Annotated in this window: 46 protein-coding genes and 4 tRNA genes (2 of these 50 running past the window's edge); 11 read left to right on the top strand and 39 right to left on the bottom strand. The window is 58.8% G+C overall.

Going from position 1 to position 57,671, the window contains the following annotated elements:
- Positions 1–811 carry the 3' portion of a DUF1868 domain-containing protein gene (locus F3J08_RS06280; RefSeq protein ID WP_166928833.1) on the top strand. Its footprint begins 5 nt before the window's first position, so the window shows 811 of its 816 coding nt (coding positions 6–816); its start codon lies off the left edge, out of view; the stop codon is at positions 809–811.
- A gap of 81 nt (positions 812–892) precedes the next feature.
- Here F3J08_RS06280 and F3J08_RS06275 read toward each other — a convergent pair whose 3' ends face one another.
- The 4 genes from F3J08_RS06275 to F3J08_RS06260 all read right to left on the bottom strand — a co-directional run bounded on the left by F3J08_RS06275 (position 893) and on the right by F3J08_RS06260 (position 8,922).
- Positions 893–3,295, bottom strand: coding sequence for a TonB-dependent receptor domain-containing protein (locus tag F3J08_RS06275; RefSeq protein ID WP_166928998.1), 2,403 nt, complete (start codon positions 3,293–3,295; stop codon positions 893–895).
- A gap of 192 nt (positions 3,296–3,487) precedes the next feature.
- Entirely contained in the window at positions 3,488–4,183 is a 696-nt protein-coding gene (locus tag F3J08_RS06270) for a tetratricopeptide repeat protein (RefSeq protein WP_166928832.1), read from the bottom strand.
- 336 nt (positions 4,184–4,519) lie between these two features.
- On the bottom strand, positions 4,520–7,207 hold the full coding sequence (locus F3J08_RS06265) for a valine--tRNA ligase (protein ID WP_166928831.1): 2,688 nt from the start codon (positions 7,205–7,207) through the stop codon (positions 4,520–4,522).
- A 245-nt stretch (positions 7,208–7,452) separates the two neighbouring features.
- Entirely contained in the window at positions 7,453–8,922 is a 1,470-nt protein-coding gene (locus tag F3J08_RS06260) for a TolC family outer membrane protein (protein WP_122039342.1), read from the bottom strand.
- A 191-nt stretch (positions 8,923–9,113) separates the two neighbouring features.
- Between F3J08_RS06260 and F3J08_RS06255 the strand changes: the two genes are divergently transcribed.
- A tRNA-Cys gene (locus F3J08_RS06255) sits at positions 9,114–9,187 on the top strand.
- Positions 9,188–10,277: 1,090 nt separating this feature from the next.
- Entirely contained in the window at positions 10,278–11,978 is a 1,701-nt protein-coding gene (locus F3J08_RS06250) for a hypothetical protein (RefSeq protein WP_166928830.1), read from the top strand.
- Positions 11,979–12,108: 130 nt separating this feature from the next.
- Here the strand turns inward: F3J08_RS06250 and F3J08_RS06245 are convergent, their stop codons facing one another.
- The 21 genes from F3J08_RS06245 to gatC form a co-directional block, all read right to left on the bottom strand.
- Positions 12,109–13,023: a hypothetical protein gene (locus tag F3J08_RS06245; RefSeq protein ID WP_205206769.1), complete on the bottom strand. Its 915-nt coding sequence runs from the start codon at positions 13,021–13,023 to the stop codon at positions 12,109–12,111.
- A gap of 112 nt (positions 13,024–13,135) precedes the next feature.
- Positions 13,136–14,749 (bottom strand): glycosyltransferase family 4 protein, encoded by a 1,614-nt coding sequence (locus tag F3J08_RS06240; RefSeq protein ID WP_166928828.1) that lies wholly within the window; start codon positions 14,747–14,749, stop codon positions 13,136–13,138.
- Between the two features lie 26 nt (positions 14,750–14,775).
- Positions 14,776–16,362: an FkbM family methyltransferase gene (locus F3J08_RS06235; RefSeq protein WP_166928827.1), complete on the bottom strand. Its 1,587-nt coding sequence runs from the start codon at positions 16,360–16,362 to the stop codon at positions 14,776–14,778.
- 429 nt (positions 16,363–16,791) lie between these two features.
- Complete coding sequence (locus tag F3J08_RS06230; RefSeq protein WP_205206767.1) at positions 16,792–17,709, bottom strand: nucleotidyl transferase AbiEii/AbiGii toxin family protein; 918 nt, start codon at positions 17,707–17,709, stop codon at positions 16,792–16,794.
- A gap of 5 nt (positions 17,710–17,714) precedes the next feature.
- The gene (locus F3J08_RS06225; RefSeq protein ID WP_166928825.1) at positions 17,715–18,503 is read right to left on the bottom strand and encodes a type IV toxin-antitoxin system AbiEi family antitoxin; all 789 of its coding nucleotides are present in this window, start codon (positions 18,501–18,503) and stop codon (positions 17,715–17,717) included.
- Positions 18,504–18,764: 261 nt separating this feature from the next.
- Complete coding sequence (locus F3J08_RS06220; RefSeq protein WP_205206765.1) at positions 18,765–19,817, bottom strand: hypothetical protein; 1,053 nt, start codon at positions 19,815–19,817, stop codon at positions 18,765–18,767.
- A 42-nt stretch (positions 19,818–19,859) separates the two neighbouring features.
- The gene (locus tag F3J08_RS06215) at positions 19,860–22,796 is read right to left on the bottom strand and encodes a DEAD/DEAH box helicase family protein (RefSeq protein ID WP_240149170.1); all 2,937 of its coding nucleotides are present in this window, start codon (positions 22,794–22,796) and stop codon (positions 19,860–19,862) included.
- Positions 22,793–24,883: a site-specific DNA-methyltransferase gene (locus tag F3J08_RS06210; protein ID WP_166928824.1), complete on the bottom strand. Its 2,091-nt coding sequence runs from the start codon at positions 24,881–24,883 to the stop codon at positions 22,793–22,795. The genes F3J08_RS06215 and F3J08_RS06210 overlap by 4 nt, the downstream gene beginning before the upstream one ends.
- Before the next feature lie 96 nt (positions 24,884–24,979).
- Positions 24,980–25,474, bottom strand: coding sequence for a GNAT family N-acetyltransferase (locus tag F3J08_RS06205; protein WP_166928823.1), 495 nt, complete (start codon positions 25,472–25,474; stop codon positions 24,980–24,982).
- The gene (locus tag F3J08_RS06200) at positions 25,475–25,771 is read right to left on the bottom strand and encodes a DUF1778 domain-containing protein (protein ID WP_166928822.1); all 297 of its coding nucleotides are present in this window, start codon (positions 25,769–25,771) and stop codon (positions 25,475–25,477) included.
- 182 nt (positions 25,772–25,953) lie between these two features.
- Positions 25,954–28,731, bottom strand: coding sequence for a MobF family relaxase (gene mobF, locus F3J08_RS06195; protein WP_166928821.1), 2,778 nt, complete (start codon positions 28,729–28,731; stop codon positions 25,954–25,956).
- Positions 28,731–30,626, bottom strand: a complete 1,896-nt coding sequence (locus F3J08_RS06190) for a type IV secretion system DNA-binding domain-containing protein (protein ID WP_166928820.1) — start codon at positions 30,624–30,626, stop codon at positions 28,731–28,733. Before F3J08_RS06190 ends, mobF begins: the two co-directional genes overlap by 1 nt.
- Positions 30,623–31,192: a hypothetical protein gene (locus F3J08_RS06185; protein ID WP_166928819.1), complete on the bottom strand. Its 570-nt coding sequence runs from the start codon at positions 31,190–31,192 to the stop codon at positions 30,623–30,625. Before F3J08_RS06185 ends, F3J08_RS06190 begins: the two co-directional genes overlap by 4 nt.
- Before the next feature lie 3 nt (positions 31,193–31,195).
- The gene (locus F3J08_RS06180; protein ID WP_166928818.1) at positions 31,196–31,705 is read right to left on the bottom strand and encodes a hypothetical protein; all 510 of its coding nucleotides are present in this window, start codon (positions 31,703–31,705) and stop codon (positions 31,196–31,198) included.
- 117 nt (positions 31,706–31,822) lie between these two features.
- Complete coding sequence (locus F3J08_RS06175) at positions 31,823–32,029, bottom strand: AlpA family transcriptional regulator (RefSeq protein WP_166928817.1); 207 nt, start codon at positions 32,027–32,029, stop codon at positions 31,823–31,825.
- A gap of 100 nt (positions 32,030–32,129) precedes the next feature.
- Entirely contained in the window at positions 32,130–33,077 is a 948-nt protein-coding gene (locus tag F3J08_RS06170) for a hypothetical protein (RefSeq protein WP_240149169.1), read from the bottom strand.
- Positions 33,043–34,254, bottom strand: a complete 1,212-nt coding sequence (locus tag F3J08_RS06165) for a phage integrase central domain-containing protein (RefSeq protein WP_166928816.1) — start codon at positions 34,252–34,254, stop codon at positions 33,043–33,045. The genes F3J08_RS06170 and F3J08_RS06165 overlap by 35 nt, the downstream gene beginning before the upstream one ends.
- A gap of 137 nt (positions 34,255–34,391) precedes the next feature.
- Positions 34,392–34,484, bottom strand: a tRNA-Ser gene (locus F3J08_RS06160).
- Between the two features lie 88 nt (positions 34,485–34,572).
- Positions 34,573–36,030, bottom strand: coding sequence for an Asp-tRNA(Asn)/Glu-tRNA(Gln) amidotransferase subunit GatB (gene gatB / locus F3J08_RS06155; RefSeq protein WP_166928815.1), 1,458 nt, complete (start codon positions 36,028–36,030; stop codon positions 34,573–34,575).
- The gene (gene gatA, locus F3J08_RS06150) at positions 36,027–37,505 is read right to left on the bottom strand and encodes an Asp-tRNA(Asn)/Glu-tRNA(Gln) amidotransferase subunit GatA (RefSeq protein WP_166928814.1); all 1,479 of its coding nucleotides are present in this window, start codon (positions 37,503–37,505) and stop codon (positions 36,027–36,029) included. Before gatA ends, gatB begins: the two co-directional genes overlap by 4 nt.
- Complete coding sequence (gene gatC / locus F3J08_RS06145) at positions 37,505–37,792, bottom strand: Asp-tRNA(Asn)/Glu-tRNA(Gln) amidotransferase subunit GatC (RefSeq protein ID WP_023977422.1); 288 nt, start codon at positions 37,790–37,792, stop codon at positions 37,505–37,507. Before gatC ends, gatA begins: the two co-directional genes overlap by 1 nt.
- 74 nt (positions 37,793–37,866) lie before the next feature.
- Here gatC and ruvX point away from each other — a divergent pair, with 74 nt between their 5' ends.
- Positions 37,867–38,346, top strand: a complete 480-nt coding sequence (gene ruvX / locus F3J08_RS06140; RefSeq protein WP_166928813.1) for a Holliday junction resolvase RuvX — start codon at positions 37,867–37,869, stop codon at positions 38,344–38,346.
- 53 nt (positions 38,347–38,399) lie between these two features.
- On the opposite strand, the gene mqo is transcribed toward ruvX, so the two are convergent.
- Both mqo and F3J08_RS06130 read right to left on the bottom strand, forming a co-directional pair.
- Positions 38,400–39,893, bottom strand: coding sequence for a malate dehydrogenase (quinone) (gene mqo / locus F3J08_RS06135; RefSeq protein ID WP_166928812.1), 1,494 nt, complete (start codon positions 39,891–39,893; stop codon positions 38,400–38,402).
- 140 nt (positions 39,894–40,033) lie between these two features.
- Positions 40,034–40,936: an N-formylglutamate amidohydrolase gene (locus F3J08_RS06130; RefSeq protein WP_166928811.1), complete on the bottom strand. Its 903-nt coding sequence runs from the start codon at positions 40,934–40,936 to the stop codon at positions 40,034–40,036.
- Between the two features lie 85 nt (positions 40,937–41,021).
- Here F3J08_RS06130 and F3J08_RS06125 point away from each other — a divergent pair.
- Positions 41,022–41,096: transfer RNA gene (locus F3J08_RS06125), tRNA-Val, on the top strand.
- A gap of 37 nt (positions 41,097–41,133) precedes the next feature.
- On the opposite strand, the gene F3J08_RS06120 is transcribed toward F3J08_RS06125, so the two are convergent.
- Positions 41,134–41,364, bottom strand: coding sequence for a hypothetical protein (locus tag F3J08_RS06120; RefSeq protein WP_166928810.1), 231 nt, complete (start codon positions 41,362–41,364; stop codon positions 41,134–41,136).
- Positions 41,365–42,293: 929 nt separating this feature from the next.
- On the opposite strand from F3J08_RS06120, the gene F3J08_RS06115 reads away from it, so the two are divergent.
- Both F3J08_RS06115 and F3J08_RS06110 read left to right on the top strand, forming a co-directional pair.
- Positions 42,294–42,527 (top strand): hypothetical protein, encoded by a 234-nt coding sequence (locus tag F3J08_RS06115; RefSeq protein WP_166928809.1) that lies wholly within the window; start codon positions 42,294–42,296, stop codon positions 42,525–42,527.
- A gap of 415 nt (positions 42,528–42,942) precedes the next feature.
- Complete coding sequence (locus tag F3J08_RS06110) at positions 42,943–43,935, top strand: bifunctional enoyl-CoA hydratase/phosphate acetyltransferase (protein WP_240149168.1); 993 nt, start codon at positions 42,943–42,945, stop codon at positions 43,933–43,935.
- A gap of 52 nt (positions 43,936–43,987) precedes the next feature.
- Here F3J08_RS06110 and F3J08_RS06105 read toward each other — a convergent pair whose 3' ends face one another.
- Both F3J08_RS06105 and F3J08_RS06100 read right to left on the bottom strand, forming a co-directional pair.
- Positions 43,988–44,275 (bottom strand): hypothetical protein, encoded by a 288-nt coding sequence (locus F3J08_RS06105; RefSeq protein WP_122039154.1) that lies wholly within the window; start codon positions 44,273–44,275, stop codon positions 43,988–43,990.
- A 216-nt stretch (positions 44,276–44,491) separates the two neighbouring features.
- A complete protein-coding gene (locus F3J08_RS06100; RefSeq protein ID WP_023977429.1) occupies positions 44,492–45,703 on the bottom strand; it encodes a mechanosensitive ion channel family protein in 1,212 nt (403 codons plus the stop codon).
- 189 nt (positions 45,704–45,892) lie between these two features.
- Between F3J08_RS06100 and F3J08_RS06095 the strand changes: the two genes are divergently transcribed.
- Positions 45,893–45,967: transfer RNA gene (locus tag F3J08_RS06095), tRNA-Met, on the top strand.
- Positions 45,968–46,014: 47 nt separating this feature from the next.
- Positions 46,015–46,887, top strand: a complete 873-nt coding sequence (locus F3J08_RS06090; RefSeq protein WP_166928807.1) for a glycosyltransferase family 2 protein — start codon at positions 46,015–46,017, stop codon at positions 46,885–46,887.
- A gap of 16 nt (positions 46,888–46,903) precedes the next feature.
- Here F3J08_RS06090 and F3J08_RS06085 read toward each other — a convergent pair whose 3' ends face one another.
- Positions 46,904–47,296, bottom strand: coding sequence for a DUF4167 domain-containing protein (locus F3J08_RS06085; RefSeq protein ID WP_240149167.1), 393 nt, complete (start codon positions 47,294–47,296; stop codon positions 46,904–46,906).
- Between the two features lie 294 nt (positions 47,297–47,590).
- A complete protein-coding gene (gene prmC / locus F3J08_RS06080) occupies positions 47,591–48,445 on the bottom strand; it encodes a peptide chain release factor N(5)-glutamine methyltransferase (protein WP_166928806.1) in 855 nt (284 codons plus the stop codon).
- Between the two features lie 44 nt (positions 48,446–48,489).
- Between prmC and F3J08_RS06075 the strand changes: the two genes are divergently transcribed.
- Positions 48,490–48,918: a hypothetical protein gene (locus F3J08_RS06075; RefSeq protein WP_240149166.1), complete on the top strand. Its 429-nt coding sequence runs from the start codon at positions 48,490–48,492 to the stop codon at positions 48,916–48,918.
- Between the two features lie 27 nt (positions 48,919–48,945).
- On the opposite strand, the gene prfA is transcribed toward F3J08_RS06075, so the two are convergent.
- The 6 genes from prfA to F3J08_RS06045 all read right to left on the bottom strand — a co-directional run bounded on the left by prfA (position 48,946) and on the right by F3J08_RS06045 (position 56,398).
- Positions 48,946–50,010, bottom strand: coding sequence for a peptide chain release factor 1 (prfA, locus tag F3J08_RS06070; protein ID WP_023977434.1), 1,065 nt, complete (start codon positions 50,008–50,010; stop codon positions 48,946–48,948).
- Positions 50,011–50,012: 2 nt separating this feature from the next.
- Complete coding sequence (gene hisS / locus F3J08_RS06065; RefSeq protein WP_166928805.1) at positions 50,013–51,257, bottom strand: histidine--tRNA ligase; 1,245 nt, start codon at positions 51,255–51,257, stop codon at positions 50,013–50,015.
- Between the two features lie 4 nt (positions 51,258–51,261).
- Positions 51,262–52,416, bottom strand: a complete 1,155-nt coding sequence (gene ispG / locus F3J08_RS06060; RefSeq protein ID WP_023977436.1) for a flavodoxin-dependent (E)-4-hydroxy-3-methylbut-2-enyl-diphosphate synthase — start codon at positions 52,414–52,416, stop codon at positions 51,262–51,264.
- 264 nt (positions 52,417–52,680) lie between these two features.
- Entirely contained in the window at positions 52,681–54,063 is a 1,383-nt protein-coding gene (locus F3J08_RS06055) for a helix-turn-helix domain-containing protein (RefSeq protein WP_166928804.1), read from the bottom strand.
- Positions 54,064–54,065: 2 nt separating this feature from the next.
- Positions 54,066–55,154 carry a nitronate monooxygenase family protein gene (locus F3J08_RS06050; RefSeq protein ID WP_166928803.1) on the bottom strand — a complete coding sequence of 363 codons (1,089 nt, stop codon included), beginning with the start codon at positions 55,152–55,154 and terminating at the stop codon, positions 54,066–54,068.
- Entirely contained in the window at positions 55,151–56,398 is a 1,248-nt protein-coding gene (locus F3J08_RS06045; protein WP_122039161.1) for an aspartate kinase, read from the bottom strand. The genes F3J08_RS06050 and F3J08_RS06045 overlap by 4 nt, the downstream gene beginning before the upstream one ends.
- A 157-nt stretch (positions 56,399–56,555) precedes the next feature.
- Here F3J08_RS06045 and ubiG point away from each other — a divergent pair, with 157 nt between their 5' ends.
- Positions 56,556–57,305, top strand: coding sequence for a bifunctional 2-polyprenyl-6-hydroxyphenol methylase/3-demethylubiquinol 3-O-methyltransferase UbiG (ubiG, locus tag F3J08_RS06040; RefSeq protein ID WP_062164397.1), 750 nt, complete (start codon positions 56,556–56,558; stop codon positions 57,303–57,305).
- Between the two features lie 216 nt (positions 57,306–57,521).
- On the opposite strand, the gene F3J08_RS06035 is transcribed toward ubiG, so the two are convergent.
- Positions 57,522–57,671 carry the 3' portion of a lactonase family protein gene (locus tag F3J08_RS06035; RefSeq protein ID WP_023977441.1) on the bottom strand. It continues 1,113 nt past the right edge of the window, so the window shows 150 of its 1,263 coding nt (coding positions 1,114–1,263); its start codon lies off the right edge, out of view; it ends in the stop codon at positions 57,522–57,524.

The raw sequence follows: 57,671 nt of genomic DNA, 5'->3' as shown, positions 1-57,671 counted from the left end.
ACGCTTTTCCGCACTGCCCGTCTCAGACCGGCGTACTCTTCTGCTGGGCCTGGGCGCGCTCTTTCTGACAGGGGCGGCGCCCACCCCTACCTCGGACGGAGAACCGGGCTGTGACGGGCCGCCCCTGCCAGCAGGTGGAGGCGATCGTCAGGGCAAATTCGATGCGCAGGGCAAGCCTCTGTATTGGCCCGGCAACACGACGATCTGCCCTTTTGCCGAGACCCATCCCCTGTCGGTGGCCATGCTGGACATGAACGCCCTCATCCGCCGCGACTGGTCTGACCATATCGTGCCGACCCCGCCATCAAGCTACCATATGACAATTCTCGGTGGGATCGACCCTGAACAGAAGGCAAAGAACAACTGGCCATCAGGCATTTCCCCCTCGGTCACGATCGAGCAGACAACAGCGATCCTGCGCGATCGTCTCGCATCGAAAGCCTTCGAGTTCCCTGAGAAGATAGAGGTGGAAATCGACGCAGACCGGTTCCATGCGCCGCTGGTTGGTGTGCCCTTGCGCCCGGCGAATGCCGCGATGGCTACAGCCCTGTATGATTTACGCCGTCAACTTGCCGAGGCGATCGGATTTCATCCGGACAACCTGATGACATTCATGTTCCATGCGACCTATGGCTACAAGATCCGCCATATCCCACATACGCAGAAAGCACCTCTACGCAAGGCTGTCCATGAATGGCGCCGCGTGACAGCCGAGAAGCTGGGAACCATCGAAATTCCGCCCCCTGTGTTCTGTCGTTTCGAGACGATGTTCGCCTTCACGCCGCTTCTTGCCCTGTCTCGCAAGGGCTGAATACCCAAACACCCTCACACCCGGAGGTGGAGGATCCCGCAGGTCTTGCCTGCCTGCGGGACCCAGGTCGAGCAGCCGCCTTCAATAGGTGAAGGACAGGCTACCCAGGAAGGTGCGACCGACCGACGGGGTTGCGCGATCGCTGAAGAGGTTGGAGTAGTTCAGACGATTGGCAAGGTTGTAACCGTTGAGCGCAAGGCGCCAACGATGGCCGATCATGTGTGACACCATCGCATCCCATTCTGTTGTATGCGGCACGCGCGCCGTGTTGGCTGCATCAAGCCAGACAGAATCACGCCATGTCAGCCCGCCACCAAAAGTGAGGTTCCATGGCTTGTTTGGCGCAATCGTATAGGTGCTCCAGATCGTCGCCATGTTTTTGGGCGCATACTGGATGCGCTTGCCGATATCGGCCGGTGTCAGCGAGCCCGTCGTCGTGGCATCGTAATAGGCATAAGTGCCGATCAGGCTCCAGTTGCGGGTGATCTGCCCCGACAGGCTGAGTTCCACGCCCTGATTGCGCTGGCTGTCGCTCGACGACGACACACTTCCGGTAGAGGGATCGGTCATCAGGGCATTGCCCTTCTCCAGCCGGAACAACGAGGCCGTCGCGCCCAGTCGGCCATGCAGGAATTGCTGTTTGACCCCGATTTCATACAGGCTCGCCTTTTCCGGCTTGAATCCCTGTGTGGAGCTTTTGAGGGGCTCGGCACTATTGGTCACGTAGAGCCCGAGCGGTGTGGTTGAGCGCGCCCAGTTGAAATAGACCATCGTGTTGTCGCTGGGCGTGTACATCAGACTGACAGTCGGATTGATGGTGTTCTGCTGCTGGGACAGGCGCGTATCGGCAGCCGTCGCCCCTTCGGTTGCAGAATAATGACTGTTCCAGTGATCCCAGCGGAAGCCTCCGCGAATGGAGAACCACGGCGCGAGCCACATCTGCTCCGAGAAAAATGCCCCGACATCGGTGGCATCGCCGGTCTTGTAAAGCTTGCGTCCGGCCCCGCCGGAGAGATTGACAAGGTCGTACTGGTACTGCCCGAAGCCACCCAGCAATAGCCCCGGCTGAACATGCGTGGGATCGACCAGACTTGTGGTGTCGGTGCGCGTGCCGTTCTGCCCGTTGAAATTATAGGCGTAGTTCTTGCGGCGATCGTAGATATGCTCGACATCCCAGCCAGCAATGATCTGGTGCCGGATGGAGCCCGTTCGGAAGTTGGCACGCGCCGAGAAGACGTTCTGAACGGACCAGTCATTCTGCTGATAGGGCTCGGGCCCGCCAAGGTGACCGCGCCTGTTGACCTGAGCAGCCGAGGGATTTGTGAAAAAGAGCTTCTGGCAGGTAGCGTCGCAGCCCGGCTGCGACGCCGAGAAGTAACGGTCGTACAGCCCGCCACGTAGATCATCGGAAATCGTCAGATGCTGGCTGATTTCGGAGTTGAGGCGCGCGGTCAGCATGTTCACATTGGATACATCCTGATCATAATTCGTGCCGTACCAGTTGTGACGGTTCAGCCCGTATTCCGTAGCCGGGCGCCCGACCGTGCTGCCGGGTTTCGTGACGATCGGCACGCCATAATCGGGAATGCGGTTATCGGATTGATGAAAATACTCGAGGGTAAAGCTCGTGCGGCGTCCAAGGCCAAAGCCGATTGACGGCGCGAGTCCCCAGCGATGCGAATAGATATCATCGCGTCCAACAACATTGTTTTCGTTGCCCATGCCGGTGATCCGGATCGCCGATGCGTCGCCAAGCTGTTTGTTGACGTCCAGCGTGCCGCGGTAATACTCGCCCGACCCGCCGGAAAACTGTGCGTTGTAGCTGTCACCCAGATGGGCGACCTTGGTCACGATATTGATGGCACCGCCTGTGGTACCATTGCCGAAAACCTCGGAAGATGGGCCCTTAATGACCGAGATATGGTCGTAATCGAAGCTGTCACGCGTATAGACGCCGAAATCGCGAAGGCCGTTTTCGTAGATATCGTTCTGAGCCGCAAAACCGCGTATCAGGAACTGGTCACCCGCCATACCGCCCTCACCCTCGCCGACCGACGCTGTAATGCCCGGCACGTTTCGCAGCGCCTCGTCGAGGGATTTGACGTTCTGCTGCTGCATCAGGATCTGGGGCACCGCATTGACCGTCTGCGGTGTGTGCATGATGTCCTCAGGCATACGACCCAGACCGATAGGCTGATGCAGGATGTTCATGCCTGTGCCACGCACCAGCAGATTCTCCTCGCCTCCCTTGCCGGGGACGGCATCCGCTGAGTCGGGCTGCCTCGCCCTCGTGTCCGGTCGATCGGACTTGTCTGCCCTGCTTTGCAGAGCTTCATCATGAGGAGCCTTGTCGCGTCGGGCCGCACTGCGATGAGCCCCCCCACGATTCCCGTTCTTATGACGGGCTGTATCATGGGGCGCCGTCTCGTCATCCGACTGTACAGACTGCACCTGTGCCTGCGCCGAGGTGCAGGCGAGCGTCATGCCGACAATGAGCGTCAGGGGATGTGAGGGACGTACCCGTTTAGCCGACACGATCATTCTCCTTGCCTGGGGCGGGATTCGCTCTCGCCAATTGAGAATGGTTCCTATCTTTCAGCTTTATCGTCTGCAATCGTCTCGCAATTGCATCATACGCGTTTATGTCTTTGTGTTGCTTATCTGCGACACATCATGTCATTCGTCGCCGGGTGGCGTCGTCACACCGAGAAGCGTCAGTCTGGTGTGGACACGAGGCAGAAGGTCGCGCGCACGCGGGTCATCCAGTGCGCGAAGCCTCTTCTGCATGGCGAGCAGCACATCCGTTGTCGCATCAGCCAGCGCTTTCTTCCACCAGTCCAGCGCCTCCATCTGCTTTCCGAGGGCGAGAAGTGCCGTCGCGTAATTATGCTGCCCTCGATAATCTCCTGCTTCTGCTGCTCGGCGGTACCAGACAAGCGCTGTGGCGGGGTCCCGCGGTGTGTGCCACCCCTCCTCAATGAAACGGGCGAGAAGATTCATCGATTTGGGATGACCGGCTTCCGCCCCGACGCGGAACAAGGCAAGCGCGCGCGGCAGATCGGCGGTCATCCCGATGCCACGCATGGTCATGATTGCAAGGTTGTAGTTGCCCCAGAGATCACCCTTTGCGGCGGCGATTCCGTAATGTGTCGCAGCTGCGGGCAGATCGACCGGGCCACCCCAGCCGAAATGATGGCAGCGCCCGAGCATATTATGAGCCGGGCCATAGCCTGAGGAGGCGGCGATACCATACCATTGTCTCGCCCGGACCGGGTCTGACGGAAGATAGATACTCTCAAGCAGGATATCGCCCCATTGAACCTGAGCAGCAACATGCCCCTGATAAGCCGCCTCTCGAATAGCGCAGATCATTTCCGGCAACTCGGGGCCGTCATCACGAGGTGATGTCCCCCGTTTTATAGGCCGCGATATGAGGCGTTTGAGATAAGATAGCACGGGTACGCCCCCAGGATGATCAGGCCGCCACAGGGGCGGAGCCATCTCGCTCTATGCGCTGGAGTATTCTCACGCAACTGCGAATCTCTCGCATAACGTGCTTGGTTTTGGAGGGAGCGGGCCTAGGCGAAGCCTAATTGGGTTCCTGCCGAAACCCGGTATCATTCTCCCCCACCTGTCATGAACGGTTCGTTGAACAGGCGGGAGTCATCACGCAGAGCGCGTCGGCCACTCTGCGTGATGCTTGACAGATCAGGCCCCGGCAAGCCGTGCCAGCGCCGCCTGGAGGCGCTCGCGATCATGGGTGAAACTCGCCAGACGCTCGCGATTCTCCTCGACCACCTCCGGCTTGGCACGTGCCACGAAATCGGCATTGCCCAGCTTACGCTCGACCTTGTCGATTTCCTTGGCGAGGCGATCGATTTCCTTTTCCAGACGCTGGATTTCAGCCCCGATATCGATAAGTCCTTCCAGCGGAAGGACGAGTGTTGCCTCATCGATTACCGTCAGCGCGGCTGCCTTGGGGGGCTCGCCCGCCAGAGCGGAGACCGACGTTACGCGCGCCATGCGCCCGATCACCGTGGCCCAGCGCTCGGCACGTTCCAGCGTTTCCGGGGTGGCATCGCGCAGCAACACAGGCACCATCTGCGCCGGCGGAATGTTCATTTCCGAACGTAGGGTACGAATCTCACTGATAAGACGGATCACCCAGTCCATTTCATGAGACGCGACGTCGGCGCCCTGCGGCGGAACGAGCGTCGGCCAGGCGGACTGTGCCACGCTCCCGCCAAACCCGAAGGATTGCCAGAGCTCTTCCGTCACGAACGGGATGACGGGATGCATCATCTGCAGGATGGTGCCGAGAATATGGGCGGCGACCGCACGGATTTCATCCTGCTCCGGCGTGTTCTCGGCTGCAAAGGCAGGCTTTGCGAGTTCAAGGAACCAGTCGCAGAACACGTTCCAGACAAAGCGGTAGCAGGTGCCAGCGAACTCGTCGAAACGATAGGCGTCGAGCGCTGCCTTGGCACTCGCAACGGCTTTCGTCGCTTCATCGAGGATCCAGCGCCCGAGCACGCTCTGCACGCAGGCCGGGTCAAAGCCGCTCACAGGCTTGACGCCGTTCATCTCGCAAAAGCGCGCTGAATTCCATATCTTGGTGATGAAGGTGCGGTAATCTTCCACGCGCTTGCGGCCGAACTTGATATCGCGTCCCGGCCCCGTCAGGGCACAGATTGCCATGCGTGTCGCATCTGCGCCGAACTCGGCCACGAGATCGAGCGGATCAAGGCCATTGCCCTTGCTCTTGGACATCTTCTGGCCGCGCTCGTCACGCACCAGACCATGGATCAGGACCGTGCTGAATGGCACGTCATCCATGAAGTGCAGACCCATCATCATCATCCGGGCAACCCAGAAGAAGATGATGTCAAATCCGGTGACGAGCACACTTGTCGGATAATAACGCGCGAGCTCCGCTGTCTTGTCTGGCCAGCCGAGCGTTGTGAAAGGCCAGAGCGCCGAGCTGAACCAAGTATCAAGCACGTCCTCATCGCGTGTCAGGCTGACATCGTCGCCGAACTGCGCACGTGCCTGAGCAAGGGCCTCTTCCTCGCTACGTGCCACAAACACGCTTCCCTCCGGGCCGTACCACGCCGGGATACGATGCCCCCACCAGAGCTGACGGCTGATGCACCAGGGCTGGATGTCACGCATCCACGCGAAATAGGTGTTCTCCCATTGCTGGGGCTCGAAGCGGATGCGCCCCTCCTCCACCGCCTTGATGGCAGGCTGGGCAAGGGTTGCCGCGTCGCAATACCACTGCTCGGTCAGGCGCGGCTCGACAATGGCACCGCCACGTTCGGCGTAGGGCACCTGAAGCGTATGCGGCTCGATTTTCTCGATATGCTCGAGACGTTCCAGTTCCTCCACGATACGCTTGCGCGCCTCGAGACGGTCCATCCCTTCGAGCGACCGAACGAAGTCGATTGAGGAAAGCCCCTCGATCTCCTGCAGCTCGGACGCGATTTCATCCAGCCAGATCGCTGCCGCCTCGTCCAGGATGCTCGGCATGGGCAGATCATGCCGCTTGCCGACCTCGAAATCGTTGAAGTCATGTCCGGGTGTGATCTTGACCGCGCCGCTCCCTTTCTCGGGATCAGAGTAGGTATCGGCCACGATCGGAATGCGACGGCCCGTAAGCGGCAGCGTCACGAACTTGCCGATCAGTGCGGTGTAACGCTCGTCTTCCGGATGGACGGCCACGGCGGTATCGCCAAGCATGGTCTCGGGGCGTGTGGTCCCCACGACAATGGTCCCGCCACCCTCGACCGGATAGCGCAGATACCACATGGAGCCCTTGGTCTCCTTGTTCTCGACTTCGAGATCGGAAATGGCAGAGCGGAACGCCGGGTCCCAGTTAACCAAACGCTTGGCACGGAAGATCAGGCCCTGCTGATGCAGGGTGACAAAGACGTCACGAACGGCGCGTGACAGGCCCTCATCCATGGTAAAGCGCTCGCGCTCCCAGTCGGCCGAAGCACCGAGCGTGCGCAACTGCTTGATGATCTGGCCGCCAGATTGCTCTTTCCAGGCCCAGACGCGTTCAAGAAATTTCTCGCGCCCCATTTCCTTGCGGCTGACGCCTTCTTTGTCGAGCACGCGCTCGACGACCATCTGCGTGGCGATGCCAGCGTGGTCTGTACCCGGCTGCCAGAGGACATTGCAGCCCTCAAGGCGCTTCCAGCGGATCAGGATATCCTGAAGAACGAAATCGAGCGCATGACCGAAATGCAGGGTACCGGTCACATTCGGCGGCGGGAACATGATCGAGAAGGCGTCGCCCCCTTTTTCAGGATGCGCCGCAAAAAGACCTTCTGCCTCCCACTGGGCATAGAGGCGGGCTTCACATGCCGCGGGGTCAAAGGTCTTTTCGAGCATTGTCTTCCTGTCACCTGTCTGGCCATACCCGGGGACCTGACGGGCCGGATATGAATCGAACGTCCAATGACCGCACTTTACAGTTTTCGCGACGCCTCGCCAAACCCCTCATCGCGCAGGCAGGCATATCGTCTCGCTCGGGACGGATCGGTGAAACTACGACGATGAGCACTCACTGATACCCCCGACGATAAACGCCGGGGCGACCCGTTAGGCATTACCCATTTTATGAAGTTGACCCGGATTTAGCGCCCTGGCTGACTCACGGCATAGTCGTTGATGCCCCACAAGCGATCCTTGACGGCCTTGTAATAGGCCTTTTCGTCATAGATCGGCACGTCGAGCTTGAGATCAGCCGCTGTCAGCCGCCCCATCGCTGCGGCCACGGCATAAGAGGACTGAACCAGCCCTGCCAGATTCTGCACAAGCGCCGTCTGCGCCTGAAGAAGGGTCTGCTGCTGCTGAAGGACTTCAAGGGTCGAACTGGTGCCGACGATGGCCTGACGCTCAACACCGTCAAGAGCGATCACGTTGGCGGCAATGGCTGTGCGGTTACTGGTGATCGAATCATTATAGGCTCGAAACTGCTGCCAGTTGGCTGATGCGTCCTGCGCTGCAGAACGCCGGGCAATTTCGGTCGCCCTGCGCGCGGCAAGGTATTGCTGGCGGGCCTGACGTACAGCCGCGTATTCGGCGCCACCTTGATAGATAGGGACGTCGAAACTGATCATGCCATATTTGTTATCAGTGACCATTTTCCCATAGCCCTGATTCTTGATGTAGGAATATCCAAGAGTTGCAGAGATCTTGGGGAGAATCTGCGACATCTGGACCGAGAAATTATCCTTCTGCTGCGCTTCAACGAAAAGCGCGTTGATGATCTGAGGATTATTGCGTGTCGCTTCGGCCACGACATCCTTTTCTGCTTTTACAGGGAGGGCAAGCGGTTGAGGCGCTATCAGATTTGGCGCGGGTGGAACACCAACGACCTGCTGGTAAGTCGCCTGTGCCGCGCGCAAGGTTCCTTCACTTTGCTGACGCGTCGCTTTGGCTGTTGCGAGGGCCGCCTGGGCCTGCGCCACGTCCGTACGCGTGATTTCGCCCTGCTGGAAACGATCCTGCGTCGCCCTGAGCTGCTCCTCCAGGACGTGCTCGTTATTGATGTTGATCTGCAAAAGCTGTTCGCCGCGGATCACCCCGAGATAGACGTTTACGACATCATTAAAGACCTGCTGTTCGGTCTCGATCAACTGGGCGCGCTCAGCCATCACAGTATTGACGGCCTGATGCGTCTGGGCTGTCGTCTTGCCGCCTGTATAAATGTTTTCTGTGAGCGTTACACCACCCTGATATCCAGGGGTCGAGTAGGACCGGCTATAGGCAGGCGTCCCGAAATCCGATCCTGGTTCTGGGCCCTGGGCGCCATAGATATTGGCCCCTTTGTAGTACGTTAGCCCAGCCTGCCCGCGTATCTGGGGACGCCAGCCTGCCAGCGCCGATGGCACCTGCTCATCTGTCGCACGCAGCCTTGCCCGTTCCTGACGCAAGGTCGGGTTGGTGAGATATGCCGTCGCCAGAGCTTCCTGCAGCGTATGGGGAATGAACTCGGGCGAGCCTTTGCCGTCGTAAGTCTGCGCAAGCGCCGTCGTGCTGTTCAAAACTGCAATCAGACCGACACTGAGCGAAGTATAGGCTTTTAATTGATCCGTTTTCATGGATGCCCTTTCGATTGACGGCAACGCTGCAACGACGTGCTGGCATATTCATACGCTGGTGTTGAGGTGCTCTTGAGCGCTCCTATGCCATAACTCGAAGCATTCGGAAATTTCTTCTTATTTCTTGCAGATTGCTTCCAAACCCTCTTGACCCGCACGGCGCGACGAGGGATATAGCGCACACACCAGCTGGTCCGGTGGCAGAATGGCTATGCAGCGGACTGCAAATCCGCCTACGTGGGTTCGACTCCCGCCCGGACCTCCAAATTCCCCAAAAACACGCGCCCCATCATTCCCCTTCCCAAGGGATGATTCTTGACGCGCGTGGCGTTCGCGTCGTCAGGCTATGCAGCTTCGGTCCACCCGTAACCGCGCAAAATATCTGGTCCATCCAGACCGGGCTTCCGCCAGAAAACTTCTGGTAAACTTATCCTTCCCAGCAGAAATATCGTGCCTGATCAGGCCATGCCGGCTTCACCTCCAGTTGAGCTTGCAACCTCTCATGCGGAATAAACGCCCTCGCTCACCTATGAGTGGAGAGCGGAATCACCAGCCCACAGCACCGGCTACTGGGCTCGCTCCTCTCTGAAGAATCTGCCTCGTATGCGCGGCCCAAAATATAAACGGGGTTCACAAATCAGGTTATTTCGTGATATATATTAGGTAATATCAAATATCTCATATGATTACCTGGCCGTCGTAAGAGAATATCTGTCCTCTCACAACGCGTCCTGCTGCATTGCTCGCGCACGCTGACAACGATTCAGCATATCCGATGCCTTCGGCACGAGTGATATCGCACAAACTGTCCCCATCCATATGAACACGCGAGCCCGCATCACTGAAACGAATGCGGGCTTCGAGAGTACTTTGCCGATCTTACCAAGTGCAACGGTCTGAATGCCGGGCGCATCGTAAGGTGTCGACACTGCCTTTCCCAAACCGCAAGCAAGACGGGCCCACATAACCCGCACACAATCATGCCTTTGATCTTATCCATCAGAAGCCGAGGGCCCTCACGCCGGGCGTGAGGCATCGATGGGCGTCGCCGGACATATGGCTACGACAGAGATTTTCTATCGCTCATATCCTACGGGCGGGGATGATCACAGGACATCGACATAGTCTGCCCCCTGGAAACAGGTTTCTGCCCCCCCCTTCCCGAACACAGACACATTGACCAAGCGCGTAAGCCGCTTTGCTTCACCACGAACAGCGCTACGGCTCCGTGACGGCGAGCACCGGACGGCGGCACGGCCAGACGCGCCTGCTTCGAGAGCAGGACTCGTCTTCCCTCAAATGCGGTGGCCCAACAGCCAATATTGCGGGCATCAGAACCCGCGCAGGAGCCCTGAATGAAAACTTCCTCGCAATCATTACCAGTGTCCATCATCCGTTTTCTGGCCGTATTCATGCCTTGTTTTCTTTCTGGGGGTGCACAGGCAACACCCCAATTCATTCCGCCGGGCGGCTTGCCCCCCAGCACCCCGGTCGGAACTCAGGGTGCAACACTTGGAACCTTGGAAGACGATATTGCTCGCAATGCCCGGAACATTGAGGCGTTAACGACGGCAGGAGTAACGCACGAAGCTCTCAGCAATGCATTGGCGGGATATCTCAGCGCAGCTCAGGCAGACGATCGTTACGCGCTGCAATCGGCACTCGGCAGTTATGTTTCGCGCTCAGGCGGTACGATCGATGGAGCGGCAGGAAAGGGCCTTAGCCTGAACAATCCTGATCCAGAAATGGGATCGGATGGTGTGACTCATCTCGATTTTTCTTCTCCAATGGCAAACGAACTCACCATCACGGCCAATGCGCCGAGTTCCAATGTGCTCGCCGTCAACAATACGGCACCTACAGGCTTCTCGGCGCTCACATTTCGCGGGCATGACGCCAATCTGAGCGCCAGCACCGGCCAGGAGGTCAACTTCGAGCATGCGGCCATCGGCTATGGCGGCAGTCTTCCCTTCCAGATGGGCAAGGGACACGCCTTTCTGGAGGTGAGCCGGTATGATGGAACAGCCAATCCCTTGCTCGCGCCTGCACCCTGGATCCTCATGCATACGGGTGCCGAATTCGTCACATTTGCCGAGCGCTATATCGACACCACAGCAGGTTCGACGACGGTTTCCTGCCACGGATGCTCGTTCCCATCCGGCATAGATGGCATGGTGATCGACGCGCCGACAGAATATGGACTGTTCGCACAGCCAACAACAATCAGATCCGGCGCCGGTACGTCCACCCTCACCCTGACTGCGGCGGCACAAGGTTCACGCAGCAATATCGTGGCCCGCTTTGGCCCGACTGCCTACCACCAATATGATAACGTGGTTTGGTCTGAAATGGGCAATATGGACTGGTTTACCTATCCCAGTGCCCGTGACGGTAATTTCAACAACTGGCCATTTTTCTCTACCGATTTCAATTACGGCCGGATCGGAATCTGGAATAACCATCCTGAAGCCGAGCTGGATGTGGTTGGAAACGCCATCTTCGGTGCTAACCGGAATGCACGTGGCACATTCGGCAATCTTGGCATCATCAATTCGATATGTCAGCCAGGTTCGGGAAACCGCAATCAGGTCGATCGCAATACGTTGTTGGATGGCATCGACACCCTGCAAGGCGTCTGTCTCAACAACCCCGGTCGTTACGCGTGGAGCGACCTGAATATTGCCAATCGGGGCGATGATGCCGTTCTGTACGAGCTCTATCTGGATGGAAGCCGGGCGACGCGCATTGTGGCGCATCCGGTACGCGCGACAACAGCTTCACGACAGCTCATGCTCACTGATTGCGGGACGACCATCACGGCGGCAAGCGACTCGCCAGTAACAATGAATGTCGGTCCCGGGCTGATAAGTGGCTGCCGCATTACCATCACCCAGCTTGGCATCGGCACTGTGACCGTGATCCCGCAAAACGGTGAGACACTCGGAAGCTGGAACAATCAGTCCCAGACGGGGGCATACACTTTGCCGGGGCAGTACGCCTCAGCAGTTCTTGAAGCGAAGACGGATAGGCTCGCCACGATAGAGCGTGGTCAGTAATGCCGTATCCGCTATGGTGTCCATCATCGGGGCACCATACCCTCACGACCGGCAATCACTCACCGGTCACGCGCCTGCACCCAGCCTGACCGTCAGCAACAAGAACCGATCGAGCTGTCATGGTGGTCAATCAGCCAAGACCATACATGTATTGCTCGAAAGAATCAGGCCCACTGGCATAAGGATGAGGGAAGCGGACCCTCAGCCACTGTTCCTTGCGATAGGCCGTCCTGTGGGCTTTGGGAATGGGAGCACCGCTGTCGTAACGATCGAATGCCCACCAGCGTGGCGGCAACCCCTTCGGGGCCCTCATGTCGAGTTGCGATCGATACCAGTACATAAGCTCGAATACTTCGATCCGGTTACCGCAATACCGCTCAAGCATGATTTCGCCTGCCCATGTCACCTTCGTGAAATGAAAAAAGCGAAGCTTCTTGTCGCCGGCGAAAATTGTCCCCTGGTCGTCGATCGAGATGGGCCGTTGGCTCAGATTCCAGCTTGCGACATTGTATCCTGAGTCGCGAAGGATAAGGACGTTATCGAAAAGTGCCGGGACATGATCGCACCATTTCTGATCCGTGAAGAGCCCATTTGGGACATCGTCGAAGCAGAATGTCAGAAGTCTGTCGCGCCACCACTCTGCGAAACGCCGCCCCTCGGGACGGGAAGAAACGGCGACGAAGCCGAGATTGTATATCCCGTATTTCAACGAGCCAATCTCGTTGTCCTGTATCACAGCCGGATCGGTATCAGGCTTTAGCTGGTGCGGCGTAAGGACGACATCGTGCGTATCGAGGGCCTGCTCGATCGCGGAGAGATCCGAAAATATCGCGATGTCAGGATCGATATAGACAACCTTGTCGGCGCCTTGCTCGAAAAGACGGCAAAGCATCTTGCCCTTAACTGCCGTGCACAGCTCGACGATATCATGCTCGAACATCCACGAGTCGAGGTTCGGGATTCCGAGTTCCCCTATCCTGACGACCGCGTCGATAGGCTCTTCATCAAGGTCAAACGTAAAACCTGGTGGCTCAATATCTGACAAGCAAAAAACGAACTCCCAGTCGGGATGGAAACGGCGAAGCGTTTCCCCGAGAACCCTGACGCGATCAAGATAGGAGAAAGAAGCGCTCGTGAAGCAGTATGTCTTGCCCATATCAGGATACTCCCCCCAGCGCTGCTCTTGTTTCGGTATGTGCCCGTGCCAGCCAGCTTACGCTGTCACCGGATGGTATCAGGTAGCCGCGGCGGCGGCTCGAGATACGCATCAGCTTGCTGAGACGCTCTGATACGAAGAGGGCGAACAATTCCTCCTCATCACGAAGCAGCAGCCCTTGCTCAGCCCCAACGTCACGAAGCAACGCGGAGACATTCCCCTCGCCCTCCGGCGCGATGAGAAAGGCGCCAGATGCAAGCGCCTCGTAAGCGGCGTAGCAGAAAGTCTCTGGCCACAGCGCCCAGTTGATCACCACATCGATATTCCTCGCCACGGCGGCGGCCACCATGGCCTCGTCCCCCTGGGATGAACTGTTCACCGGAGTGTGGATGATGTTTCCCGAGGCCGGAACGCTTTGTGCCATCCCAAGATGATGAAATTCATATCTCGGATCGTCCTTGAGCTCCAACGCAAGCCTCTGAAACGTATTCCAGCCTTTGAGATGAGTGCGATAGCCCAGAAACGCCACCCTGATCGGCTTGTCCTTACTGCCAGACCGATAGGGTATACGTGAGTCCTCAAGGATAAGGCGGCCAAGAGGGCGACCGAGAACCATCTTGAATTGGTAGGGACTGTGCTTTGCCCAGATATCGGCAGCTGCCTGTGAAGGAGCCATAACGATCGGATCGACGCGTTCAAAGAATAGCGCCATCTCGTTCATGAAGTTTGGGCGATCACCGCCATGGCTGCAAATACCGCATGACATCGAGTTCGCAGCCGGAGCATGACAATAAACCGCGTCGTTGCGCATGAGCTGTATACCACTGCACAAGGTAAAGAAGTCATGCGTCCACACGATCGTGGAAACCGCCTTCATCCCTTCGACAAGCGTGGCTATTTCCCGCGGGTCATGCCCCATGAGATGATGAATAACGGCGAAGACCGTGAGATGCCCAGCACCGATTTCCTGCAGGGCCCGCAGGAGAACAGCCGGTGTGACATGGCCCAACTTACGGCCATTCAGACGCAGTGACAGGGCAACCGGTATCTCCGGTTCATGCGTGGCCAGGCCCAGCCTGTGACAGCTCGGGGAGAGATGAAGATAGTTCCATGAAATGTCGTGACACTGCGCCTCTTCAAGACAGAGAAGCTTCTGAACGCCTCCGACATTGACACTGTAGTCGTCGTGACTCACCGAAAGGATGACCGGAGCGTCGAGCAGGTGAATCGAGAGGAGCTTCGAAAGGCGGGAAGATGAAAGAATTCCCTCTTCGGGGATTTCCGGTTCATAGTTCTTCGCCCGGTAATTCATCGACCACAAGGCATGCTGAACCCGTAGCCTCTCCTCACGAAGAGGCGGCATGATCTTTCTTCCTTCGTACTGCCCCGCCTCAAGGTAATGCAGAAGCGGATTCACACCCGCAGCAGCGATGTCCGGATATTGACGAAGGTAGAACTTGGTATCGAACGAAATACTGGGGTCTCGTCCTTCCCGCCACCCTATGGAGCAAAAGTGCTCGAAGGGATCCATGTTCGCTTCTGCGACATCGGGGTTTGCGGCAAGGTAGAAGGCACCATCGAAATAGTCGTTCAGGGCCTTAATCTCTGTTTTCATGGTCTCTATCCGAGCACAGTATTATTTCAGATACGGCGATATTGATCGCGCACCCTTGCGGCCGTGCGTCGTGCGAACCGGATACCTTTATGCAGATTCGGGAATCCTGCGATCATGGACCGCAGCGGAGCCGTCAGCCTCCAGGTTGTGCTGATCTCCATACTTCTGACGCGTTCCTGCAGGAAAGCCACTTGCTCGGCGTGGCCGGAATCGATGACCCGCGTCTCCACTGGAGCCCCGGACGTGACATACACATACTCGGTGGTTCGACCCGCCTGATGCGTCGTCTCATAACGGCGCGTCGCCTCGGCAACCTGATCGAACATCTCGACCGTCAGCGATGAAATTTTACGCTCCAGCGACTTCGCGTAGGAAGCAGCCTCGCTCTGCTTTACTGCGGCGTCGTCGAGAGATTTCTCGAGTTCCCCGATCCGTTCCGCCTGCACCCGGGCTTCCTCGTCCTGGCGAACCAGCCGGAGTTCCATCTCGTCAACAATACGCCGCAAGGAGGCCTTCTCTTCCTCGACGGCGAGGACGGCTCGCTGGTGGGAAGCGCTTTGCTCCATAACCTTGTTCAGCGCGATCTGGCTTGCCGATTTGTGATCCTGCATTTCACCGGCGAGCCTCTCCAGCTCGGCTTCGAGCGAGTGCCTGACCTGGGTGAGCGGCGTCTTGTTTTTCCAGCCGTGGCGCAGAAATTCGCTAAAGTTCTCGTCGCGCAGCGCATGACCAGCCAGCGCGGCGAGTTCGGGGACAGACTTTCCTTGCCAGTCCGCGTAGCCCCATCGTGGGGTTTCCCAGAGGCTTGACCTGAGCATCTCAACCGTTTCGATACGCTTGAGGATGCAGCCATGGGCCCGCAGAGTATCCGACATGACCGGCTCACGAGAGGGCGCAACAAGGAGGCCTGCCTCGTAGGCAAACGGAAAGATGACCTTCTTTTCCTGTCTGAAATTATCAGGATTATGCGAGGGGAAGGCAAAGTAATAGATGTCGAGATCCCAGGACAGCAACCGGTCACAAAGTGCCAGAGACCTCTCGTCTTCGTTGCATTCGAGCCAGAGGGCCGTTTTTCCGGTTGCAAGCTCACGGGCATGGCTGTCTATGATGCTCAGCTCCATGCCTTCCGCGTCGATCTTGATCAGGTCGAACGGGCCTTTTTCGTCCCATATCTCCTTCAGGCTGCGCACGTGCGAAGTAGCCAGATCTGAAGGCGCCGCTGTCTCGTCAGGTGCGAATGACGCAGATCCGATGTTCTCAGGATCAGCATGGACATCCGAGACACTGAGGCCGGGACGACCAACGATAGCCTCCTTGACCGTCGCTTTAGCCTTGATATTGCGCCCGACATTTTCTGTCAGGCATGGAATTACTGCAGGATTACCATCGACGAAGCAGATTTCCGAAAGATCACTCAGAAGCGAGAGACCGATACCAAACGTTCCGAAACACGCACCGATATCCAACACCCGGGCTTGTTCCGGGACGACCGACGCAATGAAAGATACCTCATCCCACGCCCATTCACCATAATGGACGAGAAATCGGGCGATCAGATCATTTTCGTCTACGGGAACCTTTAGAGCACCGTATCGCGTGTTGATTTCTTTCAAAATGCGCTCTTTTCGTGTCAAAACGGAAAATCATCGTGACGCAATGTCGCATTCCTTGTCCTCTGAATTACATGGGCAAGCAATAGAGACCTGTACCTGAAATGTATAAATCTCTGTGCCGTGATATTAAGGAAACTGATTGGCACAGTCGCGACAACAGGCGTGAGCGCACATCGCAGTAAGGCGACATGGGAGGAAACATATCGAATTTTCGACGGGAAAAGTGGCGGAGGGGATGTCCGCCGCAAAAATAAACTAACATATTGATTTATTGATATTTATTAAGTGGAGAATGAAAACTATCCCACACAAAAACCCACATAATATCGTCGCTTGTGTCATTTTGGGTGGTCGAGAGGGCACAGGACCATCCGCCTCTACCTGCATCTTCATCGCCAGGCAACGCGGCTTCTGACGGACGATTCGTGCTCATGAAAAGAGCACCCGCTCCAATGCTTCGGTCAGTTCAGCCCGCTTGGAATCGGGCAGCTTGGCAAGATTGCGCTGTTTCCACATGACGGCAGGCAGATGCTGGGCCTCCGGTATCCCGAGTAGTTCCCAATTCGGCTCGCCTCGTTTGAAGCTAACGAGGAAGCGCCGGTGATTGTCCGGCATGGCGGCGACCATCTCGGCGATAATCGCTTCCCGTGCGGTTTCCAGTTCTGTGAGGGTGATGGGCTCTTCCGTCATTCCGACAAAACCCCGTTCGAACTCTTCTCGTAACGGCTTGCGGGTCGGAGCAAGAACTTCGGCCATCGGGCGGTTATGGCTGATGAGATAAACCAGAAAAGCTCGCCGCAACGCATCGTCGACTCCCTCGTTCGCCAGCAGGCCGCGCACGTCGAAAAGGTCGCGGGGATGCTGGCGGTCGAATGCAGCTACGATCTTGCCCGCATAAAGGTCGGCGAAAGACACGACTTGCATCTCGGCAAACCCGAAGGCATCTTCGACAGCAGGCACCACACTTGTCACAGCCGGATCATAGACGGTGCCTCGCAGCACCGGCGTTACCTCTATTTTGATCTGTACACCGCCGACCCGAACGACCAGCTTGGTCACGGTGTTCTCATCGGCCGAACGTGAGGCATTTACCCTCACACCGGGTATGCCCCGTTCGATCCGCTCCTTGATTCTGAGCATCGCGGCGTCAATCGCAGACAGCGACGCGGGCCGCCCCTCAACCGGCAGATAAGTCAGGTCGATGTCCACGGAAAGACGTGGCATGTCGCGCACGAACAGGTTGATCGCAGTGCCACCCTTGAGCGCGAAAATCCGTTCCTCAGCGACGAAAGGAACAACCCGCATCAAGAGAGCCACCTGCTGCTGATATGTGTCGAGGAAAGCCATGAGCTTCACGAACCTCCCAGGTCGGTTGGCACGGTGATGTTATAATGCGGATCGAGTTTTCCGCCTTTGGCAAGGACACGCTTACCCGCACCCAGATCGATGCGAGATATATCGAGCCGGGGTCGCCATGCATGGCGGTGGCGGTCCGCGAAGAAGAGGAAGAGCCGCTTCACCTTCACGCTGGTGCAAGCCTCAAGCAGCGCTTGCAGTCGGCGCGGACTTAAATCACTCATTCCTTCCATCAATGCATCAGCTTGGTGAAAGGTCTCACGCTCGGGCAGTTCATCGAGCAATTCGAGAACGGCGCGCTCTTTACTGGAATAGCGAATGGGCAGGGCCAGACCACCGATATTGACCATAGCGGGACTTGATATGGGCGATGCATCGGTGTGGCTCGGAAACAACCGCAGGCTGTTGTGCCAATGAAAGGCCACATCGAGCGGCAGGCTTGGCAGCCATGTCGGTGGAGGCTTCGGTCCGTAAAGATGAACCTCACGAACCGACGTCGACAGATAATGAGCATACCCCTGCTGTTCGAGCGCGGTGCGCCCGCCGACGGTCAGCGGAAGGTCCAATATGGTCTGGAGGGAAACGATGACCTGCTGCCAAGTGAGCGGTGTTCGCGAGCGGCGATAGACGCGTCGAGCCGGACTTTCGAGCCAGCCGGAGCGCACATATTGGCTCCGCAGCGCTGACGAATAGCCGTGGGCTTCCATCCAAGCGGCATCAGCGAGGAGCCCCTCGGGGAGCACCTGCTGGAGTCGGTTTAGCTTTCCATTAAATTGCGTAGCCATACTTAGTATTATATGAAATTAAAAAACCTAAGTCTAGTTTGCATACCGCGAGTTTTGCCAAACCATACTTAACATTTTTCAATTATCGTAAACCGATATAATCCGGTTGATCATAGGAGAAACCGGCTATTTGCGGAAAACGCTGCGTGACTGGATGCCGCAAGCCAAGCGAGAGAAAATATAATTTTTAATCACAAAACCAAATAATAAAAAATTCCAAATTATATTTAGATAAAAATCTAAATATATAAATTTTAACTATTACTTATTCTTGTATTTTTCCCATACTACGTTCATATCGAGGCCATCGGAAAGGGCCTGTTTCATCTTGTTCCTGGCGTTGTCGGAAAAACACGGGAAAGCACTTTTCCCGAATTCAAATATATGGTGGCAATCCTTGTCTTCGTCGATACCAAGGTGCCAGCGGAGGGCCTTGGACTTCGGTTCCGATAACTTCAGGGCTTTCGCCAGTTCGGCCGCGCGCATGTGGAACTTCTTGCGAATATCGACTTCACGCACGGCTGCCGCTTCTTCCAAATCGTCGCCGCTGACGTAGCGGACGGGCGCCCCTTCCTTTTTCGAGAAATGCACCTTCAGCGTCACGCCATCGCCCGAAGTTTCGGTCGAAACGGCGATAAGACGCGGGAATACTTTGCCAATCTCCGCCCCCGCTTTGACCGCCTTTTCGATCCTGTGGATATCCTTTTCACTGATCTCCACCTCGTCGGTCGTCAGGGCCTCCATAGCGAGCAGAGAGCGGATGCGTGCTCGGGCCTCGTCCCGCTGGCGTTTACCGGGGCGCAACAACTCCGCGATTAGCTTGTATTCACGATCGATCAAAAACTCGAAATCTCCTGGGGGTTTAGATGAGACGGGCAAGACACGCGGCGGGATAAGCGTATGGAGATCGGCTTCCAAGCCGCGCTTCAGGTAGTCATCAAACGCCGAGATCACCGCTCTTGTGTGCATGTAAAGTAGGTCTTCGGAAACAAAGACGAACCAGTGCTGGCTTGCGTCGCGCATGGCATCGACAGCACGCATGATGCCAGCTTCCTCCGGCTTTAGCCCGTGACTAGCCTGGCAAAGGCGCAAACATTTTTCAAAGCCGATAGACCTCCCCGTCACCTTGTCGAAGACGGTTGCCCTTTTCTGCACCAGCACAGCCTTTAGCAGCATTTCGCAGGCATGCTGAAGATGGAGAAGGACCGAGGTAATCCGCCCCTCCTCCTCGAAGGAGTTAAACGTCGTCATGGCGATTTTCAGCGAGGCGACGGCTTTCTCTTTTAGCGTCTTAGCGTCACGTACCAGCTTCATGATAAGAACGATCTCTCCCTTCGAAGACGCTTATGCTAACCATCAGAAAACGAATTTCGCCTGGCTCCGGTCCTCGACAGGGCGCAACCGGGCAAAAGCCAGAAGCTCGGCAATCGAACCGCCCTTGTCTCGCCACCCATAGAAGGCGTCTTCCCCAAGCAGAACATAGTACCATTCCGCATCGTTGCGCAGATCGGCGGCCAAGCTGTTGATCCGGTCGCACCAAGCGACGGCCGCCTTACGCTTGCGCAGCACGTTCGGGCTGGTGAGTTGACCTTGTGCCTTGGTTTCCACGAGATAGATCGAACCGCCGGCCCGCACGAAGAAGTCGGGGGAATAGAAAGCAGGCAATCCGTCTTCCTTAATGTAGCGAAGCCGCGCGAAGGTATGCTTTTGCTCGTTGATCTTGCAGAAAGATTCCACGCTGGCGTCGCGTTCGCAAGTTTCCATGAAGGCCAGTTCGAGGCCGCCGTTCCGAGACGGATACGGCAAACGCAGGTAAATGGCCTTTTCGACTGCAAGTGACGAACCCGTGCGCATAGCAAGCTTCGGCACTTCTGATAGTCGCCGATGTGCAACCTCGGCATCGGCGACTATCACACTGTCCTCGGCTTCGAGGATAGCGCGCGCCCATACTTTGATGATGTGCTCAGTTACCGGGTCGATCAGTAGGACGCGCCAGTTTTCATCAGCAAGAAGGTCTACCTCATGCTGGAAAAGATGTCGGCGAATGAAAGTATCGATGCCCTCGGCTAGCTCTGCCCGGTTGATCTGGATGTAGGGAAACTTGCTGGCATTGGCGAAAGCCTTTGAACTGCCCGTGGTGTCGGTCAAGGTGACGGCTTCGGTGATCCTACGCGTGATGCGCGCAAGATAGTCGTTGTATCCCGTAGCCGTCATTACGCCGCCATGCACGCGGTAATCCCCGAAGCGGGTCTTGGCCTGCACGTCTTCTGAATGGAATCGTTCACCATGCCCCAACTGGCTCTTGAGTTGAGCAAGCGTGAAAGCTCCAAAAGGCTCAAGATTAGCTGGGTCTATATGCGTGCCTTCCAGTTCCTCAACCTGCTCGCGCAAGATGAAGGGAATGGCGAAATCGTAATTCTCGAAACCAGGGCGCAGTCCGACGGAAATCAGGTCGCCCGTTCCGCTAGTGTTACGCTCATCCTCGTCGTCGGATTCAGTTGCCAACCCTTCCTGAATCAGATCGTCATAGAACTCCTGAAACGCCGGATGCTCCACGATCGAGAGAATGTCGATCATGTTGGTCGGCGTCCTGCCGGCGCGGATGAGTTGGCGGTTCTCCCGCTTGATGTCGTCATATTCGTTGCCGCGCCACATGAGGCGCAGGCCCCGACCGATCGTCTGTTCGAGCAGGATGCCGGCGCTCGACGCGCGTAGCGGGACGATGACGCAGATGTTGTTCACGTCGAAGCCCTCGCGCAGCATCAGCACGCTGACGATGACGCGCGGGGACCGATGCCGGTCCACGTCGAACAAGCGCTCGCGCAGCACCTTCCATTCGTCGGCCTTGAGTTCGCCCTTGCGGTTGGAATCGACGCGCAGCACATCGTCGTCGGCCAGTCCTTCAAGCTGCATGAACTCGGCCACGAGGGGCGTGACCGTGGTGTCTTCGCAGACAACCAGCATCTTCGGATGCTTTTCGGGATCGAGACCCGTGAAATCAGCTTCCAGCTTGCGGAGCTTGGTCAGGCCGGCGCGGAGCATGATCCGCTGGCCTTCCGAGAGCATGGGTTTGCCGCTCTCGTCCCGGTCGGCTTTGAAATCCAGTTCGTCATGGCTAAGCGCCCCGATCTCGGAGCGTTTATCGAGCACAAGGGATTTGACTAGTCCGGCCCGCATGGCCGTCTTGAGGTCGAAATCCACGACGATGTGCGGAAAATAAGACTTCCTGCTGTTCCGGCCGGTCCCGACCTCGTTATAGGGCGTCGCCGAGAAATCCACCTGCACGAAGCGGCGGCCCTTCGGCTCGGCGATCAGGTTGAGACTCTTTTGCCATTCAACCTCGGTCACTTCGCCTTCGCGCTTGAACTCGTGGATATGGTGCGCTTCGTCGTTGAAGACCATCAGGGCGGGCAATTCCTTGAGGTAGTCAAGGATGCCTCCCCGCTCATAGCGACGGTTCAGCACATTCAGGTCGTTGCCTTTGCTTGTACCCGGCGTCAGCGGCAGGATGCTTTGCACAATTGCCTTGGGATCAATTTCTACACCGGGTGCCTCGATTTCCTCGTCTTCCGGCTGTTCAACTTCCTCCGACAGCACATGCCAGTTGGAAATGGCGATGATGCCGCCGGCCGTGACCTTCCGCCCGATCTCCTCCTTCGGGCAGACGGCACCTTGCACGAAGCGGAACACCTCGTCCCGATAGGCGTCCGGGATGAACAGCTCCTGGAACACCGCGAGATCAGAGATCGAGAAGTCGCGCTTGCCGTCGCGCTCCTTGCCCATGAAGGCGTCGAGCAGTCGATCGTAAACGATCAGGCCGGGAGCGACAACGAGGAAATTCCGGGTGAAGCGGGGATTTTCCGTCGCGCGGTTGGCATTGAGAATCTGCCAAACCATGATGGCTTGTAGCACCCATGTCTTTCCAGTACCGGTCGCCATTTTGAGGCAATATTTCGGATAGGCATTCTTCGGCGCGCGGATCACGTCGGAATCCCATATGCTGGATAGCATCACGTCCGGCGCGACCGCTTGGTAAAGTTCCTGCAACGTCGAAATGCCCAGGATCTCATGGGCGTAGATCACGTTGAGCAAGGCTTGCCGCTGGCCGGGGTGGAAATTGAAGGTGCGGGCATCCTGAAACTCCGCCTGAAACCACCATTTCAGTAACTCGGCAGTGATCTCGGAAACCTGATGGAGAATCGGGGCTTCGCCGGTTTCCAAGCCAGCGCAGGCGGCTTCGGCCCTGGCTGTCAGGCCCTTGGCAAGCGAAAGATCATTGATGCTCGCCATCATGCCACCTCAATCGTCGCTTCGGCCTCGAAGCCGAATACATCGACCACGCGTACACAAACGCGACGCGGGCCGTCCTTTTTCGGCAAGCTGGCAAGCCGCGCCGTGCGCGTGACGCGGTAGGGATCGCTGTCGTTGTCAGTGTTGCCCCGATAGTCCTGCCAAACGGAGCGGAACACCTCGCCGTCATAGTCAGGATCGACGCTCCAATATTCGATCAGCGCGAGCGGATCGGAATTGATGACCTTTTGCAGCTTGTCGCGGTTGGCCTCGTCGAGATTCAGCGCCTCCGGCGAAAGCAGCACATAGTTGGCGATTTCCACAGACAGGGCTTCGCTCTCCCCGTTCTGCTTGCGGGAAACCGCGCCTAGTTTGAGGTATTGCAGCGACGAGAAACGCACCTCGTCGGCCTTGAGCTTGAGGCCCTTCTTCTTCAGACGGTCGAGAAGGTCGGGCGGGATCACCAGCACTTCCAGTCGCTCGCCCTGTCCTAACGCCTCGATATCGTGGCCGATCGTCGGCGAGAAGTTCCAGCCGAGGATCACCACCTTGTCCCAGCCGCCCATAAGGTTATCACGGATTTCGATCGCGCGGCGCAGCGTGGCAAGGCCAGTCATCTTGTTCGGGCTGTCGGCGAGAATAAGGGTTTTGCTCCTCTGAAGTCGTCCCATGTTCTTGTTCGGATTTTCCTCCACGGGCAGCGGCAGCGCGCCAAAAAGGCCGAGGACGATTTCGGCGAGATCGCCGATACGGAACTTCGCGCCCATTGTGGAGCGCATCTGCTCCACCTGGTAGTCGCCGATATGCTGGTAGAGGAAGGGTTTGGCGTCTTGGTCGATCAGGCGCTTGCGCGTAATCATGCACGCCGGTTTGCCCAGGTCAGAGGTGATCCAGCGGCGACCAAGCCGCTCCGCGACAGCAGCCGTCGTGCCGGAGCCAGCGAAAAAATCGGCGACGATTGAATCCGCGTTCGTTGATGAGGCTATAAGACGCTCTATTAGCCGTTCCGGTTTTCGAGTGTCGTATTCAGGACCAGTTTCGAGACCAATGTCTGTCCACATTGATTGAAGCTCAACACCTGGCAAATCGTCCACATACTGTAAAACATTGGGACGGCCAGCCCCGTCCTTCGCCCATATGATCCGCCCCCGCGCTTCAAGCTCATCGAGAGACTTCTGAACGCTACACTGTGCTTCGGCCGAGATCAGATGCCGCAAAAATCCCGGGACAGCCCAATGGCGACCTTTACCCATCTGATTGGGATCAACCCCTTTCCATGGGCGACCAGAGTCTCCATCTCGCCGTCCCGGCGCTGTAAGCGGGCTTTCACGATATCGCCGGCCTTGCGCATCTACCTTGCGGAACATGCCGTCGACATATCCGTCAGTGTACGGGGTATACTGCTGATTCCAAATGCCACATCCATTCCTTGTGTAGAACAGTATGTTGTCATGAACGTGGTTATAATATTCGCTTCCACCACGAGATGTTGTTCTACGCCATATAATTTCATTCTCGAAATTATATCTGCCAAATATTTCGTCAGCTATTATTTTCACATAAGGGCCAACGCTGCGGTCGATGTGTATATAGATGCTTCCAATATCTGACAGCAACTCTCTCATTAGAGTCAAGCGAGGCGTAATCATTTGCAAATATGATGCCGTGCCATCTGCCCATGTGTCAGAGTACGCAAACTGCTCGAGAATACTTGGATTCTGCTGAATTTCAGATTCAGGCAGAATTATCTTCGTCCTATAATCGGCTTTGCTGTCAAATGGCGGATCAATATATATAAAATCAATTTTGTTGCGAAGGGTTTCTATGCTGGAACCGCCAGCAATCAGCGCAGCCATAGCTAGAAGATTATCGCCGTATATAAGGGCATTTCGTTTGCTGGAACTTAGATCATTAGCAATCTCTGATTTTTCTCGAAATAAATCTTTCCATTTGCTATCCTTGGCCGGAACAACCAGCTCGCGCGTTTGCAGACCGAGGCGATAATTGCTTTCTGCCCTCTCCATTACACGTTCAGCTTCTCTTTTTCCCTCTGCGACAATAGACGGAAGCTGTTCCAGCAAACTCTTCATTCAATTTCTCCCGCCCCGTGCTTTGTACGAGGCATAATTCCACTTTTCTTTACTTCAGATCAGTGACAGATGCTGATCTATTTTTTCTTTTAGCCATTATTCAATTTGTTCGTTGGTCACAGACAAGATCAATGTCAGCGGGTTTGTTGTCGAGGGAGTGAAGCCGTGGTGTTCATAGAATGCCCGCGCCTCGTCCGAGATCGCACGCACAAGCACGCCCCGAATCCCCATGATCGAAGCGGCTTGTTGAACCCGGAGCACCGCGTCTTGCAGCAGCGCCATCCCGACTCCATTCCCTTGCACGGTGCGGTCGATAGCCAGTCGACCCAAGACCGCCATGGGAATCGGGTCGGCCATATTCCTCTTGATTTGACCACACGCCTCCGCATACGCAAGCGCACCGGAGGCCAGCGCGTAATAACCCACCACGCGGTTTTCCAGGGTGGCGACGACATAGGTGCGCGACGCACCGATGAACTGGTTCGCCATTGCACGCCGGCGCAGCCAATCATCCAGCGACGACACACCGGAATCGAACACCGTCAGGATATGCGCGCCTGTCAGAAGGCTTGGGGCCTGTAATTTCCACACTTAGCCCTTCCAAGGCTTCGGCGCGCGCATTAGCCGTTCATACCCTTCACCGGACGGCGGCCGATCCAGAACGGCCAGAAACTGCGCATAGGTTTCAGCATCGACCCGCACGAAGGTCTGATCCAGCAGCGCATTTTCAGCCGCCTGCCGCGACGCTTCGATCATGAAATCCGAGCGCGTCTTGCCGTTGACGCGCGCCGCTTGGTCGATCAGGTCGCGTACATCCTCGCGCACGCGCAGATTTACAGCGCGCGTAACTGGCGACGATGCTGTCTCCCTGGCTGTTCGTGCAGGCATGGCACGTCTCCTCCGTTTCAGCGTAGCTATAGCATGACACATACACAATGTGTATCCACTCCTCACCTTCGCTTTTTTGACGAGAGTTCTCAAAAACGCGCCCTTTGGGGCGAAAGTCAGTAAGACGCGCTCCTTTGAGGCGGTGCAGTGTGGCGATCCACAACAACCCGACGTGTAACGCCTCACAAAGCCATGCCTCTGGCAGCGGTCTTGCCTTGGATGCCTGCCGCCATGGTGACCCCGGCCGTCGCAGTGAGAGCGGTCTGCTTCACACCTGACCGCTCCTGAATAGCAGCGACGAGCTTGGCGCGGTCGTTGGTATAGAGGGCAACGCTTTCCCTGGCGCGCGAGAGAGCCACATAGAAGCTCTTCTGATCCACAAGCTGGCTGGCCACGCTGTCGGCATGGACCAAAATGCGATCGGCAGTGCGCCCCTGCGCGGCGAAGGCCGTGGCGACCCAGCCATGGGCGATGTGACGATCGCGCGGATCGTCTGGCGTCAGATGCTCGATCCGGCGATTGTCCATGCGGAGCGTGACCGTTCGCGCTTTGGGATCAACACCAATCACTTCCCCTTGCTGGCCGTTGGTCCGTCCCGCCGCACGGTCATTGCGGGTGAACCGCACGCGATCACCGGCACGGAGTTCGATCGGCTCGACGGTGAACACCTGGGACTGCGTGGCACCCCATTGGCGCAGGCGCCAGTCTATGCGTCGCCCGTCACGCGCCATCAGGATCACGGCCGCCTTTTCCGTATCGATGCCGGCCACGGTATAGGCATCCCGCCGGGAGACGCCCTTATCGGCACAATCCTTCGTGAAACGGACGACATCGCCGATCACGTAACTTCTCGCCTCCTTCGCCTCGGTGCGGGTCATGTCTCTGCTTACGAGACGCGACAGTTCGACTGCCGGCCCATGCAGCGCACCCGTCTCCGCCAGCTTCTCGCGGATTTTTCCAGTCAGGGTGTCGCGCCCGTCCCGCGACGGCTCGATGACCAGAGCGCGCTTGCGGGCTTTCCCGTCCAGCGCCGCGAAATCCCGCGCCATCTGCTCGAACCGTGCTTCCCGTCCTTCATGCTCGACGACATGCCCGCCACCCGAATCAAGGGCCGCCAGGGCTTGCTTCGCATCGCCGGCAAGACTGGCATCCACCGCTGCACGGGCCTGCTCGTTGGTCTGGCGCAGAATCCGGGTAAGATGGGCAGTCTCCATGCCCGCCTGCTGAAGTTGCCCGAAGGCCACGCCGGCTTCGATCGACCCGAGTTGCGCCGTGTCGCCGACCAACAGCACACGTGCTCGATGGGTTTCCGCCAGCGCCAGCAACTTCGCGGCGTCGCGCGCCGACACCAGTGACGCCTCGTCCACGATCCAAAGTTGGTCGACAGTGGTGGGCTTGCCGGGTGCTAAAAGATGTCGCGCGAGCGTGTCGGCGCGGCTGCCGAGCGCGTCGCCCAGCACCTGGGCTGCCGAGGCGGTCGGGGCCAGCGCCGTGACACGAAGTCCCTGCGTCTGGGCTTCTTGTGCGACGGTTGCCAGCACGGTGGAGGTCTTGGCGGTGCCGGCAGCACCCTGCAAGGCGACGATCCGGTTGCGGCTGGTGAGAATTTGCGTGGTCGCCGCGCGCTGCTCATCATTCCATGCGTAGCCCTGTGATTCCGCCCGCCGTTCCGCCTGCGCCACGGCGCAGGAGGCAGTTATGGGTGCCAGGATCGGTGCGACCTGCTCCCGCCCGTGTTCTTCAAGGCGCAGCAAGGCAGCCTCGTCCGCGATATTGGCGGCCGTGGTCAGGCCCTCGAAAGCCGCGCCCCGGCGATCGACGAATGAGCGGACTTCCAGCGCGCCGGTTTTCTGAGCCCGAACGATCGCGGCACCGATCTCGGCATGGCCGACCTCACCGAAGGCGAAACGTCCCGCCGCCTCGTGCAGCGCGATGGTGGCGAACACCGAGTGCCGCTCGCCAAGCATCGACGCGCCCCGCGCAACCGCCCGATCGGCCGCGCATTCGCGGGCGAAGGCGTGTTCCACATCTTCGGCCGTGGCCTGGGTCCGGGCGCGCGCCTCGGCCCGTGCGACTATCTCGCGCCTTGCCTGCTCGTTCCATCCGGCGGAATCCGCCACCGCGCGCCATTCCCCGATCAGTTCGGCATGGGGCACGGCCTCCTTGGCCAGCCTGGTATCGAGCGCCGCCATCTGCTTTTCGGCGGCGCTCGCCTCTTCCCGGCTGGTCCCACGCTGGCTGAGATGCGCCTCGATCGCCTGGGATCGCTGGCTGAACGCCTCCAAGGTCGTTGCGTCGAGCCCGGTGATCTCAAAGCCGGACTCCTTTCCCCTGTCGATGGCATAGCCCAGACGCTGGACTTCTCCCGCCAGTTCCTGGCGGCAGATCGCGCCTAACTGCTTTTGCAACTGATAGAAGGCACGGGGTTCCAGACTTCGCCATTGCCCGCTGTCATCCTGGGTCATGTTGAGGATGACGTTATGACTATGGAGCTGGGGATCGAGCGCGCGACTGGTGCCATGACGAAAGGTAGCGACGACCAGATTCCCCGTCGTTTCACGCCGGACCGCTCCATCCTCGCGGATGCGCGTCGCGGCGAAATGGGTTTCGGCCAGTCCCAGCGTGGTCCTGACCGCGCGTTCATGCGCCTCGACCAGGCGGCGGTCCCCCGCCACCTCGGCCAGGATCGACACGGATTTCGGGGCGCTGAAGGTCAAATCCCAGCCCGGCCGATGCGCGATCTCGCCGTCCCGCGTCGCGCCAAGCTGCTGATCCGCGACCCGGCCTTCCAGAAGCCGGGAGAACTGGTCGTGTTCGACCGCGCCCTGCAACTTCAGCGCCTCCGCCCCTTTGCCCTGCCATTCGGACGGGGCGAGACCACCCTCGGCGTAATAATCATCGGCCTCGTAATAGCTTGCCGCTTGCGCCGCGTTGCTCAGGGCCGACACAGTGGCGACCATCAGACCGGGCCAGGCTTGGAGGCCGGGTTACGTCGGGTGGGGCGGCTCGATGCCGGAGCCTCGCCGGTGGCTTTGTCCTCCTCCTCCTTCTTCTCCTTTCCGGCCTTCGACTCATCCGGCCGCGTCTGTTTCCACAATGTCTGATCCAGGCCGATCGGCTCGAACGCCGACGTTCCGGCCGCGCCCCGCGCGATGATATGTGCGTTGGTGAGCGCGATCCGCGCGACCGGCAATCCGTCGGGCAACAGGAGATAGGCCCAGCCGGGCGGCAGGCGCAAAGCACTTTCCATCACGGCCGGGCGGACCTCGCGTCGTGTGCCGACCGTGATCTGGGGCTTGCGTGTTTTGGGATCGAGATTGGCCGAAAGGGTCTGGATTTCGACCTCGGCCTGGCCAATCGTTTTCGATGCCCAGTCCCGGCTTTCGACATCGGTGAGTTGAAGAAAGAGCTTGGTGTTGCAGCTTCCCAGCACCGTCTCGGCGTCCTTTTCCCCATACCGGCTGCGCATCTGGTCGATGGTCTGGAAGGTCAGGATCACGGCCGCGCCGAACTTGCGCCCCTGCGGCAGCAGGCGGGTCATGTTGTCCACGCGCGGCAGGTCCGGGAACTCGTCGAGCAGGAACCACATCCGGCGACGGTCGGAGGGCGGCAATCCAAGCGTCGCTGAAGCCGCGCATTCCAGCCAGAGCGCCATCAAGGGCCTGATGGCCTCGAAATGATCCTCCTTGCGTGGCACGAAAATCCACGGGCGACGGCCCTTGTGGCTGTCGAACCCGGCGAAGAAGTGGGCAAAGGAAAAGCCTTCACCGCCCTGTGCCGGTTCGGCGCGCAGGAACATGAGCAGGTTGGCAGCCTTGGCGAGCATGAACAGCACGCTGGCCGTGGCGCGCTCGGCGTCCTGGGCGAAAGTCCGGGCCGAGGACGTATGGGCCAGCCATCGCTCCAGATCCGCGCTCGACATATATTGCAGCGCATCGAGCAACCCGGCGGGCGTGCCGCGTTTTTCTTCCCAAAGCTGGCGCAGGATGTTGGCCACGAGGATGCGGGCCGTTTCCAGCCAGACATCGCGGTCCCGATCGCCGGTCTCGCTGATCAGATAGCGGGCGATTCGGGCGGCGTCGGCGGGATGGCGGATTTCGTCGAACGGGTTCCAGTAGGCACCTCGCGCATCGAAGGGATTGAGCAGAATGTCGCCCCGAACGGGATTGTAATACTGGGCGACGAAATCCCCCGACGTGTCATAAACGAGTGCTGCCTCGCCACGGGCCTCAATCACGTCGAGGAGCTGGCGCAGCGCGGTGGTCTTTCCAGCGCCCGTGGTGCCGATCATCGCCAGATGGCGGGTCTCGATCGCGCGCGGCAGGGCGACGGTGCCGAGGCGCAGGGGCGAAGGATCGTCCGTGTCCTCTGTGGTGGCGGCCAGGACGACTTCGGACACGACCCGACTGCCGGCGATGGTGCGGTCGGCCAGTTCCTGTGCGCGTTTACGCCGCCGCCGATCTGCGGTCAGGGTAAAGGTGCCGACGCCCAGCCCCATACCGATCAGACCACCCAGGGCGGCGCATTCGATCAGGGTAAGGACGCGATGTTGCACGTCCTCGCTACGCACCAGCTCGTAGGCGCCGGTCTCATAGCGTCGGCCATCAAGAATGACGGTCATCGGCGCATCCCTATGGCTGATGGCCAGAATGGGACGCTGGGCCTCCGCAAGGAGGAACTGTCCGGCCATGGTCAGTTCCTCGGGGGATGTCGTGGCGACCGCCGCCAGCCCGCTGCCAGCGAGAAGGCCGAGGCTGGTCACAAGGAAGGCGGTGCGGAAGCGTGCGCCACTCTGGGCGCGACGGATGGCGCGCAGAGCGCCGACATGCGCCTGCTGGTCGAGATCACTGGTCATGGGGTCTCTCCCGCCAGGACAAGCTGGCGCTGGAAGGCGTCGTTGATGTCGTCGGTGAGGCGGGTCTCGTCGATGCGGGTAGGTGCTGCGGCACGGGCGAAGACATAGGCGGCGCAGGACACGTAGAGCGCGCGCTCGGTCAGGCGCTCGACATGGACGATCTGTGTGCTGACCTGCCCCAGTTCCGTGGCCAGTTCGGGGGGGACCGATCCGGTCACGCCCTCCTGCATCATGGTCGCGAGCCCGGTCCGGACACAGTTCTGCAACAGGGCGTAGGGGGTCATCTCACGCCGTGCGGCAAGCTGCCGGAGAGCCCGATCCAGCGCGATCGGAAGGCGGACGGAATGCTGGACGTGCCTCATGGCCGCCCCTCCCGCCGCACCCGAGCCGCATTCGCGTAAAAAGGCGGAAATCCGCCACATATCGAGCTGCGAAGGCAGGCGCACCCCGATCGCACCCTCGAAAAACGGCAGAAAACCGCCGCAGGCCAGTGCGTGAGGTGTGTTCTTCTTTCTGTGGCCCGATGCGCAGCATCGGGGCCGCTGGTCGCATGGAAAAACCGGCATGGGTCACGCATGCTCCGTGCCCTCCCGGCGATGCTGAGCGGCCCAGTGGGCGATCAGGACAAGGGCCTCGCGATCCGCTGTCCGGCGGTCGAAAGGGAGATCAAGGCAGGGCAGATCGTAAAGCTCATGCTCGGCAACCCAGGCGCGGATCACGCGCTCGATCGCGTCCCGAAGACGCTGGTCCAGTGCGTTCGCCTCGAAAGGTGTCAGGTAGGCCGTGACGCCAAGCGTTTCGATCAGGCCGCCCAGAGGAAAGTAGGTGCGCGCCGCCGCCTGCAACGGACCGTCGATCCGGCAGGTCGAATTATCCCCCCGGTAGACCGTAAGCGGCGGTCGTTCGGCATGACGCCAGAAGCCGATGGCGAAGCGGTAGGTCTCGCCGTCCGGGGTGTCAGCGAGCAGTTTCTCGATCAGCGGCAGGGCTTCGCGGGCAATCCGGGGATGCACGCGAAAACGGAGCGTGACCCGATTGCCGGGGCGCAGCCAGTCCAGCATAGCGCGGAAAATGGGCATGGGGTGTCCTTTCGTGAATCATGCGAAACACGATGAAACGGGATTGTCGGAGGAAATCCGGGAGCAGGCGCGGCGTGGACCGCCCCCAAATGGCTGGGGTCGCGCCGCGCCTGCGGGTCAGATGTAGTTCTGGATCGGGAGGCCCTGGAGCCAATGTTCGATCTCGCCTGCGCGCCAGCGGACGCGCCCGCCACCGATCACTACAGGCGGCGGGCAGCGCTTCTGGCGCACCAGGCGATAAATGCTCGACCGGCTCTTATAGCCGGTCAGGCGCATTACATCGTCGATCGTCAACAGCAGGGTGAAAGCGGCATTCTGGTCCATCGGACGGCATCCTGTTTGATGGCGTACCGACGACGCTAGACGGCTTCAAATCGCTGAAAAAAGCCCGTTAGCCAACGTTATCCAACGCGATCAGGACTGATCAGGAGCCGTTGGGGTCGAAATATCCCTTGATATCTTTTCGCCCCTGCCTGCCGCTCAAAAGTGCCTTGAGCGATGAGGTCGAATCGCCACCTTGCGGGCCGAGGTCGCTGCCCAGAGTTGCTGCAAGTTCCTGCTTGATGGCTTTGATCGCGGCAGCCAGAGCCCCGTGTTGAGCACCTTTTCGCATTTCGCGTCGAGCAACGGTAAAGGCAATCCGATACCACGGCTGATCGTCGGGAGAGATATTCTCGCGAAGAAAGGCATCGAGATTGGTCATGAACTCCAGCATCGTGCCTCCGACCAGCCAGCGGAAGCGCGGATCATTGTTGAGGCACCGTGCCTCGTCGCCGTCAGGCACGGTATCAGTCACGACATAGATCGGACGGGTGAATGACCTCCGGAAGGAGAGCCAGAACAGCCCCCAGAATTTTGCCTCTCGGGAGAGGAGCAACGGGGAGTAGCGGTTAGAAAAGGTTTCGGGCGAAACCCGTCCATCCAGCAGAACACCATCGGACGCCTGCACGGCACTCAGGACTGTGTTGCCATACCCGGCGCTTGTATAGGCGGAAAGCCGCCCGCTACGGAGGTCCGACATGAGCAGTTCCAACTCGGCGGGCAGTACAATATCGTAGGGCGTTTTAACGAACAAAAATTTTCTGGTCTGAAACCATCTGACGCCGGTCACCGAAAATACCATGACGAAAAAGCTGGTCAAAAACAAAATGAGATACGTGATATAGGCAGAAGAATTTGGGTGATGAAAAATAAACGAAAATAGAAGAATACCAGAAGTCAAACTCAGAATGAAAGACACAACAAATATAGCAACAAAAAAACTGAACGCCTTGTCAGATTTTCTCTTCAGATCGACAATCGCCTGATCAACCAGTTGATAGCCTTTTTCCAGATTATCAGGGTTCAGCTTCTGGGCTGCGAGCAAGCTCAATCGGACTGATTTCATTCCCCTCGTCTCGGCATTTCTCTTGGCAACAATACGCTCCCCAAGCTTCCATCAAAATACGCCGTTTTTCCAGAAGATTACCACGCCGATAGGCGGCTTCGACCTTATTGCCGATCGTATGGGCAAGCGCCATCTCGGCGATGTCGCCGTCGAACTGGGTTTCCTCGGCGACCCAATCGCGAAACGATGAACGAAAGCCATGAGGAACCGCCGCGATGCGCGCGTCCCGGCAAATCTTGGTCAGCGTCATATCGGACAACGGCTTGCCCGCGCGCTGGCCAGGAAACACAAGCTGGCTTCGTGCCTCGCGATAACCTTGCGCAAGCTTGAAGACCTGACACATCTGCGAAGAGAGCGGGATGACATGCTCCCGCCCTGCTTTCATCCGCTCGGCGGGAATCGTCCAGAGCTTGTTCTCAAAGTCGATTTCATCCCATGTGGCGCTCCTGATCTCCCCAGAGCGTGTCGCGGTCAGGATAAGAGCCGCCAGAGCCAGGCGCCCGATCGAATCTCCCGACCGGAGATAAGTGAGGAAGGCCGGCACCTCGGCGTAGGGCAACGCTGTGTGATGAACGGTCCTGGTCTTCGCCTTGGGAAGGGATTTATCCATTGCCGCCAGCGGCAGGGGAAGCGTGCGGTAGCCTTTGCCGATCGCCCAGTCCATGACGTTGCTGATCCGCTGCCGAACCCGGCGGGCGGTCTCAGGCTTATTGAGCCAGATCGGGGCGATTACTTCACGAACATGATGGCCGTCAAGATCGGCGATCGACACGTCGCCGATCAGTGGGAATGCGTAGGTCTCAAGGGTCGTCAACCATTGAGCCCGGTGCTTCTTGTTCTTCCAGGTCGCCTTGTTCTGCGCGTAGACCTCAAGGGCGGCTTCACGAAAGGACGGAATGCCCGCCTCCTTGCGGCGTTCAGCTACGGGATCAAGGCCAACTTCAACCTGCATCCGCGCCTTGACGGCTCGTTCGCGCGCCAATGCCAAGGATACCTTCTTGGCGCTGCCGAGGCCGATGTCACGCCGCTTGCCGTTCTTCTGGACCCGGCAGACCCAGGATTTGCCACCCCGTGGGCTGATGACGAGATAGAGCCCGTCGCCGTCGCCATAGCGACCCGGCTCCCTGATGGCCTTCACGGTTGTTGCGGAAAGACGCCCCATTTTTATCCCACACTTCTTACCACGCGAGGTGTGGGATAGGATGCAATTCCGTGCATCGGCATGCAACACGAAATAGCGTGAATTTCGCAGAATACAGCCATTTTTGGTAGGCTACGATATTGAATAAAAAGGGGAATTGGCGGAGGGGATGGGATTCGAACCCACGGTACGGCTTGACACCGTACAACGGTTTAGCAAACCGCCGCCTTCAGCCTCTCGGCCACCCCTCCGCCTAGAGGGACGCAGTTTTCACGGCGTTTGCAGAACTGCTTCTAGGGGGATTTGCTCGTCGCGTCAAACCCCCCTTTTGCAGATTTTTTACTCTGCGAGCAGCTTGACCAGCAGCTCGTTCACCATGGCCGGATTGGCCTTGCCCTTCATGGCTTTCATGGTCTGCCCGACAAAGAATCCGAACAGCTTGTCCTTGCCGCTCTTGTACTCTGCGAGCTTGTCGGCATGGGTCTGAAGGATGCCGCGAATCTCGGCTTCGATAGCCCCGGTGTCGGTAACCTGACGCAGCCCCTTGCGTTCGACGATGACCGAAGCCGAATCACCGGTCTCGAACATGTCCTCAAGCACTTCCTTCGCGATCTTGCCGTTGATCGTCGAATCCGTGATCAGCGCCAGAAGCTCCATGAGCCCCTCAGCCTTGACCGGGCTTGTTTCGATCGTCGCACCCGTCCGGTTCAGCGCTGCGAAGAAATCACCCAGCATCCACGTAACCGCCAGACGCGGGTCACTACCCTTGGCCACGGTCTCGTAGAAATCGGCAATCCCCTGCTCTACCGTCAGAACTCCCGACTCATAGCGTGAAATGCCATAGGTTTCCTCCAGGCGCTCGCGCTTGGCCTCGGGCAGTTCCGGAAGAGCGGCGCGGAGGCTCTCAACCCAGTCACGCTCGATGAGGAGCGGCAGAAGATCGGGATCGGGGAAGTAGCGATAATCATGCGCGTCTTCCTTAGAACGGAGTGAGCGCGTCTCACTACGCACGTGATCGAACAGTCGTGTTTCCTGATCGACTGTGCCACCGGCTTCCCAGATCTCGACCTGTCGCGCTGCCTCGACTTCGATCGCCTGCATGACATAGCGGATCGAGTTCACGTTCTTGATCTCGCAGCGCGTGCGATATTCCTCGCCCGCCTTGCGTACCGAAACGTTCACATCGGCACGCATCGAGCCTTCTTCCATGTTGCCGTCACAAGTGCCGAGATAGCGCAGGATCTGGCGCAGCTTGCGCAGATAGGCACCCGCTTCTTCCGGCGAACGGATATCGGGCTCGCTCACAATTTCCATGAGCGCCACGCCGGCACGGTTCAGGTCGATGAAAGAGCGCGTGGGGTCCTGATCGTGCATCGACTTGCCGGCGTCCTGCTCGAGATGCAGGCGCGTGACACCGATATGGCGCACAGAGCCATCGGCGAGTTCGATCTCGACCTTCCCCTCACCCACGATCGGATGAGCGAACTGGCTGATCTGGTAACCCTGCGGCAGATCGGCGTAGAAATAATTCTTGCGATCGAACCGGCTCATCAGATGGATCTGTGCATTCAGCCCCAGCCCTGTCCGTACGGCCTGAGCCACACACTCCAGGTTGATGACCGGCAGCATGCCAGGAAAGCCTGCGTCGATCAGGCTGACATGGGTGTTGGGCTCGCCGCCATATTCGGCCGAGGCGCCAGAGAAGAGTTTCGCGTGGCTGATGACCTGAGCATGGACTTCGAGCCCGACCACGATCTCCCAGGGGCCTGTTGTGCCTTCGATGATATAGCCGCTCATGCGATTGCTCCCGCATGCAAAGCAGGCCTGTGCGTGAAGCCCGCTGCCTTTTCCATGACACGCCCGGCGGCGAACAATGTCTCTTCCTCGAAATAGCGGCCGATCAGCTGCAAGCCGAGCGGCAGACCGTCATGGTCCAGTCCGGCCGGCAGAGACAGCGCAGGCACGCCCGCCATGCTGGCTGGCACGGTGAAGATGTCGTTCAGATAAATCTGCACTGGATCGGTCGGACGCTCAGAATGAGCAAAAGCTGCCGAAGGCGCGGTTGGTGTCAACAGCACATCGACGTTCTCGAACGCGTTGAGGAAGTCACGCTGGATGAGCGTACGCACCTTCTGCGCACGCAGGTAATACGCGTCGTAATAGCCGGAAGAGAGCACATAGGTGCCCATCAGGATACGACGGCGGACCTCCTCACCAAAGCCAGCATGACGCGTGGCTTCGTAAAGTTCATCGAGTGTACCAGCGTCAACGCGCTCGCCGAAACGGACGCCGTCATAGCGTGCCAGGTTCGAGGAAGCTTCAGCCAGTGCTACGATATAATAGGTCGGCAGGCCGTATTTTGTGTGAGGAAGCGAGACATCGACAATCTCGGCCCCGGCGTCACGCAGCCAGGCGATACCCTGATCCCACAGGGCCTGAATGTCCGCAGGCAGCGTATCCGGGCGATACTCGCGCGGAATACCAACCTTGAGACCCTTCACCCCACGCTCGAGCGCATCCTCATAACGCGGCACCGCGCGATCGACGGAGGTGCTGTCCTTCGCATCGAACCCGGCCATGGATTCCAGCATGATGGCGCAATCTTCCATCGTGCGCGCCATCGGCCCGGCCTGATCGAGCGAGCTGGCAAAGGCAATCGTGCCAAAGCGCGAGCAGCGACCATAGGTCGGCTTGATGCCCGTGATACCGCAATAGGCCGCGGGCTGACGGATGGAACCACCCGTATCCGTGCCCGTCGTGCCAAGCACAAGGCCAGCGGCAACGGCAGCAGCAGAACCGCCGGAAGACCCGCCGGGAACCAGCTTGTCTTCAGAGCCCTTGCGGCGCCACGGATTGACCACCGGACCGAAAGCCGACGTCATGTTGGTCGACCCCATCGCGAACTCGTCGAGATTGGTCTTGCCAACGAAGATCGCCCCGTCGGCCAGCAGGTTTGACGTGACCGTGCTTTCATAGGGTGGCACGAAATTGCGCAGGATATTGCTCGAAGCCGTAGTGCGCACACCATTGGTGCAGAACAGGTCCTTGATACCCAGCGGCAGGCCACAAAGCGAGGGCGCATTGCCCGTGGCCAGCAAGGCATCAGCCGCACGGGCAGAAGCGCGGGCCTGATCTGCTGTAACGGTAACAAAGCTGTTGATTTCACCGTCAAGCTTGTCGATCGCGCTCAGAAAGTGATCGGTCAGTTCGACGGCAGACAGGCGACGCTCCCTGAGAGCCTTTCGCGCAGAGGCGAGGGTCAGATCATGCATCACTCAACAACCTTGGGAACAGTGAAATAGGGACCGACAGAGTCGGGCGCGTTGGACAGCACAGCGTCGCGCTTGTCGCCATCGGTCACAGCGTCTTCACGCAGGCGCGGCATGGCCAGGCCGGTGCCAATCATCGGGGGCACATCGGTAATGTCGACTTCGTTCAGTTGCTCGACCCAGCCCAGGATGCCACTCAGCTCCTGGCGCATGGCTTCACATTCCTGATCACTCAGGCCAATTCTGGCCAGTTTTGCTATGCGCCTGACTGTGCGCGTTTCCAACGACATAAAGGATCGACTTTCCTGAAAGTGAGCGGATAATCCCGACGGTCCAGAATTTTGCGAGATCATAACGCCTTCCCATGAGTCTGTTCAATCCATACGCCCTGCGCGATGCCCTCCCTCCCGGCTCCCGGTTGCTGGGGCTCGATCCCGGCCAGAAGACAATCGGGCTGGCCCTGAGCGATGTGACGCTCATGCTCGCCTCGCCCTATCGGAGCCTGAAGCGCCGCAAATTCGGCGAGACCGCCGAAGAGATCGGTCGTATTGTGCGCAAGGAAGGCATTGGGGGGCTGATATGCGGGCTACCGCTCTCGCTCGATGGATCATTCGGCCCAGCGGCCCGCTCCGCACAGGACTGGATGACAGAGCTCTCAACCCGGCTCGATTTGCCGGGCTGCTGCTGGGACGAGCGGCTTTCTTCCAGCGCGGTCAATCGCTTCCTTATTCAGGAGGCCGATATGACACGCAAACGCCGGGCGGGAGTGGTGGATAAAATGGCCGCAGCCTACACGCTGCAATCCTGGCTGGATGCTACGTCACCACAACCTGAGTTCGGCTGACTGGGGGCAGAGGCGTGCCTTGCACAAAGGCACGCCCGGGGCACATTCTTGCTTCAGATCCCAAGCACACGTCCCGTCTGTTCGCGTATCCGGCGGCAGGCGGATTCATCCTTGCGCAAATCAAGACCATAACTCGGAATGATGGCCTCCAGGCGCGTGCGCCATTCCGGCAGGCGGGAAGCGAAATTCTGCTGGACCACCTTCAGGGCTACAGAAGCTGCAATGGAAGCGCCGGGAGAGGCCCCAAGAACCGCGGCGAGGCTGTGGTCCTGCGTGCTCAACACTTCCGTGCCGAATTTGAGTGTCCCACGCCCGTTCTCGCGCTTGATGATCTGTACACGCTGCCCAGCCACGGCGACGCGCCAGTCATGTTGTCGGGCTGACGGGTAGAAATCCTGCAGTGCTGCGAAGCGCGAAGAGGGTTTTTGGAGAACCTGCCCGATGAGATACCGCACGAGGTCGCGGTTATCGACCATCACGTCGAACATGGCGCGCGCATTGTCAGTCGTGATCGAGCGTGGCAGATCCGTCCAGCGGCCGGATTTGAGGAATTTGGTCGTGAACCCGGCATAGGGGCCAAACAGCAGATAGGGCCGCCCGCCAATAATGCGCGTATCCAGATGCGGTACAGACATGGGGGGAGAGCCCACGGCGGCCTTGCCATAAACCTTCGCCGTGTGACGCTGGCACAGGTCAAGATTATCAGCGTGCAGGAACAGACCACTTACCGGGAAACCCGCATAACCATGCGCCTCGGGCAGATCGGCACCCTTGAGCAGTTCGAGCGCAGCCCCCCCTGCCCCGACAAAGACGAATCCGGCCGAGACCGTGCGTGTCTCACCCGTCTCGGTGTTCTGCACACTGACACGCCAGCGCGGGTTGCCGCCTGCCCCGCGCCCCTCGCGGTCAAGCGCAGTCACCCTGTGGCAGTAATGAACATCGATGCCCGGCTCGTTGCGCAAATTATCGAAAAGGGTGCGTGTCAGTGTGCCGAAATCGACATCGGTACCCTGTTCGACGCGTGTGGCCGCCAGCGTCTCGCCGGGACGACGTCGCGCCATCATCAGCGGCGCCCACTCCGCTATCTGGGCCGCATCCTCGCTATAAGCCATGGTGTCGAAGCAATGGTGGCGCACCATGGTCTCGTACCGCGCGCGCAGGAAGGCAACATTCTCCTCGCCGCGCACGAAGCTCATATGCGGACAACGACGTATGAACGACGACGGATCGGTGATCCAGCCTTTCTCGACCAGATGCGCCCAAAGCTGGCGGGACAAATCGAATTCCGTGTTCACGTCCAGCGCCTTGGCCATGTCAATGCTGCCATCGGGGCGACGCGTGGTGTAGTTCAGCTCGCAATACGCAGCATGGCCCGTTCCGGCATTATTCCATGCTTCGGAACTTTCCTTGGCGCATGAATCGAGCGCCTCGAAAACACTGATCGTCAGGCTTGGGTCAAGCGACCGGATGAGGGCTGCGAAACTCGCGCTCATGACACCGGCACCGATCAGGACGATATCGGGGCGCTCTTGGCAGGTCTGGGACATGAGGCAGCTCTTCCAGTCTTGTGAGGACGTATCGGGCGCATCCAGGCAAGCCCGCGAGGCCAGCAAGGAGTGCGAACGCTCTTCAAACACAGCTTGATAGCATCAATCGAGCCCCCTGGGGCCGGATCAGCCGGAGTTGATCATCCGATACAACGATTATCACATGGTTTGCGATACGCCCTGAACGCGCCGGCAATCTCAATGATCCCCGAGAGTGCATCTTCCAACCGGGCTCTGAGCGACGCAAAGTCCGGCGATGGACGTATGGTGGGCTCATCAAGATAGAGCCGACGGCTGATTTCGACCTGGATTACGTGGACCTGCCGATCAGGCGTGCCATAGCGCTCAGTGATGTACCCTCCGGCATAAGGCCGGTTCCGGCCAACCGAGAACCCCTGCGAACCCAGCCGATGCGCGACCCCTTCGACAATTTCAGGCGCACAACTCGTGCCATGCAGGTCGCCCAGAATAATGTCTGGCAGGCGGAGGTGGGGAATGGTCGGCATCGAGTGAAGGTCCAGCAGAACACAGGTCCCGAACCGGCTCCTGCAGCGTTCGATCATGCCCTCAAGCGCCTCGTGGTAAGGCAACCAGCAGGAAGCGATTCGCTGCGTCGCCTCGGATACCGGTAACTGATGACGATAGATCCCTCGCCCCGGTCCCGCGATACGCGCCATCATACCAAGCCCACTACGCACCTTGGCTGTGTTCGTCAGGCTTCCCTCGGGCAGACGCTCGCGAAACATGCCGGGATCGAGCTCCCAGGCGTAGCGATTTACATCGCAATAGGCCCGGGGGAACTGGGCACAGAGCAGCGGTATCCCCCATGAGGGAGCGGCCTCGAACAGCAGATCGACATACGCGTCCTCACTGCGGCGCAGGGAGGTAAGATCCAGCCGGGTCTGCCTTAGAAAGCTTTGAGGATAAGCACGACCGGAATGGGGCGACGCCAGAATGAGTGGCGCCACGGGCTCGATTACATCGCGAAGCAAAAAACTGTTGGAAAGACAGAGCTCTGGCTCCCACGATGCGCTCTGGATCATTTTTTTTCCGCTATGGTGATTTTTTTAGAAAACCCATCTTGCCAGCCCCGTCAACGCCCGCTAAAACGCCGCTCACGGACCGGATGGGCGCATAGCTCAGCGGTAGAGCACTACCTTGACATGGTAGGGGTCACAGGTTCAATCCCTGTTGCGCCCACCATCCGGTCCGTAGAATTTCCCGAAAAACATGAAATTTCTCAGTCGAGTTGCTCATGCAATTTGCTGACGATTTCACGCTCTCCAGCGCGTGAGCAGGGTGTACCAACGCCGCAGCGAGAATTCCTTCTGCCAAAAAAACTACCCCATGCATATTGGCTGACGATCACCCCCACCGCCAAACCCGCACATGCGTTCATGGTGAGGGCTTGAGAAATTACGGCGGCTGCACAAAGCAGGACACAGCCGATACGTGTGTCGCGATCGGACATTCACCCCTCATCCTATGCGGTCCATCGTCGGTTGATCTGCCCGTATGACTGCACAACTGCTGATTCCACCGCGATGGACAAGACCCGCATCACATGAAGCGACCCAAGCGCTCTGGTGAGCGATCCAGCGTTGAACTGCCGCCAGAACTGGTTCCAGCCAGAAAGGCTGAGACCGCCTTAATTGGGCGTTGATGTCGCCGCGAGCCGCATATACCCTCTATCAGGACAAAAGTCGTCAATTCGACCTCCCCCCACATCATCGAATCGGTGATCTACGGAAGCTTCGCCCAAGACAGGTAATCAAGGGGCTGGGTCATGATTATAAAAATCGCCTCCCTAGCGTTACACAGCCATATCCCCGGCGCGTGCAGGTCAGTGGCTAACTACGGCTCAAATGATGCGTGACTGAGGGCGGATATACCCCCATAGGCGCCCGCGCGCGCATCAGAATGCCGCCGGCGAGGCCAAGTGCATCATCATTTCGAAACAATGACGTAGAGATGACTCAAGTTTAATTGCTTTGAATAGTCACTAGATTGAACGCTGACCGCACAAATCCGTTCTCGAAATAGTTACCATCGGCAGTATGCAAAATTTTCGCACAACACCGCACAGAATGATCGCTGCGATTATTGCATGAACGTTACGAGCGCGCGGCTGTTACGTGGCGTGCAATCGTCAACATAAGATTAATATTTCAAATACGTAAAGAATTAATCGAGTCGACTGGGTCATGAGCACAACCGACGCGTCGTCTCTGGTGACAGGAATTTCAAAATCTGTATATGTTTCTACTTAGTTAACATTCATCTTCGCACCAAAGATTTAATGTTTGTGCTGCTAAAAAGACTTGCAGACTCTTCGTCAAACTTCGTTAAATACGGGAGGCAACCTTTGTCAAAAATAATAACATTTCTCAAGCAGGTCCCATGTTGAAAAGCTCGTTCGTCATATTTCTCGCGCTTCTCGCATGGGGTGTATCGTCCCTAGCCGTCATGCTTGGCATGCCCAATCTGGCCTCATTGACCGATGAGCTCGACCTCGTGGGCGAGATCCTGTTCGCAACAGGGATTTTGCTGATCTTTGTGCGTCTGGGGCTCAACTCCTATCGCAAAAGCGCGGATAGCGTGGGCAGCCCAATCGGCCAGACGAAGCAGAGCTGATAGAGAATCTTGTTTCAGGACCGTCAGCGCCTTCTCCCAACGCGTAGCCCCCGGCGTTTTGTGACCTCTTGACGTACCCCCTGTTTTAGCCCGCCACATCACCGGCCCGTGCGCTGCAATGTCCAAGCGTGTGGCGCCGAAACGGGCCCAGCTGTTCCGCCTTTCAAGAAAACCTGATCACGCCCCCGGGTGTTGCTACAGCGATGTCTGGAGCCAGGCTCGAAAACATGCGCTAAAACGTAGCGGCACCGCGCGCGCCGACGGGGAATCTTGGCCGGGATCATCCTTGCGATTGTCTGTTCCGACGCATCCGTCGACCGAGCGAAACCACACCGTCCTACCGCAACGACGCATGATCTGCGTGTGACGCGAGCGGCACAGACGGGTCTGAATGGCTACGGAGTTTGAACGGCTTATGTCCAGCTACACCCCCTACAATGAGACCAAGATGCCGGAAATGGCACTGGAGAGTGTGTTCCCTGAGCAGCATGCCCTTATGCGAGCCCTTGTTGCCAAGGCGGCCGCACTCGGTCCTGTACCCTATGCCATCGTCTGGCCCTGTAGCAGCCACGCGCTGGGAGGAGCCGTCGAGGCTGCCCGCCACAGCATCATCATCCCGATTCTGGTGGGCGATCGGACGAAGATCGAAAAGACAGCCAGGGAAGCCGGGCTTGATATCACCGGGATGCGCATCGAACAGGCCGATGATGAGGCTACCGCGGTCAAACAGGCCATAGCGTTGATTCATTCGGGTGAAGCGCAAGGCCTTACCAAAGGCAGTCTCCATACCGATACCTTCATGGCTGGCGTCATCAAACAGGAAAGCGGCCTTCGCACGAAGCGCCGCATGAGCCACGTCTTCTGCATCAACGTGCCTGATTATCCCGAACTACTGCTTGTCTCAGACGCGGCCATCAACATTGCGCCGGATCTGGTGACCAAGCGCGACATCGTTCAGAATGCCATTGATCTCCACCATGCGCTTGGCCTCGGCACACCGCGCGTTGCGCTGCTCTCCGCCGTCGAGACCATCAACACCAAGATTCAGGGCACGCTGGACGCCGCAAGCCTATGCAAGATGGCGGACCGTAAGGAAATCACCGGAGGCGTACTCGATGGACCGCTGGCCATGGATGTCGCGGTCAGCGGCGATTCGGCCAGAATCAAGGGAATTGCCTCCGACGTGGCAGGCCGCGCCCAGATTCTGGTAGCCCCCGATCTGGAATCGGGAAACATTCTCGTTAAAAGCCTTGCTTTCCTCGGCAAGTCCGCAACCTCGGGAATTGTCATGGGGGCCAAGGTGCCCGTTCTGCTGACAAGCCGCGCCGACGACGCAACGGCACGACTTGCCTCTGCGGCCATTGGCGCGCTTTACGCCCGCTATCTGGACGCTGCCACCCGCCAGTAACTCGGCCGCAATTCAGTTCCCCCGGCCCTGCTTACGGGATCGGGGGATATCCTTACAGGTTCTGAGCCAGCCAGCCTTCCTGATTGAGAGAGAAGCCGTGCCACGCGGCGGCACCCATTTCCATGCTGTTATGGGGCACGTATTTCATGACCATCAATTTGGCCCCCTCGGGCAGCAGCTTTGCCAGTACATCGCGCAGATCGGCGATGATCAGGTTTGACGCGATAAGCCAGAAATTATCGATCTCGTGAAATCCCTCGCTGAAGCTCGCGAGCTTCTGTTCGAGCGCCGTGTAATCCTGACCGGGTAAACGCTCATAGGCGACAATATAGGTAGTCAATCTACGGAAATCCTTGATTTGGAGGCAGGAGAACACCAGCCACAGCACCACATCTCGCGAGGCAGTAACGTTTCCCTCACAAAAACATGACAGTTACGTGAAACATTTGCCACAACCCTGCCGTGTTCGACGTATGTGTGCAGCATCGAGGAGTAAGTTCAATGACGATTTTCGAGTATTACTGGCAGAGCGTTAAAGCCTGGATGCGGGGCCTTATCATGAAAGATCTGCACCTCCCCGGGGCGTGACGCTGCCAGGCCCCATATAAGAGCCCGGTGGGGGGCGGTCGATGGGTGGAGATATGGCATCGGCGCTGGGCCAGGCCTCCTCACCCGGACGTGGCGGCACCATAGCAAAGCGCGAGCGAGGCAGAGCCTCCGGGCACTCTGCTCTCATGCGCAGAATGATCTTCTCGCGGATATCACAGCGCAGATCCCAGCTTTGCAGCGCATTGCGCGCGCTGGCGATAATACGGATCTTCAATGTCTGCGCATCGCAATCTGCGACCTGACAATCGAAAACCTTCCCATCCCAAAGCGGACAGGTCTTGATGATCTCCGCCAGAAAGCCCCGGATCGTCTCGATAGGCGCTTCGTAATCCACGTACAGAAAAACCACGCCAATGATGGCGGCAGAGTTATGGGTCCAGTTCTCGAAACGATTCTCGAGAAAATAGGAGATGGGCACGATATGTCGCCGCCAGTCCCATACGCGCAGCACAACATAGGTCGAGGTAATCTCCTCCACCCATGCCCAGTCACCATTGATGATGATCAGGTCTTCCATTCGAATGGGCTGAGTGATGGCAATCTGCACACCGGCAAGCAGATTCGTCAGAAGGCCGCGCGCTGACAGGCCAACGATCAACGAAGCTGCACCGGCCGAGGCAAACAGAGAGACGCCATACTGACGGACCGAATCGAAAGTCATCAGTGCTGTGGCGACCGTTACAATACCCACCAGAATTTCGGTCAGGCGCCGCAGGACCCTGATCTGCGTCTGGTGGGTACGGATCATGATGTCATCGACATGATCCCGCGCCGTGATTTTCTGAAGATAGGCCTCGGTCATGATGCGGAAGGCAACAATGGCCGCATAACCCACCATCAGGATGCCAATAAAGAGAAGCAGCTTCTGCAAAAGCTGCGTCGTCTCCCAGGTAAATCCAGAGGCCGCAGGCAGAGCCGAGAGCAGAACCGCCAGCACAACCATCACACGCACCGGGCGACGCATGGCCAGGATGATCTTGCGGAGTACCGCCTCTTCACGGTGGCCAAAGATACGCAGAATGATGACCGAGACGAGCTTGCTGGCATAGAACGCCACGGTAGCCAACACGACAAGCATGAGAATGGAGACAAGCTGCGCAGGCAGCCAGTCGAAGTAAGCGCGCAGGGCGAAAAGAGAGCTTAGAAACTGCTGCTTCAAAGTGGATATCCAGATCCTTGAGAGGGATGAGGAGCGCCGAGCCAGCCGCCCCGGCACCGTGGGGCAACCCGTTGGCATACCATGCCACAGACTGCCCATCGGGTAAAAACACGATAGGCGCAAAAACCTCCCGGCAGAGTGTTGACACATCCGCCCAACCCTTTTAATTCCACGCCCACCGGTCGCGATGGCGGCGTAGCTCAGCGGTAGAGCAGGGGAATCATAATCCCTTGGTCGGCGGTTCAAATCCGTCCGCCGCTACCATCCGACCGGTAATTCCCCACATGGACATCCATCGGCTGCCTGCATAAATGACGCTTATGAAAGCGCCACTCGCAGCGGTTACGATGGTTTATAACGAGCCGGTTTTTCTGCCGGTCTGGCTGCGCCATTACGGCACTATGGTCGGCCCGCAGTGCTGCTACGTGATCGACCATGGGTCGGATGATGGCTCTACAACCTCGATAGGTGCCAATCGTCTGCAAATTCCACGTTCTGCGCAGGATGATGCCAGACGTGCGCGCGCGATCAGCGCTATCTGCGCCGGGCTTCTCGAGTGGTATGATGCGGTTCTGTATTGCGATGTCGACGAGATGATCGTGGCAGATCCCGCCTGTTTCGGCTCTCTCATGGCCTTGTCAGAAGCCCGTCAGGTCCCATGTCTGACCGCAACAGGGTTCGATGTCCTGCACAAGGCCGACAGCGAGGCTTCGGCCGACTTTACGCGCCCCCTTTCGGAGCAACGCCATCTGCTGCGCTTCTCAGCCGCGATGTGCAAACCGTGCCTGATCAGATCCCCCGTGACATGGTCTCCAGGCTTTCACAGCATAAAGGAAAGTCTCCCCAGCCCCGATCCGGCTCTGATGCTGTTTCATCTGCGCTACAGTGATCTGGATGCCGGACTGGACCGACTGCGTCGCACGCGTGCCCAACCCTGGTGCAGCGACAATGCGGGGAGCCATCAACGTATGGGAGATGACGCCTGGAAGGCCATGCTGGCCTCCATGGCAGGCTTGCCGGAAGAGGCGGCGACACTCGAAAGCAATGATACTGCCCTGCGTGCATGGCGGGAGCGTATCAACCGCGAGGCGCTGGAACGGGCCCATGACCCCTACCCTATAGATTTAAGTCTGTCGGGCGATCATTTATGGCCCCTGCCCGAAAGGTTCAGGGGCCTGTTCTAGACGGATCGAGCCAGGATTACTCGGCCGTTTCCTCGACCGCTTCTTCAGTCTCGCCTTCAGCGCCCGAATCATCACCCTGACGACGGTCGTCATGGTCCTGCTGGGCGCGGGCACGCTGCTGGTGACGCTCCTGGCGTTCCATCTGACTCTGCTGCGCGGCCTGGGTCATTGCATTGAGAATACGGAAATAGTGCTCGGCGTGCTGAAAATAGGCTTCGGCGAGAATACGATCACCAGTGCCTGTCGCGTCGCGACCAAGCTGCAGATACTTCTCAAAAAGCTGCTGGGCCGTACCGCGCACACGCATATCAGGGCCATTGCTGTCGAACACGTGGTTACGGTTCAGGGGCGTCTGGCCATTTGAATGACGCGACCCGCCACCGCTCGGACGGTGGTGACGGCTTCTCATACGTTTCATATTCATGGGTCTGCGTAGCACTTTCGTATTCGCAATCCCGACCCGGCAGAGCTCGGATACGGCGCGATTGCAGGGAATGAATGACCCTTGGTTTGTCTCTTGCAGGCCGGATTACAGGATCAGGCCTCTACTCCGCACAGCCTGATCACAAGGATCATTGCGAAATCGCGGAAAACGGTATGTTCTGCCGATGAATACACCGGTGAGCTTAACAGACCGATCAGCGCAAGCTAGCAAGTTTGGAGCACACTGCCAATGGTTTTTCCTGCAAAGCCGCGAGAGTAATCAGACATGCTCGAAGCAAAGAGCACGAATGATCCCGCCGAGGTCTCGCCTTGCCTCACGCAGCGATAGTCCCTGCTCTGCCCCAAGCGCCGTGACATCGTCCTCTTGTCCTTGCCCGATCTCCAGAACGAGCACCCCACCCGGTGCGAGATGGCGCGACATTTGGAGCATGATCGCCCGATAGGCCTCCAGCCCGTCATCGCCGCCCACCAAAGCGCGCACAGGCTCATGATCGCGCACCTCCGGCATCAATCCGGCAATATCGGCCGCTGGAATATAAGGCGGGTTGCTGAGGATGATATCGAAACGGCCCGTCAGTGCATCGGTCCAGCTGCCAGCCAGAAAGGCGCTACGTTGCACCAACCCGTTCCTGCTGGCGTTGCGCTGTGCCAAGGCGGCAGCTTCCGGTGACAGATCCACCCCGATGCCAAAAGAGGCCGTGTATTCACTCAGTGCCGCCAGAAGCAAACATCCTGTACCTGTGCCCAGGTCCAGCAAGTGCTGCGGCTTGTTCCGGTCGGGTCTCAAATCGAGCAAGGCCTCGATCAACGTCTCGCTATCACCGCGCGGGATGAGCGTATGGGGCGATACCTCCAGTGTCAGGTTCCAGAATCCGGTCTCTCCCTCGATCAGCGCCATCGGCATCCGTGCGCAACGGCGCATGACGCCCGATTCCAGCCTAGCCATTGCGGAGGGTGGTACAAGGTCTCGTGTCAGGAGTGCGGAGGCGTCACAGGCAAGCGCCCAGCACACCAACCGACGCGCCTCCATCCGTGCCGCCTCGATCCCGGCGCTGTCCAGCCGCCTGGCAGTCTCGTCGAGAACTTGTTTGAGAGGGGATGGATTACCGCTCACTGCCTACTCCTAAAACGGCTTATGATACGGGGATGAGAAAGATCATGCCCCTGCTGACCGTCTTCGTCATGCTAAGCCCAACCGTCGCACTGGCCGAGAGCTTCACTGTTACCGATGACCGTGCGCCCATAGAGGTGTCTGAAGTTTCACGCCTCTATATCGACGGGTCGCTTGCCGCGACCTTCCGCCTAGATGACAAGACGCCCAGCCTGACAAAAACAATCGAAATCCCTCTGGGCCGCGTCAATCATGACTATGCCCTTTGCGGCCAGATCACGGTCATCAACGCCGAAGGACGATCGGAAACCCATCAGGTCAGCAGTCAGGGAACGCTTCATCACCCCGAGGGGCATCACCTGCTCGCTCTGGGCGATGAAAACTTCACCGATTTTTTCCTGCGCGAGCCGAATGATCCCGAGATTGCCAAACATCACCCCGGTCACGCCGATATCTGCGCTTCGCCTGTAAGTTGAGGCTGCGAGCAGCGTCTCTCTTTTACTTCAGTTGAGCCCTTCCGCCGCCAAAAGAGCTGTCTGCTCTTCCTGCGTCAAGGCATCAACAATCTCGTCAAACTCGCCCAGCATAACCCGGTCTATCTTGTGCAGGGTGAGGTTGATACGATGATCCGTCACCCGGCCCTGGGGGAAATTGTAGGTCCGGATACGCTCTGAGCGATCACCGGTGCCAACCTGGGATTTGCGATCGGCCGCACGGCTGGCATGAGCTTGGGCACGCTGCATTTCGTAAAGGCGCGCCCGAAGGATCTTCATGGCTTTGGCCTTGTTCTTGTGCTGGCTCTTCTCTTCCTGCATGGCCACCACAATACCGCTGGGCATGTGGGTGATACGCACTGCGCTCTCGGTCTTGTTGACGTGCTGCCCACCCGCGCCTGAAGCGCGATAGACATCGATACGCAGATCACCCTCATCAATGGCCACGTCCACCTCTTCCGCCTCGGGCATGATCGCCACAGTGACGGTGGAGGTATGGATACGGCCCTGACTTTCGGTGGCCGGAACGCGCTGCACACGATGCACGCCGGACTCGTATTTCAGGCGGGCAAATACCGATCGCCCCGAAATGGTAGCAACGCCTTCACGAAGGCCCGACAGGTCGCTCTCGTCATATTCCATGACCTCGAAGCGCCAGCCATGCAGATCCGAAAACCGTTTATAGGCTCCGAAAAGCTCGGCCGCGAAAAGCGCCGCCTCGTCTCCACCCGCCGCCGGGCGAATTTCGAGAATGGCACTGCGTTCATCAGCCTCGTCACGCGGCAGCAGCGCAAGCCGTACCTGCTGGTGCAGCCCCTCCAGCTGCCCCTCGATCTCCATGATCTCGCCTTGCGCAAGTTCACGCATCTCGGGATCGTCCAGCATGGCCTGAGCGTCCTTGTGGGCGCTTTCCGCACGACGATAAGCAAGAATGGATGACACGACGGGTTCGAGTTCGGCAAACTCGCGCGAGGCCCGCACGAATTCCTCACCCTGTATCTCGCCACTCGACATGAGGGCTTGCAGTTCATCCGACCGGGCGACAATACGCTCCAGCCTGTCGTCCAATGCCACGATTACTGTGCTTTCAGGAAATGATCCGCGAGGGCGTCAAGCGCAATCTCGGTCTGTTCACGCTTGCCCAGATCACGCACGGTCACTGCACCACGTGCAAGCTCGTCCTCGCCCACCAATACCATATGAGCCGCGCCAGACTTGACCACGCGTTCCATACGCTTCTTCAGCGAGGAACGGGTCTCGATCTCGGCAGCGAAACCGGCATTGCGAAGGGTTTGTGCGGCTGTGATAGCGGCAGCAAGCGTTGCCTCACCGGTGGGGAGCACCGCCACAGGACGCGGCTGAACAGGGGCGGCCTCGATCAGCAGCGCCAGACGTTCGATCCCGCCTGCCCAGCCGATAGCCGGTGTAGCAGGACCGCCCATCTGAGCGACCAGCCCCTCATAGCGCCCGCCAGCCAGAACAGTGCCCTGCGCGCCCAGTCGATCGGTGACGAACTCGAAGGCCGTATGGCTGTAATAATCGAGCCCGCGCACAATATGCGGGTTCTCGACAAAACCGACACCAAACAGATCGAGCTTGCGACGCAGATCGTCCCAGAAAACCCGCGATGCCTCGTTCAGATAGGCGCCGAATTTCGGGGCGTTTTCAAGAAGCGCCCGATCCTGCGGCGATTTGCTGTCGAGAATACGCAGCGGATTGGCTTCAAGGCGGGCGCGGCTCTCATCCGAAAGCGCGCTCTCATGAGCCTTGAAATAGGCCACAAGGGCTTCTCGCCAGGCCTGCCGGCTATCAAGATCCCCCAGCGTATTGATTTCGAGCGTAACGGCATCGCCCAGACCCAGCGCCTTGAGTATGGCGTGCGCCATAGCGATGGTTTCGGCATCCATCAGCGGATCAGTGGCGCCGAGAAGCTCGGCCCCTATCTGATGGAACTGGCGGAAGCGCCCCTTCTGCGGGCGCTCATAGCGAAACATCGGCCCATTATAAAAGACGCGCTGCGGCAGGGCCTGCGTCAGACCATTGGTCACGAAGGCACGGCAGATTGCCGCTGTACCCTCGGGGCGCAGGGTCAGGCTGTCGCCGCCGCGATCCTCGAAAGTGTACATTTCCTTGGTCACGACATCCGAGGTATCGCCGAGCGTGCGGGAAAACACGCGCGTATCCTCGAAAATCGGCGTCGACCACTCTTCGTAGCCATAGCGACGCGTGATCTCACGCGCCGTATCCACCACATGGGCGTGGCGGCGCGCGGTATCACCAATCAGGTCATGCGTGCCGCGAACCGGCTGCAACTGGCTCATGATCTCAGGCGCCCGCCAGCGCGGCCTCGGCCTTTTCGGCCTCTTCCTGCGCGGCCTTTTCAGCTTCGATCTTGGCCACGCGCTCTTCCACGAGGTCAACGATATGCTCGATCATGTCCTGACCCTCGTTCAGGCGATGATCCTGCTTGCCCGCCGAATAGACCATGTGACGGCCAGCGCCACCACCGGTCACGCCCAGATCGGTCATCAGCGCCTCACCGGGGCCGTTCACGACACAGCCGATGATGGAGAGCGTCAGAGGCGTCTTGATGTGCTGCAAGCGGTCTTCGAGGGTCTGCACCGTCTCGACCACGTTGAAACCCTGACGCGCACAGGACGGGCAGGAAATGATCTTCACACCACGATGACGCAGGCCGAGCGACTTGAGAATATCCCAGCCAACGAGCACTTCCTCTTCCGGAGGCGCAGAAAGCGAGACGCGCATCGTGTCACCCACGCCTGCCCAGAGCAGATTGCCCAGACCGATGGAGGATTTTACGGTACCCGCGCGCTTTGATCCGGCTTCCGTGATGCCGATATGCAGCGGGTGATCGCAGACTTCGGCAAGCTGCTGATAGGCCGCAACCGCCATGAACACATCAGACGCCTTCACGCTGATCTTGAACTCATGGAAGTCATGATCCTGAAGGATCTTGGCGTGCTCAAGCGCACTCTCAACCAGTGCGTCGGGGTTGGGCTCACCGTATTTCTCGAGAAGGTGCTTCTCAAGCGACCCGGCATTGACGCCAATACGGATGGAACAGCCATAGTCGCGTGCCGCATTCACGACTTCACGCACACGCTCGGCGCTACCGATATTACCCGGATTGATGCGCAGGCAGGCCGCTCCGGCCTTGGCTGCTTCAATCGCACGCTTATAATGGAAGTGAATATCCGCCACGATCGGCACGTTCACCTCGCGCACGATCTCGGCCAGGGCTGCGGTGCTCTCCTCATCGGGGCACGACACACGAACAATGTCCACGCCTGCAATTTCCGACAGACGGATCTGCTCGATCGTCGCCTTGGCGTCCGATGTAAGCGTGTTGGTCATTGTCTGGACCGATATCGGCGCATCACCGCCGACAGCGACCTTGCCAACATGAATCTGACGGGACTTGCGACGTTCGATATACTGGTAAGGGCGATATCCGCTCATAATCTCGTCTCCGTATCGGTTGATGGACCCCAGTGGGCGGCGTCAACCGGGGGCTTCGCCGGAACCCTGTTCCAGAGCGCCGCCCCGTGTCTGTGTCATGTTGGCCAGAACAAGACGCCCTGTGGCATCGGCTTCTGCCCGTCTCCTGTGAGCACCATCCGCCTTTTGCGGCGTCAGGCCTCGTTAGTCGTCCATAGTCTTCTGCAGCAATGCGCGTCGGGAAAGAAGCGAACCTCACGCCCGACAGGCATTGGTGGTGGTGCTTTAACGCGGCTGCGCCGTCTGTTCCAGTTGTCGTGCGTTGAGGCGGTCAGTTTCCGACTCATGCGACGTGCTGGCGGGCGGGCTCGCGCGATGCACCGGTGCCGTAACCTTTGGGGTCGCGACAGTGTTTTTCAAGTCTGCCGGAGCACTGCCGGCATCGTTGCCATCAATGTGCGTTGCCGGGGCCACAGGCGCAGTGCTCGCAGCTGAAGCACTGCCGTCCTGACCCAGTTGCCCATTACGGATCGCATCGGCCGTCACGACAAGATTACGCCGTACCGCCCCGACACGCCCAAGAGCGGATGTTGTGACATCACCAGCGGAAAGCGTAAGGCCACCCGCATTGCCAAGCGTCATGTGATAAGGCCCGGCATCGGCGGGGCCCTGCCAGGTTTCGCCGGATTTGAGAACCCGGCTGAACACGCTCGCGCCATTCCTGTCACGTATCGATACCCAGGCGTCCGCAGCGGCATGAAGCCCGATCATGTTGGCAGCCACACCGGAATTGGGCGCCGGAGCAGCACTCGGCAAAGGGACTGCGGTCGATGTAGCGTTCTGCGACAGGCTGCCCTGCCCTGTCGTGCCCTGATCGGGCACCGTCTGGGCATTTGCGTTCGACCCAGGACCGATCTGGCCCGGCACGGGAACAGAACCAGCCGAAGCAGGCTGCGTATTGGCGCCCGGGGCAGACGGCATTTGCCCTGTCACGGTTGCGTTGGAAACAGGGGGCTGGCCGTTCACCCCCTGCTGCACGCTATTACCGACGGGCGGTTGCGCCATGGTGGCTGAGGGTGCTGTTGGCTCAGCGCCTGTCATCCGGGATGACGAAGTCTGGGGCGACGGCGCGAGCCCCTGCTCGGGCATGACCGCCGCAATCTGCGGAGACGTCGTACCATGCTGCGTCACACCGGGCATGATCTCTGCCACAGGTGGCATCTGATGCGTGGGCGCGGGTTCGGAGCCAAAGAAATGGTAATAGCCGATATAGGTGCCAACCAGAACGGCCAGTCCTGCCCCCACCCAGAGACCCACGGGCACCCCGCGCTCCGAGACGGGCTCGGGGAAACTCAGTTCGGTCTTGCGGTCAAAGGCACCGCGGGTGTCATGGCGAAACCGTGCGACGGCCTGATCGGGGTCCATGCCCATGGCCTGGGCGTAGGTCCTGAGAAAGCCCAAGGCGTAGGCGCTGCCCGGAAATACCGCCATGTTCCCTTCTTCTAGGGCCAGCAGATAATTCTCGCGGATACGCAACCACCCGGCCACGTCAGGCAGAGCCCATCCGAGCTCCTCACGTCGGGCGCGCAGATCGACCCCGACGCCGCGTGCCCCCTCACCCGCGCTGCCCTGCCATCCGGGAATACGGTCTGTGGTCTTATCTGGCATGATTACCCGACTGCAAACTCTGAGGGCGCAGGATGCCCTGTACGGGCGTATCTTGCAACCAGCGCGTCAACCGCCTGCTCAACCAGATCATGCAGAATCTCGGCAACCGGGCGAATGGCCTTGACCATGCCAACAGACTGACCGGCCATCACCGAGCCTTCCTCCACATCGCCTTCGATCACGGCGCGGCGCAGCGCACCGGCCCAGAAGTGCTCGATTTCAAGCTGGGCTTCTTCCTTGGTCAATTCGCCCGAGGTGAACCGGCCCAGCGTCGCCGCCTGATGGGCCATGAAACGGCGCGTGCCAGCATTATTCAGCCCGCGCACCGGAATGACCGGAAAGCGTTCATCGATCTGGTTGGACGTTACGGCATCACGTGCCGCCGCTCGCACAAAGGCCTTCTTGAAGGCCTCATGCGCGATGCTCTCGCTGCTGGCAGCAAAAAGCGTACCCAGCTGCGCACCGGATGCGCCCTGTTCCAGATAACCCAGAACGGCATCCCCACGCGCCAGGCCACCTGCCACGAAAACAGGCACGTCATGGATATGGGGCAGGATTTCCTGAGCCAGAACATTCAGGGACACCGGCCCGACATGACCGCCCGCCTCTGAACCCTCAATGACCAGCGCCTCGATCCCCTGCTTGACCAGACGCTTGCCCAGCGCCAGAGCCGGCGCAAAACCGATTGCCCGTGCACCACCATCACGCACCTGCTTGATGGTGGCCCCGCTCGGCACGCCACCAGCCAGCACGACATGCCCGACCTTCGCAGCGATGCAAACATCGACCAGCTTGTCGAGCTCAGGGTGCATCGTGATGAGGTTCACGCCAAACGGCTTGTCTGTCAGAGCCTGCGTAGCCGCAATTTCTTCGGCCAGACGGTCGGGCGTCATGGCCCCGCAGGCAATCACGCCAAACCCGCCAGCATTGGAAATGGCCGAAACGAGATTACGCTCGCTTACCCAGGACATCGCACCGCCCAGAATGGCGGTTGGTGTGCCAAGGAACTGGCAACCCGGGGCCCAGAGCCGGTCAAGCGTGGCGCGGGCCTTCTGGCGGGCTGGATTGATGCTGGTGTCGGTCATGCTCATTCCCCGTCCAGACCATAAGCCGTGTGCAGGGCGCGCATGGCGAGTTCCATATACTCTGCGTCGATCAGCACAGAGATCTTGATTTCGCTAGTGGAGATGACCTGCACGTTGATCCCGCGATCCGCGAGGGTCTGGAACATGGTGCTGGCCATACCCGAATGTGAGCGCATGCCGATGCCGACGACGCTGATCTTGACGACGTCATTGGCTGTATGGATCTCGCCATACTGGATGTCGGCCCGTGCGGCCTCAAGTGCGGCGAGCGCGCGCGCCTGATCGCCCTTGGGCACGGTGAAGGTCATGTTGGTCGAGCCGTCGGAGCCAACGCTCTGCACGATCATGTCAACATTCACCCGCGCCTCGGTCAACGGGCTGAAAATGGCAGCGGCGATACCCGGACGGTCCGGGATTCGGCTCACCGAGATCTTTGCCTCGTCCAGAGAATAGGCGATCCCCGTGACCAGTTCCTTTTCCATCATCTCGTCCTCATCCACCACCAGCGATCCCGAGAGCTCCGTCTCGGGTTCAAAACTCGACAACACGCGCACGCGCACTTTTTCTTTCATGGCCAGCCCGACAGAGCGGGTCTGGAGTACCTTGGCCCCTACCGAAGCGAGCTCAAGCATCTCCTCAAAGGTGATGCGATCCAGCTTTTTGGCCTTTTTCACGATACGCGGGTCGGTGGTGTAGATACCATCGACATCGGTATAGATATCACAGCGATTAGCCTTGATGGCAGCCGCCACAGCCACCGCCGAGGTGTCAGAGCCACCACGACCCAGCGTGCTGATCCGCTCGCCCGGCGCGACGCCCTGAAACCCGGCAATGACCGGCACTTCACCCTGCTCCATGCAGGCAATCAGCGCAGCGCCTTCAACATCGCCAATACGCGCCTTGCCGTGGGCATCATCAGTACGGAAGGGAATCTGCCAACCTTGCCACGACCGTGCTGGCACACCGAGCGCCTGTAGCGCGATGGCTGTCAGCCCACTCGTGACCTGCTCGCCACTGGCCACCACAGCATCATATTCACGTGCATCGGCCATTGGATCGAGCGCACTGACATAACCGACCATCTGATTGGTCACGCCAGCCATGGCCGAAACCACGACGGCAACCTGATGGCCTTTTTCCCGTTCCTTGCGCACACGCTCGGCGACCGCGCGAATACGATCGAGATCGGCCACTGAGGTTCCGCCGAACTTCATGACGATCCGGGTTGGGCACTGGTCTGAAGACGTCATAATTGTGCACCTGGCTCCGTACGTAGCAGAAAGCGTTCAATCACAGCGTGCCGGGAACGGATTTTCCAGCCTGCGATGTTGCGCAAGGAAAGGCGGGTCACATACTAAGTCCAGATCGCGCCGTCCAGATACTCTGGAACAACGGACCCATTTCTGTATGCCTGGAAACAACATGCCGGATCACGCAGCCTCTTCCGTCTCAGATCGCGAGATCGCCCATTTCGACCAGCTTGCCGCGACCTGGTGGGACCCGAAAGGCCCCATGAAGCCCCTGCACGACATGAACCCCATGCGCACCGAATGGGTCAATGCGCATCTCAAACGCCTGCAAGGATCGCGTGGCGGCAGGCTCTCGCTTCTCGATATTGGCTGCGGAGCCGGACTTGCGAGCGAGGCCTATGCCCGTATGGGCCATGACGTACTGGGTCTCGACGCTTCGCCCGAGGGCATACGTGCGGCGCAGGCCCATCTGGCAGATCATCCCTTGCCGGACAATACTGGCCCGCTGGTCTATCGCAATGGCAGCGCCGAGACGCTCGTCCGCGAAGGGCAGAGCTTCGATGCCATCTCTGCATTGGAGGTGATCGAGCATGTCAATGACCCACAGGAATTCCTTGCGCTGCTCCATTCGCTGACCAAGCCGGGTGGCCTTGTTGCGGTATCGACACTCAACCGCACGCTGCTCTCGCTGGCTGTCGCGAAGATCGGTGCCGAATATATTGCCCGCCTGCTGCCTGTCGGTACGCATGACTGGCAGAAATTCATCAAGCCCGAGGAACTGCATAGAATGGGGCGGGCCGTTGGCCTGCGCATGATCGATGTCGCCGGAATGAGCTACCGGCCGATGCACTGGCGCATTACGCGCGACACGAGCATCAACTATATCACGATGTTTGTACGAGACTGAGAACAAGGGCCTGCCAGACTATAGGCTGTCAGGCTTTTCGCCCTGTTGGGTGGGCGTGTCGTGGCCCGGTCCTGATCCGGGCACATGGCGCCTGAACGAGGCCTTATCAGCCTTGGTCCGGCCAAAGTCGCTCCGCCCGCGAGCGCCCCCTCATCTCCGCCCCCACCTTTTTCGGTTACGAGGGCAGAGAGAGAGAGTTTGCACCCGCCGGTTGAATCAGACTTCCGTATCCATGAAAGCGAACGTGGTGGGGCTTCCGACCGGGGTAAAGTTTTCAGTAAAGCCGAGCTGGCCGCTCGCCTTGTCGATCCTGAATGACGTCACGGCATCACTGCGCTGATTGGCACAGAACAGGAAGCTGCCCGA

Source organism: Asaia sp. As-1742 (assembly GCF_011753235.1).
In the GTDB taxonomy this organism is placed as follows: Bacteria; Pseudomonadota; Alphaproteobacteria; order Acetobacterales; family Acetobacteraceae; genus Asaia; species Asaia bogorensis_B.
The sequence above is the reverse complement of the archived record's forward strand: the minus strand, read 5'-3'. Positions and strand labels throughout refer to the sequence as shown.

Excerpts from the sequence above, each read along its gene's own strand:
- F3J08_RS06275 (WP_166928998.1), bottom strand. The coding sequence starts at position 3,295 with ATGACGCTCGCCTGCACCTCGGCGCAGGCACAGGTGCAGTCTGTACAG.
- F3J08_RS06270 (WP_166928832.1), bottom strand. The coding sequence starts at position 4,183 with ATGATCTGCGCTATTCGAGAGGCGGCTTATCAGGGGCATGTTGCTGCT.
- F3J08_RS06265 (WP_166928831.1), bottom strand. The coding sequence starts at position 7,207 with ATGCTCGAAAAGACCTTTGACCCCGCGGCATGTGAAGCCCGCCTCTAT.
- F3J08_RS06260 (WP_122039342.1), bottom strand. The coding sequence starts at position 8,922 with ATGAAAACGGATCAATTAAAAGCCTATACTTCGCTCAGTGTCGGTCTG.
- F3J08_RS06250 (WP_166928830.1), top strand. The coding sequence starts at position 10,278 with ATGAAAACTTCCTCGCAATCATTACCAGTGTCCATCATCCGTTTTCTG.
- F3J08_RS06240 (WP_166928828.1), bottom strand. The coding sequence starts at position 14,749 with ATGAAAACAGAGATTAAGGCCCTGAACGACTATTTCGATGGTGCCTTC.
- F3J08_RS06230 (WP_205206767.1), bottom strand. The coding sequence starts at position 17,709 with ATGGCTTTCCTCGACACATATCAGCAGCAGGTGGCTCTCTTGATGCGG.
- F3J08_RS06225 (WP_166928825.1), bottom strand. The coding sequence starts at position 18,503 with ATGGCTACGCAATTTAATGGAAAGCTAAACCGACTCCAGCAGGTGCTC.
- F3J08_RS06220 (WP_205206765.1), bottom strand. The coding sequence starts at position 19,817 with ATGAAGCTGGTACGTGACGCTAAGACGCTAAAAGAGAAAGCCGTCGCC.
- F3J08_RS06215 (WP_240149170.1), bottom strand. The coding sequence starts at position 22,796 with ATGATGGCGAGCATCAATGATCTTTCGCTTGCCAAGGGCCTGACAGCC.
- F3J08_RS06210 (WP_166928824.1), bottom strand. The coding sequence starts at position 24,883 with ATGAAGAGTTTGCTGGAACAGCTTCCGTCTATTGTCGCAGAGGGAAAA.
- F3J08_RS06200 (WP_166928822.1), bottom strand. The coding sequence starts at position 25,771 with ATGCCTGCACGAACAGCCAGGGAGACAGCATCGTCGCCAGTTACGCGC.
- mobF (WP_166928821.1), bottom strand. The coding sequence starts at position 28,731 with ATGGTCGCCACTGTGTCGGCCCTGAGCAACGCGGCGCAAGCGGCAAGC.
- F3J08_RS06190 (WP_166928820.1), bottom strand. The coding sequence starts at position 30,626 with ATGACCAGTGATCTCGACCAGCAGGCGCATGTCGGCGCTCTGCGCGCC.
- F3J08_RS06185 (WP_166928819.1), bottom strand. The coding sequence starts at position 31,192 with ATGCCGGTTTTTCCATGCGACCAGCGGCCCCGATGCTGCGCATCGGGC.
- F3J08_RS06180 (WP_166928818.1), bottom strand. The coding sequence starts at position 31,705 with ATGCCCATTTTCCGCGCTATGCTGGACTGGCTGCGCCCCGGCAATCGG.
- F3J08_RS06175 (WP_166928817.1), bottom strand. The coding sequence starts at position 32,029 with ATGGACCAGAATGCCGCTTTCACCCTGCTGTTGACGATCGACGATGTA.
- F3J08_RS06165 (WP_166928816.1), bottom strand. The coding sequence starts at position 34,254 with ATGGGGCGTCTTTCCGCAACAACCGTGAAGGCCATCAGGGAGCCGGGT.
- gatB (WP_166928815.1), bottom strand. The coding sequence starts at position 36,030 with ATGAGCGGCTATATCATCGAAGGCACAACAGGCCCCTGGGAGATCGTG.
- gatA (WP_166928814.1), bottom strand. The coding sequence starts at position 37,505 with ATGCATGATCTGACCCTCGCCTCTGCGCGAAAGGCTCTCAGGGAGCGT.
- gatC (WP_023977422.1), bottom strand. The coding sequence starts at position 37,792 with ATGTCGTTGGAAACGCGCACAGTCAGGCGCATAGCAAAACTGGCCAGA.
- ruvX (WP_166928813.1), top strand. The coding sequence starts at position 37,867 with ATGAGTCTGTTCAATCCATACGCCCTGCGCGATGCCCTCCCTCCCGGC.
- mqo (WP_166928812.1), bottom strand. The coding sequence starts at position 39,893 with ATGTCCCAGACCTGCCAAGAGCGCCCCGATATCGTCCTGATCGGTGCC.
- F3J08_RS06130 (WP_166928811.1), bottom strand. The coding sequence starts at position 40,936 with ATGATCCAGAGCGCATCGTGGGAGCCAGAGCTCTGTCTTTCCAACAGT.
- F3J08_RS06120 (WP_166928810.1), bottom strand. The coding sequence starts at position 41,364 with ATGTCCGATCGCGACACACGTATCGGCTGTGTCCTGCTTTGTGCAGCC.
- F3J08_RS06115 (WP_166928809.1), top strand. The coding sequence starts at position 42,294 with ATGTTGAAAAGCTCGTTCGTCATATTTCTCGCGCTTCTCGCATGGGGT.
- F3J08_RS06110 (WP_240149168.1), top strand. The coding sequence starts at position 42,943 with ATGTCCAGCTACACCCCCTACAATGAGACCAAGATGCCGGAAATGGCA.
- F3J08_RS06090 (WP_166928807.1), top strand. The coding sequence starts at position 46,015 with ATGACGCTTATGAAAGCGCCACTCGCAGCGGTTACGATGGTTTATAAC.
- F3J08_RS06085 (WP_240149167.1), bottom strand. The coding sequence starts at position 47,296 with ATGAGAAGCCGTCACCACCGTCCGAGCGGTGGCGGGTCGCGTCATTCA.
- F3J08_RS06075 (WP_240149166.1), top strand. The coding sequence starts at position 48,490 with ATGCCCCTGCTGACCGTCTTCGTCATGCTAAGCCCAACCGTCGCACTG.
- hisS (WP_166928805.1), bottom strand. The coding sequence starts at position 51,257 with ATGAGCCAGTTGCAGCCGGTTCGCGGCACGCATGACCTGATTGGTGAT.
- ispG (WP_023977436.1), bottom strand. The coding sequence starts at position 52,416 with ATGAGCGGATATCGCCCTTACCAGTATATCGAACGTCGCAAGTCCCGT.
- F3J08_RS06055 (WP_166928804.1), bottom strand. The coding sequence starts at position 54,063 with ATGCCAGATAAGACCACAGACCGTATTCCCGGATGGCAGGGCAGCGCG.
- F3J08_RS06050 (WP_166928803.1), bottom strand. The coding sequence starts at position 55,154 with ATGAGCATGACCGACACCAGCATCAATCCAGCCCGCCAGAAGGCCCGC.
- F3J08_RS06045 (WP_122039161.1), bottom strand. The coding sequence starts at position 56,398 with ATGACGTCTTCAGACCAGTGCCCAACCCGGATCGTCATGAAGTTCGGC.
- ubiG (WP_062164397.1), top strand. The coding sequence starts at position 56,556 with ATGCCTGGAAACAACATGCCGGATCACGCAGCCTCTTCCGTCTCAGAT.